The 57,671-nt window shown below is 45.8% G+C and carries 53 protein-coding genes (2 of these 53 cut by a window edge); 18 read left to right on the top strand and 35 right to left on the bottom strand.

Translation table 11 applies throughout. The features are described from left to right. The 8 genes from LZG74_RS09215 to hutH all read right to left on the bottom strand — a co-directional run. On the bottom strand, positions 1-648 hold the 5' portion of the coding sequence (locus LZG74_RS09215; protein WP_233796248.1) for a beta-ketoacyl synthase. It extends 435 nt beyond the left edge of the window; the window shows 648 of its 1,083 coding nt (coding positions 1-648); its start codon is at positions 646-648; its stop codon lies beyond the left edge, outside the window. Between the two features lie 7 nt (positions 649-655). Further along, positions 656-1,072 (bottom strand): thioesterase family protein, encoded by a 417-nt coding sequence (locus tag LZG74_RS09210; protein WP_233796247.1) that lies wholly within the window; start codon positions 1,070-1,072, stop codon positions 656-658. Positions 1,073-1,093: 21 nt separating this feature from the next. Then, positions 1,094-1,513, bottom strand: coding sequence for a hypothetical protein (locus LZG74_RS09205; RefSeq protein WP_233796246.1), 420 nt, complete (start codon positions 1,511-1,513; stop codon positions 1,094-1,096). Further along, entirely contained in the window at positions 1,513-2,379 is an 867-nt protein-coding gene (locus LZG74_RS09200; protein ID WP_233796245.1) for a lysophospholipid acyltransferase family protein, read from the bottom strand. The genes LZG74_RS09205 and LZG74_RS09200 overlap by 1 nt, the downstream gene beginning before the upstream one ends. A gap of 2 nt (positions 2,380-2,381) precedes the next feature. Continuing rightward, positions 2,382-2,648, bottom strand: a complete 267-nt coding sequence (locus LZG74_RS09195) for a phosphopantetheine-binding protein (RefSeq protein WP_084439573.1) — start codon at positions 2,646-2,648, stop codon at positions 2,382-2,384. 194 nt (positions 2,649-2,842) lie between these two features. After that, a complete protein-coding gene (locus LZG74_RS09190; RefSeq protein WP_233796244.1) occupies positions 2,843-4,063 on the bottom strand; it encodes a beta-ketoacyl synthase in 1,221 nt (406 codons plus the stop codon). Positions 4,064-4,066: 3 nt separating this feature from the next. After that, complete coding sequence (gene fabG, locus LZG74_RS09185; protein WP_233796243.1) at positions 4,067-4,798, bottom strand: 3-oxoacyl-ACP reductase FabG; 732 nt, start codon at positions 4,796-4,798, stop codon at positions 4,067-4,069. Continuing rightward, a complete protein-coding gene (gene hutH / locus LZG74_RS09180) occupies positions 4,795-6,324 on the bottom strand; it encodes a histidine ammonia-lyase (RefSeq protein ID WP_233796242.1) in 1,530 nt (509 codons plus the stop codon). The genes fabG and hutH overlap by 4 nt, the downstream gene beginning before the upstream one ends. A 117-nt stretch (positions 6,325-6,441) precedes the next feature. Here hutH and LZG74_RS09175 point away from each other — a divergent pair, with 117 nt between their 5' ends. Genes LZG74_RS09175 through LZG74_RS09165 form a run of 3 tightly spaced genes read left to right on the top strand, consistent with a single transcriptional unit; the run spans position 6,442 to position 13,141 of the window. Next, entirely contained in the window at positions 6,442-10,308 is a 3,867-nt protein-coding gene (locus LZG74_RS09175; RefSeq protein WP_233796241.1) for a trifunctional MMPL family transporter/lysophospholipid acyltransferase/class I SAM-dependent methyltransferase, read from the top strand. Positions 10,309-10,346: 38 nt separating this feature from the next. Further along, positions 10,347-11,879 (top strand): NAD(P)/FAD-dependent oxidoreductase, encoded by a 1,533-nt coding sequence (locus tag LZG74_RS09170; RefSeq protein ID WP_233796240.1) that lies wholly within the window; start codon positions 10,347-10,349, stop codon positions 11,877-11,879. 2 nt (positions 11,880-11,881) lie between these two features. Further along, positions 11,882-13,141 (top strand): NAD(P)/FAD-dependent oxidoreductase, encoded by a 1,260-nt coding sequence (locus tag LZG74_RS09165; protein WP_233796239.1) that lies wholly within the window; start codon positions 11,882-11,884, stop codon positions 13,139-13,141. Here the strand turns inward: LZG74_RS09165 and LZG74_RS09160 are convergent. Continuing rightward, a complete protein-coding gene (locus LZG74_RS09160; protein WP_233796238.1) occupies positions 13,131-14,174 on the bottom strand; it encodes a beta-ketoacyl synthase chain length factor in 1,044 nt (347 codons plus the stop codon). The two genes, LZG74_RS09165 and LZG74_RS09160, sit on opposite strands and share 11 nt — an antisense overlap. 17 nt (positions 14,175-14,191) lie before the next feature. Beyond that, on the bottom strand, positions 14,192-15,826 hold the full coding sequence (locus LZG74_RS09155) for a glycerol-3-phosphate dehydrogenase/oxidase (RefSeq protein ID WP_233796237.1): 1,635 nt from the start codon (positions 15,824-15,826) through the stop codon (positions 14,192-14,194). Positions 15,827-16,017: 191 nt separating this feature from the next. On the opposite strand from LZG74_RS09155, the gene lysM reads away from it, so the two are divergent. Then, positions 16,018-16,476, top strand: coding sequence for a peptidoglycan-binding protein LysM (gene lysM, locus LZG74_RS09150; protein WP_233796236.1), 459 nt, complete (start codon positions 16,018-16,020; stop codon positions 16,474-16,476). A 66-nt stretch (positions 16,477-16,542) separates the two neighbouring features. On the opposite strand, the gene rplI is transcribed toward lysM, so the two are convergent. The 4 genes from rplI to LZG74_RS09130 all read right to left on the bottom strand — a co-directional run bounded on the left by rplI (position 16,543) and on the right by LZG74_RS09130 (position 18,724). Further along, on the bottom strand, positions 16,543-16,989 hold the full coding sequence (gene rplI / locus LZG74_RS09145; RefSeq protein ID WP_026630173.1) for a 50S ribosomal protein L9: 447 nt from the start codon (positions 16,987-16,989) through the stop codon (positions 16,543-16,545). Positions 16,990-17,009: 20 nt separating this feature from the next. Beyond that, positions 17,010-17,261 carry a 30S ribosomal protein S18 gene (rpsR, locus tag LZG74_RS09140; protein ID WP_026630174.1) on the bottom strand — a complete coding sequence of 84 codons (252 nt, stop codon included), beginning with the start codon at positions 17,259-17,261 and terminating at the stop codon, positions 17,010-17,012. 3 nt (positions 17,262-17,264) lie between these two features. Further along, positions 17,265-17,645, bottom strand: a complete 381-nt coding sequence (gene rpsF, locus LZG74_RS09135) for a 30S ribosomal protein S6 (protein WP_026630175.1) — start codon at positions 17,643-17,645, stop codon at positions 17,265-17,267. 137 nt (positions 17,646-17,782) lie between these two features. Next, entirely contained in the window at positions 17,783-18,724 is a 942-nt protein-coding gene (locus LZG74_RS09130) for a hypothetical protein (RefSeq protein WP_233796235.1), read from the bottom strand. A gap of 140 nt (positions 18,725-18,864) precedes the next feature. On the opposite strand from LZG74_RS09130, the gene LZG74_RS09125 reads away from it, so the two are divergent. Then, positions 18,865-19,527, top strand: coding sequence for a YggS family pyridoxal phosphate-dependent enzyme (locus LZG74_RS09125; RefSeq protein WP_233796234.1), 663 nt, complete (start codon positions 18,865-18,867; stop codon positions 19,525-19,527). Here LZG74_RS09125 and LZG74_RS09120 read toward each other — a convergent pair. Beyond that, complete coding sequence (locus LZG74_RS09120) at positions 19,519-20,565, bottom strand: glycosyltransferase family 9 protein (protein WP_233796233.1); 1,047 nt, start codon at positions 20,563-20,565, stop codon at positions 19,519-19,521. The two genes, LZG74_RS09125 and LZG74_RS09120, sit on opposite strands and share 9 nt — an antisense overlap. 193 nt (positions 20,566-20,758) lie before the next feature. On the opposite strand from LZG74_RS09120, the gene LZG74_RS09115 reads away from it, so the two are divergent. Further along, positions 20,759-21,136: a DUF423 domain-containing protein gene (locus tag LZG74_RS09115; RefSeq protein ID WP_233796232.1), complete on the top strand. Its 378-nt coding sequence runs from the start codon at positions 20,759-20,761 to the stop codon at positions 21,134-21,136. A 77-nt stretch (positions 21,137-21,213) separates the two neighbouring features. On the opposite strand, the gene rodA is transcribed toward LZG74_RS09115, so the two are convergent. The 4 genes from rodA to LZG74_RS09095 all read right to left on the bottom strand — a co-directional run bounded on the left by rodA (position 21,214) and on the right by LZG74_RS09095 (position 27,221). Then, positions 21,214-22,497 carry a rod shape-determining protein RodA gene (gene rodA, locus LZG74_RS09110; protein ID WP_233796231.1) on the bottom strand — a complete coding sequence of 428 codons (1,284 nt, stop codon included), beginning with the start codon at positions 22,495-22,497 and terminating at the stop codon, positions 21,214-21,216. Positions 22,498-22,510: 13 nt separating this feature from the next. Continuing rightward, entirely contained in the window at positions 22,511-24,436 is a 1,926-nt protein-coding gene (gene mrdA, locus LZG74_RS09105) for a penicillin-binding protein 2 (RefSeq protein WP_233796230.1), read from the bottom strand. A gap of 118 nt (positions 24,437-24,554) precedes the next feature. Beyond that, on the bottom strand, positions 24,555-26,126 hold the full coding sequence (locus LZG74_RS09100; protein WP_233796229.1) for an NFACT RNA binding domain-containing protein: 1,572 nt from the start codon (positions 26,124-26,126) through the stop codon (positions 24,555-24,557). Positions 26,127-26,162: 36 nt separating this feature from the next. Beyond that, a complete protein-coding gene (locus LZG74_RS09095; RefSeq protein ID WP_255699067.1) occupies positions 26,163-27,221 on the bottom strand; it encodes a PLP-dependent cysteine synthase family protein in 1,059 nt (352 codons plus the stop codon). A 141-nt stretch (positions 27,222-27,362) separates the two neighbouring features. Here LZG74_RS09095 and LZG74_RS09090 point away from each other — a divergent pair, with 141 nt between their 5' ends. Then, positions 27,363-27,581 (top strand): hypothetical protein, encoded by a 219-nt coding sequence (locus tag LZG74_RS09090; protein ID WP_026630184.1) that lies wholly within the window; start codon positions 27,363-27,365, stop codon positions 27,579-27,581. Between the two features lie 3 nt (positions 27,582-27,584). Then, on the top strand, positions 27,585-27,992 hold the full coding sequence (locus LZG74_RS09085) for a putative toxin-antitoxin system toxin component, PIN family (protein ID WP_233796228.1): 408 nt from the start codon (positions 27,585-27,587) through the stop codon (positions 27,990-27,992). A gap of 81 nt (positions 27,993-28,073) precedes the next feature. Here the strand turns inward: LZG74_RS09085 and LZG74_RS09080 are convergent, their stop codons facing one another. From LZG74_RS09080 to LZG74_RS09065, 4 genes are read right to left on the bottom strand one after another with little or no spacing between them, the layout of a single operon-like run. After that, a complete protein-coding gene (locus LZG74_RS09080) occupies positions 28,074-29,648 on the bottom strand; it encodes a DHA2 family efflux MFS transporter permease subunit (protein WP_233796227.1) in 1,575 nt (524 codons plus the stop codon). 32 nt (positions 29,649-29,680) lie between these two features. Continuing rightward, positions 29,681-30,790 (bottom strand): HlyD family secretion protein, encoded by a 1,110-nt coding sequence (locus LZG74_RS09075; protein ID WP_233796226.1) that lies wholly within the window; start codon positions 30,788-30,790, stop codon positions 29,681-29,683. Between the two features lie 56 nt (positions 30,791-30,846). Continuing rightward, positions 30,847-32,181, bottom strand: a complete 1,335-nt coding sequence (locus tag LZG74_RS09070) for a TolC family protein (RefSeq protein ID WP_233796225.1) — start codon at positions 32,179-32,181, stop codon at positions 30,847-30,849. Next, entirely contained in the window at positions 32,159-32,803 is a 645-nt protein-coding gene (locus LZG74_RS09065; protein ID WP_233796224.1) for a TetR/AcrR family transcriptional regulator, read from the bottom strand. The genes LZG74_RS09070 and LZG74_RS09065 overlap by 23 nt, the downstream gene beginning before the upstream one ends. A 282-nt stretch (positions 32,804-33,085) precedes the next feature. Between LZG74_RS09065 and LZG74_RS09060 the strand changes: the two genes are divergently transcribed. Then, on the top strand, positions 33,086-36,256 hold the full coding sequence (locus tag LZG74_RS09060) for a zinc-dependent metalloprotease (RefSeq protein ID WP_233796223.1): 3,171 nt from the start codon (positions 33,086-33,088) through the stop codon (positions 36,254-36,256). A gap of 2 nt (positions 36,257-36,258) precedes the next feature. Here the strand turns inward: LZG74_RS09060 and ruvC are convergent, their stop codons facing one another. Continuing rightward, a complete protein-coding gene (gene ruvC / locus LZG74_RS09055; RefSeq protein WP_051350151.1) occupies positions 36,259-36,843 on the bottom strand; it encodes a crossover junction endodeoxyribonuclease RuvC in 585 nt (194 codons plus the stop codon). A 7-nt stretch (positions 36,844-36,850) separates the two neighbouring features. On the opposite strand from ruvC, the gene LZG74_RS09050 reads away from it, so the two are divergent. Further along, positions 36,851-37,870: a lysylphosphatidylglycerol synthase transmembrane domain-containing protein gene (locus LZG74_RS09050; RefSeq protein WP_233796222.1), complete on the top strand. Its 1,020-nt coding sequence runs from the start codon at positions 36,851-36,853 to the stop codon at positions 37,868-37,870. Positions 37,871-37,874: 4 nt separating this feature from the next. Beyond that, a complete protein-coding gene (locus tag LZG74_RS09045; protein WP_233796221.1) occupies positions 37,875-39,026 on the top strand; it encodes a glycosyltransferase in 1,152 nt (383 codons plus the stop codon). Positions 39,027-39,124: 98 nt separating this feature from the next. Here the strand turns inward: LZG74_RS09045 and LZG74_RS09040 are convergent, their stop codons facing one another. The 6 genes from LZG74_RS09040 to LZG74_RS09015 all read right to left on the bottom strand — a co-directional run bounded on the left by LZG74_RS09040 (position 39,125) and on the right by LZG74_RS09015 (position 46,606). Further along, entirely contained in the window at positions 39,125-40,261 is a 1,137-nt protein-coding gene (locus LZG74_RS09040; protein ID WP_233796220.1) for an FAD-dependent monooxygenase, read from the bottom strand. 21 nt (positions 40,262-40,282) lie between these two features. Next, on the bottom strand, positions 40,283-40,996 hold the full coding sequence (locus tag LZG74_RS09035) for a T9SS type A sorting domain-containing protein (RefSeq protein WP_233796219.1): 714 nt from the start codon (positions 40,994-40,996) through the stop codon (positions 40,283-40,285). 411 nt (positions 40,997-41,407) lie between these two features. Next, positions 41,408-42,529, bottom strand: coding sequence for a hypothetical protein (locus LZG74_RS09030; RefSeq protein ID WP_233796218.1), 1,122 nt, complete (start codon positions 42,527-42,529; stop codon positions 41,408-41,410). Between the two features lie 161 nt (positions 42,530-42,690). Continuing rightward, on the bottom strand, positions 42,691-43,107 hold the full coding sequence (locus tag LZG74_RS09025) for a DKNYY domain-containing protein (protein WP_233796217.1): 417 nt from the start codon (positions 43,105-43,107) through the stop codon (positions 42,691-42,693). Positions 43,108-43,315: 208 nt separating this feature from the next. Then, positions 43,316-45,406 (bottom strand): choice-of-anchor A family protein, encoded by a 2,091-nt coding sequence (locus tag LZG74_RS09020; protein ID WP_233796216.1) that lies wholly within the window; start codon positions 45,404-45,406, stop codon positions 43,316-43,318. 381 nt (positions 45,407-45,787) lie between these two features. Next, the gene (locus LZG74_RS09015) at positions 45,788-46,606 is read right to left on the bottom strand and encodes a LexA family transcriptional regulator (protein ID WP_233796215.1); all 819 of its coding nucleotides are present in this window, start codon (positions 46,604-46,606) and stop codon (positions 45,788-45,790) included. A gap of 130 nt (positions 46,607-46,736) precedes the next feature. Here LZG74_RS09015 and LZG74_RS09010 point away from each other — a divergent pair, with 130 nt between their 5' ends. The 6 genes from LZG74_RS09010 (at position 46,737) to LZG74_RS08985 (ending at position 51,794) form a co-directional block, all read left to right on the top strand. After that, on the top strand, positions 46,737-47,654 hold the full coding sequence (locus LZG74_RS09010; RefSeq protein WP_233796214.1) for a MerR family transcriptional regulator: 918 nt from the start codon (positions 46,737-46,739) through the stop codon (positions 47,652-47,654). After that, positions 47,626-49,128: an NAD(P)/FAD-dependent oxidoreductase gene (locus tag LZG74_RS09005; protein ID WP_233796213.1), complete on the top strand. Its 1,503-nt coding sequence runs from the start codon at positions 47,626-47,628 to the stop codon at positions 49,126-49,128. Before LZG74_RS09010 ends, LZG74_RS09005 begins: the two co-directional genes overlap by 29 nt. 3 nt (positions 49,129-49,131) lie before the next feature. Further along, positions 49,132-49,968 carry a squalene/phytoene synthase family protein gene (locus tag LZG74_RS09000; protein ID WP_233796212.1) on the top strand — a complete coding sequence of 279 codons (837 nt, stop codon included), beginning with the start codon at positions 49,132-49,134 and terminating at the stop codon, positions 49,966-49,968. Between the two features lie 69 nt (positions 49,969-50,037). Then, positions 50,038-50,559, top strand: a complete 522-nt coding sequence (idi, locus tag LZG74_RS08995) for an isopentenyl-diphosphate Delta-isomerase (protein ID WP_233796211.1) — start codon at positions 50,038-50,040, stop codon at positions 50,557-50,559. Positions 50,560-50,598: 39 nt separating this feature from the next. After that, the gene (locus LZG74_RS08990; protein WP_233796210.1) at positions 50,599-51,072 is read left to right on the top strand and encodes a sterol desaturase family protein; all 474 of its coding nucleotides are present in this window, start codon (positions 50,599-50,601) and stop codon (positions 51,070-51,072) included. After that, positions 51,069-51,794 (top strand): lycopene cyclase domain-containing protein, encoded by a 726-nt coding sequence (locus LZG74_RS08985; RefSeq protein WP_233796209.1) that lies wholly within the window; start codon positions 51,069-51,071, stop codon positions 51,792-51,794. Before LZG74_RS08990 ends, LZG74_RS08985 begins: the two co-directional genes overlap by 4 nt. Here the strand turns inward: LZG74_RS08985 and LZG74_RS08980 are convergent. The 3 genes from LZG74_RS08980 to LZG74_RS08970 are packed head-to-tail and all read right to left on the bottom strand — an operon-like array spanning position 51,771 to position 55,537. Further along, positions 51,771-52,907 carry an NAD(P)/FAD-dependent oxidoreductase gene (locus LZG74_RS08980; protein ID WP_233796208.1) on the bottom strand — a complete coding sequence of 379 codons (1,137 nt, stop codon included), beginning with the start codon at positions 52,905-52,907 and terminating at the stop codon, positions 51,771-51,773. The two genes, LZG74_RS08985 and LZG74_RS08980, sit on opposite strands and share 24 nt — an antisense overlap. Further along, positions 52,891-53,586, bottom strand: coding sequence for a methyltransferase domain-containing protein (locus LZG74_RS08975; protein WP_233796207.1), 696 nt, complete (start codon positions 53,584-53,586; stop codon positions 52,891-52,893). Before LZG74_RS08975 ends, LZG74_RS08980 begins: the two co-directional genes overlap by 17 nt. Further along, complete coding sequence (locus tag LZG74_RS08970) at positions 53,579-55,537, bottom strand: UbiA family prenyltransferase (RefSeq protein WP_233796206.1); 1,959 nt, start codon at positions 55,535-55,537, stop codon at positions 53,579-53,581. Before LZG74_RS08970 ends, LZG74_RS08975 begins: the two co-directional genes overlap by 8 nt. Before the next feature lie 134 nt (positions 55,538-55,671). Between LZG74_RS08970 and LZG74_RS08965 the strand changes: the two genes are divergently transcribed. Continuing rightward, positions 55,672-56,619 (top strand): EamA family transporter, encoded by a 948-nt coding sequence (locus tag LZG74_RS08965; RefSeq protein ID WP_233796205.1) that lies wholly within the window; start codon positions 55,672-55,674, stop codon positions 56,617-56,619. A 22-nt stretch (positions 56,620-56,641) separates the two neighbouring features. Here LZG74_RS08965 and LZG74_RS08960 read toward each other — a convergent pair whose 3' ends face one another. Together LZG74_RS08960 and LZG74_RS08955 are read right to left on the bottom strand one after the other, a co-directional pair. Next, entirely contained in the window at positions 56,642-56,893 is a 252-nt protein-coding gene (locus LZG74_RS08960; protein ID WP_233796204.1) for a hypothetical protein, read from the bottom strand. Positions 56,894-56,936: 43 nt separating this feature from the next. Beyond that, positions 56,937-57,671: the 3' portion of a cysteine desulfurase family protein gene (locus LZG74_RS08955; protein ID WP_233796203.1), read on the bottom strand. It continues 441 nt past the right edge of the window; the window shows 735 of its 1,176 coding nt (coding positions 442-1,176); its start codon lies beyond the right edge, outside the window; its stop codon occupies positions 56,937-56,939.

The raw sequence follows: 57,671 nt of genomic DNA, 5'->3' as shown, positions 1-57,671 counted from the left end.
GGCACTCGCGCCGGAAAGAAGCTGTAAAGCCCGATTTTTGAAAATTTCCTTTGTCTCAGAAACCACCACTGCGCCGCAACCCTCACCCATCGTAATGCCCTTGCGCGACGCATCGAAAGGGGCACAAGGCTGATCACTGATTGCAAAGAGAGACTGAAATCCAAAAACGACAAAACCCGAAATCAGGTCACAACCTATGACAATGGCATGGTCGTATACTTTCGCTTGAATGAGATTACTAGCCGCATTAATCGCCAACACGCCTGATATGCAAGCATTTGAAAGCACGATGGGCTGATTGGCCAGGCGAAACCTGGAAACCAGCGCTTCTATGCTCTTGCCAAACTGATCGGTGATATTGTTATCAAGCTCACCTTTTGTCGAACTCACAATGACAATGGTCCTGTCCGAAGTCAGGATTGCCGGATCTATATTTTCAGAAACAGCAGAAAGTGCATTCGAAATGAGCTTTTCAAATTTGAAATCAGCGACGAGATCCAGCATTTTAGACAAATAAAGGTCTGCATTGTCGAATCCGGCTTGCTCTACCAAAGAAATTCCCGATCGATTGGCCTGCATAGCAGCCCAGTTCTCAGCTGTGGTCCCACCTAAGGGACTTATGATTACTTCGGCACCAATGTAGGTCATTCCAGATTCAATAAACCTCGTTTTGTTCTTTCCAATCCCGGTAAAAATCGGGAGTAATCAGTTCTAATGTGCGTGTTTCCTTGTTCAAAAAAACCTGCATGGTTTTGCCCACAGCGCACAATTCGCCAGTTGTAAGGTTCACAACCTCATATTCAAACTGGATTTTGGCTGATTTTGCAGGCACATATTTCGTTATTACTTTAATGATCTGCCCGTAATAAACCGGAGCCTTATGGTCAATTTCGGATTTTACGATGGGTGTAAAGTAGCCTTTGTCGAAAATTGTCAGGTATTCCAATCCGTAGGCTTTACCAAAAGCTTCTCGCCCGTCTTCGAAAAATTTCAGGTAATTGCCATGCCAAACCACGCCCATTGCGTCAGTTTCACTAAAACGTATATCAATTTCGATTTCCGAAGCAATCATAATATGCTATCTCATTAAGGGTTAGTGTGTCACCACAATCTTCATTTCACAGCCGAGCAATATACGCCCTTCCCAGAAACTTTCCCCTTTAACCAGGTAAATATTTCCTAGTTGATGTAGTGGTTCTACGATTGTCCGGATCATTGCGGGGGCCGATGGCAGCTCATGCACTTCCACTTTTGTAATGGCTCCTATAAAGCCAATTTTAGGCTCTCCGTCTTCCTCACGGTCCAGATACCCGAAGGATGCAGCACAAGTCTGCGCAATGTTTTCCAATAACCCCGACTCCTGAAAATGCCCGTCTTCAACCAGCACATTATCTTGTCCTATATAAAAATCCGATTCAAATCTTTCCGCTGAAACGCTTACCAGATTATCGATCATGATAAAGGGCTTTCTGTGTGGAATGTATTGATTTATACCGCTTTTAGGTACGATCATTAAACAAAAAAGTTGAAATAATTAAACCATTGCTCAGGATATTCCTTCACTTTTCGTTCCAGTTCAGCAACATACAAGGCGGCGATCTCTTCGGGCTTGCGTTTTCCCGTTAACGGCAACGTTGCGCTGAGATGATAACTATATTTTCCATCTTTGGCAGCAAAAACGAATGTTACCGGCGCATCAAACTTTGAGGCGATAATGAACGGTCCGTAAGGAAACTTCGCCTTCCTGCCGAAAAAATCCAACTCTATAAACTTGGCGCCATCCAAATAACGATCTGAATGAATGGCCACAAACTCGTTATTAACCAATGCGTTGCGAATTGCGATAATGTGTGAAAGATCGTTTTTGATCGCGATAACCTTAAACCTGGAACCGCCTGTGGAACTGTCCATAAACTGCTTAATGCTTTCCACCTCCGCGTCCAGCATTACAATGTTAATGGTCGGTGTAATGCGTCCTTTCAGCAGGTTACCGGCCGTTTCCCAGTTGCCTAAATGCGCGCTCAGCAGTATCCCGCCTTTTCCACCTTCTCGTATATCAATCAGATATTGCTCATTTTCAAATACATGCGTAAACTTCTCCGTTTTCCCAAGCAGGAATGCGGCGCGGTCTACCAATGTTTGTCCGAAAATGTAAAAGTTTTTCCTGGCCAGCTTTTTGGCCTCTGAAACTGGAAGATGGAGGGTATTTTGGTAAAAATCCAGTAACGCGCTTTTTTGCTTCACTGCAAAAAGATAGTAATAATACGTTACCAGCTTCAACAGGCGGTAGGCAAAATCCAGCCCAAGCTTGTTAATGAAATAGAGAAAGATTTTGTACCCGACTAATGATCCTTTGGTTTTACCATCCCAACGGCTCATTCTTATAGATTTAGTTTCTTACGAACAAGCCGGTAAAAATCACCGAATGTTACGATCTCCTTGAAGTCTTCGCCTGTAATTTTAATGTTGAGATTTTCTTCGATGAGCACCACAAGATCCACATAGTCAAGGCTGTCCAGATCGAGCGTATCTTTGAGACTGTTTTCAGGAAGAATCAGATTCCGGTCCACCTCAAACTCCTCCGATAAAAAATCCCTCGTTTCTTCGATAACTTCTTCCCAACTCATTTTTACGTCGTTAGCATACATGGCTACAAAATTAATTTATTCTTGCTGATAGTTTAAAGATATTGCTCTTTTTTAAATTAAACTCTGCGACTCACACAATAATTTAATACAAAAACCATTGCATGCGTGCATCCATTCGGAGCAGAACAAAAATACAAATTTACGGTTGCTACGAACCGCCGCTTACGAAGTTGGAACTCCGCAAATCGTCCTGATCAGGAGATCTTTTTGAGAATTAATGTTGAATTTGTTCCGCCAAAACCAAACGAATTGGAAAGGAAACAATTGATTTCCTGCTCCTTAGTTTCAGCAATAATGTTGATCCGAGCCGAATCTTCGTCCGGGTTTTCGAAGTTGATATTGGGTGCTATAAAAGAATTCTGCATCATCAGTAAAGAGTAAACGATCTCGCTGGCACCCGCCATCCAGCACTCATGCCCCGTCATTGATTTGGTTGAACTTACTGGTGTTTCAGGCCCGAAAACTTCAAAAATCGCTCGTGCTTCACTCCCATCGCCTACTGGCGTCGAAGTGGCGTGCGCATTAATGTAATCCACCTCATCTGCAGCAATTCCGGCCTGGGTCATGGCCATTTTAAGTGAGCGGACCTGCCCGTCGATGCTGGGATTAGATATGTGATCGCCGTTGGAAGAAAATCCGTAGCCGATGAGTTCTGCCAGTATAGGAGCACCGCGCTTCACGGCGGACTCGTATGATTCGAGAACTACTGTTGCCGCGCCGCCGCTGGGGATCAGCCCGTCGCGGTCGCGATCGAATGGCCGGGAAGCTTTTGCAGGCTCCGATTCGCGTATGGAGAATGTTCCCAGCCCGTCGAAACTGGCCATGGCAGCAATGTTAATTTCCTGCGCACCACCGCAAATGATCCTGTCCTGCAATCCCTGCCGGATCATCATGTAGCCCATCCCGATAGAATGGGAGCCGGATGCGCAAGCCGCGCTGAGTGTAAAATTGATGCCTTTTAACTTAAAAATCGTCGAAAGGTTCATATTAACAGTGCTATTCATGTTTTGAAAAATAGCACCGCTTCCAATTAATGTCGTGTCGTGTTTTTCTTTGGCTTTATCAACCGCTTCCACCACCGATGCGGCAGTGCTGTCGTTACCATAAATGATGCCGGTTTCTGTGGTTTCGAGAAAATCCACATCCAATCCTGAGAGTTCAAGCGCCTGACGCGTAGCCATATATGCATAAATAGCGGGCTGGTGCATACCCAGGCGCTGCCTTCTGGACAGGTAGTTTTTCAGGTCGGGCTCCTGAACCATGCCCGTTAGCGCAGAACGAAAGCCAAAATCCTTCCTAACCTGATCAAAAACAACCCCGCTTTTACCGGCATACAAAGATTTTGTGACCTCGTCCAGGTTTTCGCCTAAACAAGAGTAAATCCCAATTCCGGTTACGACAACTCTGTGATCCATTAATTATGAATAAATTCCTCCGTTGATATTAATCACCTCGCCCGTAATGTAGGCAGCTTTATCCGAGACCAGAAAACTAACCAGATGTGCAACTTCCTCCGCTTGGCCGAAACGGTTCATCGGGATCATTTGCTTTAATTCTGCTTCGTTCAGGTCTTTGGTCATATCACTCGTGATAAAACCCGGCGCAACTGCATTGACCGTGATCTTGCGCTTAGCGACTTCCTGTGCCAACGCTTTTGTGGCAGCAATAATTGCCCCCTTGGCTGCCGAATAATTCGTTTGCCCGGCCACGCCCTTCATTCCGGACACCGATGCAATGTTCACAATCCGGCCCGAACGCTTGCGCAGCATTTGCTGAATGGCATTTTGTGTAACATTAAAAAGGCCTTTCGCGGAAATGTTCATCACATCGTCCCAATCCTGTTCCGGCATCCACATAAACAGGCCGTCACGCGTAATGCCGGCATTATTCACCAACACACTGATATGCTTTTCTTCGTTTCTCTCTCTCCATTTGTTCAGGGCCTCGTCCACCTCCGTTTTTGTCTGAACATTGAAATGCAACAATTCCCCGGCCCCACCGGCAGCCACAATTGCTGCTAACGTTTCCTCTGCCGCAGCCTGATTGGAAGAATAATTGACCAGAATGTACAAACCGTGATCTTTTGCCAGCTGCACCGCTATGGCACGGCCCAGTCCTCTTGACGCGCCTGTTACCAATGCACAGCTCATAATTTAAAGGGGGTTTCTTTGATATATTCGAATACTGCTGCAATGCTTTCGGATTGCGGAATATCCTCTTTCACGAAATGTGCATGCTGCCTGATCTGGGTGTAAATGGATTTTGCATTAGGCGATAACCGCTCCTGCTCACCTGGTTCCAGCAAGTCAATGGCCTGGCAAATGGCCATAATGTGAATTGACATTACCTGGAATGAGTTTTCTAAAACCTGCTTGGCAAGCACCGCACTATTGGTCCCCATGCTTACAATATCCTGATTATCATTATTATTAGGAATGCTATGCACGTAAACCGAACCGGATAGCGCCTGGTTTTCTGCTGTTGTGGAAGTCGCTGTAAACTGCACGCCCTGGAAACCGAAATTCAACCCCCATGTTCCGGCGTTCAGGAATGGCGGAAACTTGCCGTTTAATTTACTGTTCATCAGGAAGTTAAGCTGCCTTTCCATTAGCATTGAAAGCTTGGTAAGGACAATTTTAACTTTATCCATTTCCAGCGAAATGTAGTCGCCATGGAAGTTGCCTCCGTGGAAAACATTATCGTCCTCCGGGCTTACAATAGGATTATCATTGGTTGAATTAAGCTCATTTTCAACCACTTCCTGCGCATATTGCAATGTATCAAGGATTGGCCCCAGGATCTGCGGAACGCATCTTACCGAATAATATTCCTGGATCTTACGCTCAAATTCCTTCCGTTGCAGCGCCGTATCATCTTTAAATAACTCTTCACGACTGCGTATCAACTGACTGCCAGCCACAAAATCACGCATTTGCTGCGCTATAATTTGCTGTCCCTTATGGTGTTTAACCGCATTCAGTTGCTTGGAAAACGAATCATCAAATGCTTCAATAACCTCATTCAGCATGGCCGACGCCGCAACCGCCCATTGCACCAGCCTTTTGGCATAAATAATATTGATCGCCGCAATGCCCGTCATGCAGGACGTTCCGTTGATCAGCCCAAGGCCGTCGCGCAATTCCATTTTAAGCGGCTCAATGTTATTTTTTGCTAAAACATCGGCCGTTTTTGTCCTGATCCCGCCTTCATAAACGTGCCCTTCGCCGATCAGGTTAAGGCCGAGATGGGAAAGCTGAACAAGGTCACCGCTCGCACCAACGCTTCCGTGCTCGAAGATTTCAGGTACAATCCCTTTATTTAAAAATGCGACAAGTTGCTTGATAACACCCGTACTGACACCCGAGTTGGCCTGCAAAAATGAATTCAGGCGCGCTACCATGACACTGCGGGCATAAATTTCGTTGAGCGGCCTTCCTATACCGCTGGAATGGCTGCGGATGAGGTTGTATTGCAGGTTACTCAGCTTATCAGTCTCAATCCGGTATTGAGCCATCGGGCCAAAACCGGTATTGATTCCGTATATAATTTTATCTTTGGAGAAATTCGTAAGAAATGTAAAGGACTTAGAAACTTTATTGAGGGCGTCTTCGGCTAAGATAAATTCCTTCTTTTCAAAAGCATACTGCTCGATATGAGCTAAGGAAATACTATTCATTTAGAGATTGCATAATTAATATTACGTAAAATAAATCTTTTTTTGCGGTTTTGACAAACATGCCGCAATCGGCAAACGTGCCACCGGAAGTTGCCGGAATTTTACATTTGCTTACTTTTGTCTGACATTCACGTTCCCCTTTCAATGATCGGAGATTTACTTTTAAGGTTACATCAGTTCCTTTCCAGACACAAGCCCGCATTTTTCCTCAGTCTGGTTGTCCTTACAAGTTTTCTGATCCTGGGAATCTCGCGGTTAAAGGTAACGGAAAGCATTTTTGCAACCTTACCGAAGGGTAAGAGCTTCGAAGAATTCAACCGGCTTATTGAAAGCAAGAACATTATCAATCAGATCGTCTTTTCGATTGACGTCCCAGAAGAAACAACATCTGATGAAGCTAAATTGCTCGGAGAAGCGTTTTCCGACTCGCTGACAAGATATACCAACGGTGCCATCCGGAACATTCAGATCGAACGGCCGTTCGCTCAGGAAGATGTTTACCAGTTTGTTTACAGCCGTTTTCCAGAGCTCATTGATTCTTCCTATTATTCACACATTGCCAGCCGATTAAATGCGGATACGGTTAAAGCTTCGGTCAACTCGGCTTATAATCAGCTTACTACGCCCGGGGGGACATTTCTCAAACAGTTCATTGTCAATGATCCGCTTGGGATAACCGGCCCGTATTTCCGGAAATTAAATGCCAGTAGCAACGCGAATGGCATGGTGCTCGAAGATGGCGTCATGTTCACGGGCGATCGCAAGAAAATGATCATTTTTGCCGCAACGAGTTTTGATTCAGGCGATTCCGAGAAAAATGTGGAGCTCTATCAGGATGTTGAAGCATTCAAATCCCGCTGGAATAAGCGGCAGAAATACCATCATTTCTCGTATTTCGGCACTTTCGAAATCGCTGCGCGCAATGCCATTCAAGTCAAAAAAGATTCCTATTTAACATCCTTCATCGCGTTGGGGGGCATTTTGCTGTTGCTGATACTCTACTATCGCAAATTCCTCATTCCGCTATACATTATATTACCCGGCGTTTTCGGGGCGATTTTCGCGCTAGGAATTATCGGCTATATCCGGCCCGAAATATCGGGGATTTCCCTGGCAACCGGCGCTGTTGTTTTTGGCATCTTGCTGGATTATGCATTTCACTTTTTCACCCATTTAAGGCATACCAATTCTATTTCCGCTGCCATTAAGGAAGTAAGCGCGCCTCTGCTAACCGGCAGTTTCACGACCGTAATGGCTTTCAGTGCATTGCATTTTGCCAATTCAGCAGTTTTGCAGGATTTTGGCCTATTTTCATCCCTTAGCTTGCTGGGCGCTGTACTTTTTACACTGATCGCGCTGCCCGTTATCCTGTCATCGGTTGCATTTGAGAAAAAGCAGATGCCCGCAGAAAGTCGCGCGTTTCGATTTCCGCAAATTCAGGAAAAGTCCAGGCCGATGATTCTGGGATTTATTGCTGTTATGACCCTGGTCTTCCTCTATTTTGCCAGGTTTACGGAGTTTGACAGCAGCTTTGAAAACCTCAGCATTCAGGATGAGGATCTGCAAAAACGCGAGGAAGCGCTCACAGGCATTGACCCAAAGGCAGAAAAAAGGATCTATATCTTCGCCAGCAATCCGGTTAGGGCTAAGGCCGAATCAATCAATTACCGGGTTTACCAAAACCTGGTCCAGCTGCGTGATCAGGGAAAAATAAACAGCTTCGTTTCTTCCGGCTCATTCCTTATCCCGCATGAACTCCGGCTGGAACGCAACCGCAAATGGCATGATTTCTGGGATTTGCGCCGGAAGGAGGCCACCTATAATGCGTTGGATCTGGCGGCGGCAAAGAAAGGATTTAGCACCAACGCATTCAGTGATTTCAAATCATGGGTCGCAGGTCAGCAGCCAGGCGCTGTCCCCGTGGATACATTGCTGGCCGAACTTGGCCTGGATAATCTGATCGAGGCGAATGTCAGCGGCACGACATTCATCACCACATTGATTGTCCCGCAGAATCAGTTGCCTCTCGTCAAAAATGAACTTAGGGCAATCCCAGGAATTGCGTTATTTGATCGCGGTGAACTGGCCGGTGATCTGCTCAAATTGGTAAAGGACGACTTCAATTATCTCTTGCTTATTTCGGCGTCGATCGTCTTCCTTACATTACTCGTCGTTTACGGACGGATCGAATTAACACTGTTAACTTTCCTGCCAATGGTGATCAGCTGGATCTGGATATTGGGTATAGCGGCCATTTTGGGCATAAAATTCAACTTTGTCAATGTAATCGTCACCACATTCATTTTCGGACTTGGCGACGATTTCAGCATTTTTGTCACGGACGGCTTGCTCAATAAATACAAATACGGCAAGGATTCACTTCGCTCCTACCAGTCAGCCATTGCCTTATCAGCCACCACCACGATCATCGGAACGGGTGTCCTCATCTTTGCCAAACATCCGGCCATTCAATCCATTGCACTGATCAGTGTGTTGGGCATTGTCTGCATCCTGTTCATATCCTTTGTTTTTCAACCTGTCCTTTTTGGTTTTTTTGTCCAAAACAGAATAGCAAAAAAGAAGGCGCCGGTAACATTAGTGCCATTCCTGATCAGCGTTTCGAGTTTCACCTACTTTCTGTCGGGCTGCCTGTTTCTGCATTCCAAACTGGTTACGATTCTATTGCTGCCCATTTCAAAGTTGCGGAAGAAGGCAATGCTGAACCGTTCGCTTTCTTTCTATGCCAAAACCGTGATCTATTCGGGACCACACGTAAAAAAGAATTTTTCAGGACTGGAAAATTTGCAGCCAGAGCAACCGGTCATTTTCATTGCGAACCACACTTCGTTTCTGGATATTTTGCTGGCCATTATGCTGAATCCTAAAATCGTTTTAATGGTCAAAGGCTGGGTGTACAATTCGCCGTTTTTCGGGCCCATCATCCGTCATGCGGGCTACGTTTATACGGATGACGGCCCCGAGGAGAACATTAATAAGGTTAAAGAACTCGTTGCAGACGGTTATTCACTCCTCATCTTTCCCGAAGGAACCCGTTCGAAAGACGGGCAGATCACCCGGTTCCATAAGGGCGCTTTTCACCTCGCCGACCAGCTTGGCCTCGACATTCAGCCCATACTGATCCACGGCGCTTCTGATGTTTTGCCTAAAAACGATTTTCTGATCCGCCCCGGGGCACTCAATGTCCGCGTGCTCCCGCGCATACGCCTGTCCGATCCGGAATGGGGCAGCCAGCTGCGGGATAAAACCAAGAACATCGCTGCATATTTTAAAACTGCATTTGCTTCCTATAAGAATGAAATGGAAGACACGGCGTATCTGAAACATAAAATTTTTACCAATTATGTATTTAAAGGCCCTGTCCTCGAATGGTATTTCAAGATCAAGTGGCGGCTGGAAAGTAAGAATTTCGCATACTATAATGAGCTGATCGGCGATCGGAAGAACATTCTGGACATTGGCTGCGGATACGGCTACTTGTCCTTTTATCTGCATTATAAGAATGAGGACCGCCTGATCACAGGCATTGATTATGATGAGGAAAAGATCAGCGTTGCGCAAAACAGTTATCGCAAAACGGCTCATCTGAACTTCGTCTGCAGCGACATTATGCAGGCCGATCTCGGCAGTCAGGATGTGATATTTTTAAATGATGTGCTTCACTATTTATCAAAGGAAAAACAGCTTAAATTGCTCGAAAGGTGTGCATCAGCGCTGCAACCGGACGGCATTCTTTTCATCCGCGACGGCATTACCGATAATCAGGAAAAGCACCGGAATACGCAGAAAACCGAAGCATTATCAACAAAATTTTTCTCTTTTAACCGCAAAGAAGATGAATTTCACTTCTTCTCATCCGGCGATATCCGCGACTTCGCCGCCAGGCACCATATGCACGTCGAAATGCAGGAACATTCAAGCAATACATCGAATGTGCTGTTCATTTTGCGGCCATTGACCAGATAATAATTGGTGTATTATAAACTTTTTCAATAACCATTTTAATGCAATCTTCCGCCTTGCAAAAAGAATATGACTTTGTGATTGTAGGCAGTGGCCTGGGCGGCCTTGCTTGTGCGAACATTCTGGCTTTGGAAGGTTACAGCGTGGTTGTACTCGAAAAAAACCACCAGATCGGCGGTCATTTACAGGTATATAGCCGGGGAAAAAGCATTTTCGATACGGGCGTACATTATGTAGGAAGCCTGGACGAGGGTGAAAATTTGTATCAGTTCTTCAAATATTTCGGCATACTGGATAAGCTGAAAATGAAACGGATGGACGATGACAAATTTGACGTCATCCGCTTTCAGGACGGCTCGGAATATGCCTATGCCCAGGGATTTGATCATTACAAAAAAGGGTTGATCGAGTACTTCCCGGAAGAGAAGGCTGCTATTGAAACCTATTGCGAAAAGATATTGGAAGTCTGTGAAAAATTCCCACTCTATAATCTCAGAGTTTCAGGAGAAAATTACCAGATGGACGGGGACGTTGTAGGACTGAACGCTCACGATTTCATCGCATCGATCACTGACAATGAACGGCTTCGGAATGTGCTGGCAGGTTCCAATCTGCTATATGCAGGTGTTCGGGATAAGACACCATTTTACGTGCATGCCCTGATTATGAAAAGCTATTTGTCAGGCTCCTACAAATTCATCGATGGCGGTTCTCAGATCGCGATTCAAATGAGTAAGGTCATCAGGGCGCAGGGTGGAGAGATTTACAAGCATAAGAAGGTAGTTTCGGCCAATTATGATGCAGATGGCAAGATTACCGAGGTGGTTTTGGAAAATGGAGAAACGGTTAAAGGCAAACAGTTTATCTCAAATGTGCATCCGTCCGTGACGATTGATATCTTTGGCGCGGAAAGGTTTCTTAACGTGTACAAAAACCGCGTTCAAGGGCTGGAAAACAGCATTTCAACCTTTCTTGTACATGTTACTTTCAAGCCGGAGAGCTTTGAATATTTGAACTACAACATTTATCAGCACCATATTGAGGACGTTTGGGGAGGCATTGACTATGATAAGGAAACCTGGCCGCAAACCTATTTTATCTGCACGCCATACATTTCCAAAACTGGCCAATATGCTGATTCTATGTCCATTATGACCTACATGAATGCTTCTGAAACTGAAAAGTGGAGCGGGACTTTCAGCACAGTGGCTGAGCCGGGAACCCGCGATGCAGAATACGAACAGTTCAAGAAGGACAAAGAAGCAAAAGTGCTGGCGCGGCTCGAAGAAGTTTTCCCCGGAATTTCAGGAAAAATCAAGGCCGTTCACAGTGCTACCCCGCTGACATTCAGGGATTACATTGGCAATAAAGATGGTTCCTTATACGGCGTGCTGAAAAACTCCCATTCACCGACACGGACGCAGATCAATACAAAAACAAGAATCCCTAACCTGCATTTGACAGGCCAAAATATTTCGATGCATGGCATACTGGGCGTCACGGTAAGCGCTTTTGTAACATGCTTTCCATTCGTAGACAAAGAGAAACTCATCCAAAAAGTTAAAAATGCCTAATCATGCAAACAGTTGATGTTGTGGTCATTGGTGCCGGACCAGCCGGGACAGTTGCAGCTTCGTATCTCAAAAACCAGGGCTACAATGTCACAATTTTAGAAAAAGAGAAATTTCCCCGCTTCCAGATCGGCGAAAGCCTGCTGCCCTGCTGCATGGAGCATCTGGACGAATCCGGTCTGCTTGAAGCAGTTAAGTCCAGGAATTTTCAAAAGAAAACCGGTGCAGCCTTCATGCGCGGTCAAAAAAGATGCGAATTCCTGTTTTCCGAACAATTCACCAAAGGCTGGGAATGGACGTGGCAGGTAAAGCGCGCTGATTTCGACCTCACGCTGGCCGAAGCAACCCAGGCCAAAGGTGTTGATGTTAAGTTTGAATGCGAAGTATTGAAAGTGACGTGCAGCGCTGATATTCAGCATATTGAATACAAAGATATAGACGGCAACCTTTACGAAATTCAGTCCAGGTTCATCATTGATTCCAGTGGCTACGGCCGTGTGCTCCCCCGGCTGTTTAATTTGAGCAAACCCTCCGCATTCAGTCCGAGAGGCGCAATTTTCTCACATCTGGAAGATAAAAACCGCACAGAAACAACCAGTAACAACATTTTCGTGCATTCTTTTGACAACAACAAATCGTGGATATGGGCCATTCCGTTCTCCGATGGCTCCACTTCGGTAGGCATTGTTGGCGACAGGGAAAAGATTACGGAAATGGCGGAGAACGGTGGAGAAGCTTATAAGACTTTCATTCGTGAATTTGAGGATCTTGCAGGCCGCTTTAAGGATTCGGAATTGAAATTTGAGCCGCGGCACATCCTGGGCTATTCCATTGGCGTCACCAAAATGTTCGGGGAAGGATTTGTGCTTTCCGGAAACAGCACCGAATTTCTCGACCCGATCTTTTCATCCGGCGTAACATTCGCAACTGCTTCGGGATTGCTTTCGGCAAAAATGACGCACAAGCATTTGCAGGGTGAAACGGTGGACTGGGAAAATGAATACGAAAAAGTGATCCAACGTGGGATCAACGTTTTCAGAAGCTATGTTACCGGCTGGTACAGTGGTGATTTTCAAACCATTGTATTCACAGACCAAATTAATAACGACATTAAAAAACAGATTTGCTCGGTGCTTGCAGGTTATGTCTGGGACCAGTCCAATCCTTTTGTAAAAAAGCATGATACAATTCTACCTACGCTTGCCAAAGTCATTAAAATGGAGGAGAAAAATCTAAAATCCAAATTGAAAGACGCTACGGAGTGAGCAGAATAAAACTGTGCTGAACGGCCTTATAATGATTGTAAATCAGCACATTATTCGCTTTTTCGACTTTTGGATTCTGATGAATACATTGTGAAGGAACTGGGTGGCCTGAAAGCATTTTTACGGCCATCCAGGTTGCAAAAGCCGAAGCAGTTGGGTAATCGCCCACCATATTCTTATAAGTGTAGCTGCTGCTGTCCGGGAAAAATTTCTTACGAAAATCTGCGTACAAATGATCTGTGCGGTTATCCCCGCTGATGCCCAGCATCAAAGTATCGATATCGTGACGTGCGAGCCCGTTTCGTTCCAGAAAGTGGTCCAGCTTCTCTTCCAGGTCGCTATTTTTTGGGTTATTGATCTGATCCACATCCACAATCCGCGCCAGTGTTCCTTCGCTTCTTGAAGACTCTACCACGAACATCGTCGCCCCTTCCCCATTAACGGATCCGGGAGAATCGGCTGTCAGCAAATCAGTTGACGTAATGTCTTCTGTTTTAAAATGACCGTTTAAGAAATCAATGTTATGGTTATAATCAGAAATCTCCTCCACGCTGCCGACCAGCACACGCCGCAGTTTTTTTTCTTCCAAAACCATCATTGCATCCAGTAATGCAGCTTCGAAAGCCAAACCTTTGTGCACATGCGTTGTATTATAGCCCGTTACCTTGCTCATTAAAGCAAGATTTCCTGCGACTGCGTTAGGCGTGCTCTGGACAAAATGAGTGGGTGTTAATGTGCCTTCATCGTAGTCAACGATCTGGTTCAGGAATTTAAGGCAATCGCCCAACCCGCCATTCGCTGTGCCGAGAATAATCCCGTCCATATCGGATTTCCGGATCAGCGGCAAGCCCGCCCCTACGCCCATCCGAACGGCTTTGCCCATTCTGCGCAGCAAGCTTGCGGGGATTAATTGCCCGTAATCCGGTTCAATGGCCGCGTAACGATTGCCGTGATGCACTTTTATCTTTTCCTCAAAGAAGGCATTGTCAAAGGTAAACTGAGGTGAGATGCAGGCTAAGTCGGTTACGTACATTCGGGATTTAATGTGAGTTAGTTGCCGGCGTCGGCAATGAATTGTTTGAGCTGAAACGCATAGTCATCGATTTGTCTTTGCGTTTCGCTTTCATCCCAATTCAATTCCCGTGCCATCAGGTTTGCAACAACAGGTAAGCAGTTTAAGGTTTCCTTCCAATCGGTAATTTCCAGCCTCACCCTGCGCGCCAGAAAGTCGCGCGGCGTGATGACCATTTCGTTCCGGACCGTGTAAGTTACTTCCGCTCTGATGTAGGGATAGGAAGCGCTGAGCCTTTCTTTTGAGGAAATGTCAGTTGCTGTTAAATCCGCAACCAATGTTGCCCGGGAACCGTATTTTCTAACCAGATGCAGGGCCACGTCTTCCGGTAAAGCGTATTTAGTGGTAAGCTTTCCGGATAAGGAAGCATCATAATGTTCCCCGCCGGCAAGCGTATGGTTAGCAGTAAGACATTCATTTCTTTTGGAAAAGATCGCGTCCGCTTCATCGATCGTATCCTTGGCCATCAACCGGTAAGTCGTCCATTTCCCACCCAGCAGACTCAGCAACCCGCTTGCAGCATCCACTTCAACTTCATGGTCCCTGACCAGGCTTTTGGTGGATTTGGAAGGATCAGCTGCAAGCAGCGGGCGCAATCCGCCAAAGCCCGCTTTCAATGTTGTCATGTCAATAGGAGTCGCCAGGAATGGGTTCAGCGTGTCAACCAGATATTTTTTTTCGGATTCATTCAATGTGGCCTCAGAATCGATGCTATCCGATTCCGTATCCGTGGTCCCGATCATCATGGCGCCTTCAAAAGGAATAGCAAAAACCACGCGTCCGTCCGATGTTTTGGGAATGAGCATGGCATACTCGCTATTCAATGTGTCATAGGGCAGTACTACGTGAACGCCTTTGCTGGGACGAAGCCGCTCTGGCAATGCGGGGTTGGCCAGTAACCTGATCTTGTCCGAAAACGGCCCTGTGCAATTGATAACAAGCTTTGATTTAATAATAAATTCAGCTCCGTGCTGCGTATCCTTTACCTGAACACCAACAAGCTTGCCCAAATCATTTTTTGTGAAACCTGTAACATCCAGGTAATTAGCCGCAACACCGCCCGCTTCCGAAGCCGACTGAACCAGAGCGAGACAATAACGCGCATCGTCGAGCTGGCCATCGTAATACAGCACGCCGCTGTGGAGCTTCTTGCTGTTCAGGGTTGGAATTTTATTGAGCACTTCCTTTTTTGAAAGCCATTTGCTTTTAGGAAGCGAATCGTTTGTGGCAAATGTATCATAAAGTTGCAGGCCAATTTTAAAATACAAACCCTCAAACCAGGAACTCACAGGCGTCATCAATGCCAATGGGCGCGCCAGATGCGGTGCGTTTTTAAGAACGGTATGACGCTCTTCCAAGCCGTGACGGACCTGTTTGAGCTGCGCAAAATCTAATTTTTTAAATGCCTGTTCGAGATAACGGACACCGCCGTGGATCAGCTTGGTAGAACGGGATGAGGTCTCTGATGCGAAATCCTTTTTATCGATAATAGCGACTTTATAACCTCGTAAAACGGCATCCAATGCACAACCAGCCCCACTTGCCCCTGCCCCGATGATACAAATATCAAATTCTTCACTTCTTAATTTATCCAGCGATGCGTTACGATCCATTGATTGGCAGTATATCCAGCATTTGATTGACCTGTTGCAAAAGTACAAAGTCAGGCATTAAAACTGGCCGGTGCCGGACGGTCTTTTGAAGTTTGCTTCGAAAAAGTTTGGTATAATAATTGCAACATCAGCATTATAATGTGCGTCAACGACCGCATTACAGTTATCTGTTCACATAAACCAACTAAAACATGGGCTTACTATCGTTTCTTAAAGGCGTAGGAGAAAAAGTTTTCAAAAAAGAAGAAACTGCTGTTCCCACGCCGGAAGCAGAACCATTACGCGCCAGCGCGCTCCTAGCGCACGTAAAAGCGCTGGGGCTCGCGTATAACAATCTGACAGTCAAAACATCCGGTGACACGGTGACCATAGAGGGCGAAGTGGCTCAGCAGGAAGATGCAGAAAAGATAGCCCTTGCAGTAGGGAATGTTGAAGGCGTGGAAGTGGTGGACAACCGCTTGAAAGTGGCAACGCCGGCTCCCGAAGCAACTTATCACACTGTGGAAAAAGGCGACACGCTCTCCAAAATAGCGAAGGAAGTGTATGGCGATATGATGAAGTATCCGATCATTTTTGAAGCAAACAAACCTATGCTGACCCATCCGGATAAGATATATCCAGGCCAGGTTTTGAGAATCCCGGCACCCTGATGCAGATCAGAGACATAAAAAAAAGCAGCCTTTTGGGGCTGCTTTTTTTATGTCTTGTTGAAGTGATTAATCTTCCTGAGCGATAACGTTCAGGGCGATTTTGTGTTTCACTTCTTTATGCAAATCGATTGTTGCAGAGTAAGTTCCGATGGATTTAACATCATCCAAAGTAATTTTCTTGCGGTCGATATTGAAACCTTTTGCTTTAAGGACATCAGCAACTTGTGTGTTGGTAACACGTCCGAAGATACGGCCGCTTTCTCCTACCACAGTTTTGATATCGATTGTAAGATCGCCGATTGCTGCTGCAATTTCTTCTGCGTCCTTTTTCAGCTTTTCAGCTTTGTGCGAAGCCTGACGCACGTTTTCAGCAACGATTTTGCGGTTAGAGGCATTCGCCAATAATGCAAAACCCTGAGGGATAAGGTAGTTACGACCGTAACCTGCTTTCACAGTAACGATGTCGTTTTTATAACCTACACCTGCTATATCCGTTATAAGTATGATTTCCATTGTTTGTAGCTCTTTCTGTATTATTTCAATTGATCAGCAACAAAAGGCAATAAAGCCAAGTGACGCGCTCTTTTAATTGCCTGAGAAACTTTGCGTTGATATTTCAAGCTTGTTCCTGTAAGGCGGCGTGGCAAGATCTTACCTTGCTCATTCACCAGTTTCAATAAGAAATCCGGATTCTTGTAGTCGATATATTTAATGCCTGCTTTCTTAAAACGGCAATATTTCTTACGGTTATTGTTTTTTTCAACCGGTTCGTTTACTAGTGACATAGCTTATGCGTTTTCGGTTTTAGACTCAGTTGACTCTTCTCTTTTTCTTCCAACCAGACCCTTACGTTTCTTCTCGTTGTAAGCAATTGAATGCTTATCCAGGGCGATTGTCATAAAACGCAAGATGCGCTCGTCACGACGGAATTCGGTCTCCAAAACGTCAACCACGTTCCCTTCATTTGCTGTATATTCTACAACATGATAGAAACCTGAATTTTTCTTTTGGATGGGGTAGGCCAGCTTGCGCAATCCCCAATTTTCTTCATGTACAATCGATCCACCATTTGCGGTGATGATTGTCGTGAATTTTTCAACGGCGTCCTTTGCCTGGGCCTCAGACAAAATGGGAGTTAGAATGAACACCGTTTCATATTGCTTAGACATACGGTAATTGATTAATTATATAATGTAAAATAAAAACCCTCACTTTGGGTTCATACCAAAATGAGGGTGCAAAAATAGGGCTTGAAATCCATAATTCCAAGCCCTGATCTTACTTAAATTCAAGTTATTCAGCCTCGTTACTTCACTTCGAAGTCGCCCTGCCCTATTTTAAATCCTTCGCTGTAAACCTCGATAGCATATTTGCCATCTTTCAAAGGAATGCCGCCGCGTCCGTACAAAATATCAACCGACTGGCCGCTGTTTGTGAAATTGACAGTCTGGCGTGAGCTGTAAATCAGCTCTTTACCGTCGTGAATAAATGATCCCGAACCTGTGGCCATATCCGATAAAACCGCTCCGTCCGGATCCAGAATACGCAGATACATTTCTTTTTCATTCTGCTTGGCAACAGCATTTGGCGCCAGTGAGAAATTTACACGCAGCTTATCAATGCGTTTTGCCTTGTATTTTCCGCCTTCGCGCTCTTTTCCTCTTGCCGAAACTGCATTAACCGTCAGGTTTTCAGCCCGTAACGCGGAAGCAATGCTTACTTTTTCAGCCAGTTCCCTATTTTGAACCGAATAATTAGTCACAGAATCAGCAAGCAACTGCTTCTCGGATTCCAGCCCGGTTACCTTCTCGTTCAACTCCTGATTTTTCGTAGTCGCAATTCCCAATTCCTGCCTTAGCTGGGCGATTTCCGTGTCTTTTTCGTTCAACACATTTTCGTAACCCTTGATCTTCTTGTTATAACCGGAAGCAGAATAACTGCTCATATTCTTTAATTCCTGCTTATCCTTTTCAAGTTGCAGCTTCATTGCCATCAAGGAATCCACACTTCCGCCCAGTTTCTGGATTTCTGCGATCTTAATGTCCAGCTCCTGCGAAATGGAATCGAGCTTGGTTTTGATAAAGAGAACTTCCTCTGTTTTAGCAGTTATAATGTCATCCTTAGCGAGATTTTCCTGTTTTTCGTGATAGATAAAATAAACAAGCACCAAATTAAGCAATAGCAATACGGCCAAAGCGGCCCATAGGAGGGTCTTCCTGTCTTGCTTTTGTTCCTGATTATAGTCCATACAGAAGGTTATATTTTTTAATTCGTTGGTAAAAGAACTATGTTTTTTTCAATTTTGAAATATGTTAACATCTATTTCTAAGCGCCTGCGGTGAATTTGTTTCTTTAATCCTTTAATTATCAAAAAATTAGAATCTCAAAATGCCAACAATTGCTGACAACATTGCCCAAATAGAAAAAGGATTAAAACAGGAAACGCGTTTAATTGCAGTAACAAAAACCAAGCCCGAAGAAGTTCTCATGGAGGCTTATAACGCTGGCTGCAAGCGTTTTGGAGAAAATAAGGTCCAGGAAATGACTGCCAAATACGAGGCGCTGCCAAAAGACATTGAGTGGCATATGATCGGTCATTTACAAACCAACAAGGTAAAATACATGGCTCCTTATGTGACTCTGGTCCATTCGGTTGACAGTTTCAAGTTGCTGAAAGAGATTAATAAGGAAGCTGCTAAAAACGACCGGATCATTCCGTGCCTGCTTCAAATTTTTATCGCGCAGGAAGAAACAAAATTTGGACTTTCGGAAGAAGAAGCTCGGGAGATTATTACATCGCCGGAGCTTTCGGACCTACAAAATATCCGCATTGCAGGCCTGATGGGAATGGCTTCCAACACGGAGGATGAACAAGTTGTTCGTGCCGAATTCAAGGGATTGAAAACACTGTTTGAATCCTTCAAGTCCTATCAGAATGAGCAGGTTAGCATGCAGGAACTCTCCATGGGCATGAGTGCGGACTACACGATCGCGATGGAAGAAGGCAGCACATTGATCCGGGTCGGAAGTTCTATTTTTGGGTCAAGGTAAAGGGAGTACGCCAGCCACTTTGTCCCGTACGAAGTCAAACGAAAGCTGCGCGCATGGAATGCCCTTTTGTCGCACGAAAACAGCATTTTCCTGACTTCCATAACCGCCCGAATATGGATTATACTCAGGAAAATCATTCAGCGAACCCATCAAAATCACCCCAAAAGTACCCGAAGCATTACCCAAATGCGAAGGTCCGCTGTCCAGCCCGATAAAATAAGAAGCGCGGCGGATCACCTCGGCCGTTTCCAGAATGCTCAGTTGCCCGCACAGGTTGCGATAAACTCTTGTACTCACGTTCAAATTGCTTTTCAAGCCGATTTCAACAATTTGATAAGGATAATTATCTGCAAGCCACTGCACCAGCTGCTCCCACTTTTCGGCAGGCCAGTCCTTTGGCGCGTAATTGGATTGGCAATGCAGCACAATAAAGGGTTCTTTTAAATTTAGGGAATCCACTTTTTGCCGATGACTTTCCTGTAAATAAAGTTTCGGCTTATCATCCGCAGGAAATGTAGCTTTCTCGGGAATCAAATCACCCGTTTGCGCGAAAACTTCCAGCAGATTGCCATAGTTGAAATAATTGTAAATGTTGATGTTACGTCGCGCTGCAACCGGATTATCAACGAAAACCTGGCATTTGGGACAATGGTTGTTGTTTGTGAATTGCAGTTGGATAACCTCGTCAAAAATGCCTGTATCCAGCAATGTTTTACGTTGGGTCACACAAAATTCCCTGAAAATTTCATCAATAGAAGGATTATGCGCGACCAGTTCGCTGAACGATGGCTTTACAAACCAGACAATGTGCGCATCGGGATGCAGTGACCGCACGTAACGGGAGATGGGTTCCGCTGCCACAATATCCCCGAAATGCTCCGTACGGATGATCGCGATCAGCTTCTGACCTTTATTTAACTTGCCTTTGACACCTTTGAAATGTAAATAAGCCTGATAACCAAGCAGGTGCGCTTTACCAATGTGCGTGTATTTGTAATAACGATGAGTCCAGAGCGCTATAAAACTTTTTAAAGTCATTTGCTAAGTATAATCTACAATGTGCGGCAACGTCCAATCCGCCTTTACAAGCTCGCAAGATAATAAAATTGAAACAAAGAGTTGGTTACGCTGCATTCCGGGCATAACTTTACCGGGCTGCATGGCCCCGATTTTGCGAGCCAAAGTGCAGCGCAGACCTCATTTTCAATTATCCAGATTAATACAAAATACTATGAAATTCATGATTCAGGCCGGTGGAATATTGGGTGCGCTTGCAGTTGCCCTGGGCGCATTCGGGGCACATGCATTGAAGGGAATGCTCGAAGCATCCGGCAGGAGTGAAACTTTTGAAACAGCCGTAAAATACCAGTTTTACCACGCCATAGCCATGGTTTTGGTAGGGCTGCTTATGCAACGGGCTGGCACAGATGCTATCAAATTACTAGGCTGGTCGGGCAATGCATTCGCAATCGGCGTAATCATTTTTTCAGGCTCGCTTTACGCCATCTGCTTCACCGGCATCACCAAATTTGGCGCCACCGCACCTATTGGAGGCGTGGCATTGATAGTGGGTTGGGTGTTGCTGATTTTAGCGGCGGGGAAGGTTTAGTTTTGAATGATTGAATGACTGAATGATTGAATGAAAAAATATTCAGTCATTCAGTCATTCAATCATTCAAAATTATTTCACCCCCGCGACAAAGTAAACGGACGCTGCGCGTCGATTTTCAGGAATACAAAAAGCAGTATTGAGAATGACCAGAGTGAGGAACCGCCGTAACTGAAAAACGGCAGCGGGATCCCGATTACGGGCATCAGCCCGATTGTCATGCCGACATTGACCATGAAGTGGAAGAAGATGATCCCGGCCACGCAATAGCCATACACCCGCGCGAAACGGCTTCGCTGCCGTTCTGCGAGCACGACAAGCCTGGCGATTAATGAAACAAAAAGCACAACGACGACTGCCGAGCCGATAAAGCCGTGCTCCTCGCCTACTGTACAGAATATAAAGTCGGTGCTTTGCTCGGGTACGAAGTCGAATTTAGTCTGCGTTCCCTGCAAAAAGCCTTTCCCCGAAAATCCGCCTGAGCCGATTGCAATCTTAGATTGGATTACGTTCCAGCCAATGCCACGCGGATCGGAATCGGGATCCAGAAGAACCATAATACGGCCTCTCTGGTGTTTTTGAAGGACATTATTCATAAAAAAGTCCACCCCGAACACGATCCCGATCATGACAAATGCAATAATGATCGTGGCCCAAAGCCCGCCCCGCCTTCGCGTCATCACCGGCATCAGCCAGATTGCCAGACCTGCAATCACAATGATCACCGCTGCGATATACCACTTCACAAAAAGCAATGTAATGATCAGCAAAGCCGCCGTAACCATCCCGATAGCCGGAATAAATCCAGGCATTCCCTCACGGTAAAGCACGATGGCAAATGACGCAAACACGAGCATAGAGCCCGTTTCATTAGACAAAAGGATCAAAAATGCCGGCAGTGCAATGATTCCCATAATGGGATAATAATCTTTGAGCTTGCGGGTAAGGCTGATCGCCGGATCGCTCAGATATTTGGAAATCGCCAGACTGATCGCCAGCTTGGAAAACTCAGCAGGTTGAAGCGAAAAAGCGCCAAATTTGATCCAGGAGCGAGATCCGTTAATGTTGGAACCGGCAAACAAGACCACGATCAGCAGGAAAACAATAACCGCATATATAATGAAGGAAAAAGTCTCGTAAAATTTGTAATCAATTACCAGAATACAAATGATCAGCACCGCTGCGGTCCCGATCCACATCAACTGCTTTCCAGCATTGTTCCCCAAATCGAACATGCTCATATTCACCTCCGGGTTATAAACGGCCGCGTAAATGTTCACCCAGCCAATCCCCAGACAAGCGATGTAGATAAGCACCACCATCCAGTCAACATTCTTCGTTATGGGCTTATTTTCAGCCATTTTAAGTCTTTGGTTATTGTTTCTTAGGTGCAGTGACTGACTTCGTAATCGGTATTTTTTTAGCCGAATCCGCAGTGATCAGCTTTTTCTTTAACGAATCGACTGAGATCGGTTTTTTCTGTCCGGGCAGGATTACTTTGCTCATCAAGTCGGCTTTGAACATCCGTTCTTCCAGTGCTTTATTGGTAACCTTCCTGGTCAGATATTTCTCAATGATCAAGTTGGCGATCGGCGCTGCTGCCGAACCTCCTGCTCCTGCATTTTCAACAAATACGGCGATGGCGATTTTTGGGTTTTCAACCGGCGCGAAGGCGATGAAGATCGAGTGGTCATCCCCGCGTTTGTTCTGCGAGGTCCCGGTCTTACCTGCAATGGTAATCCCCTCAACACGCGACCGGCGGGCCGTTCCGCCTTCCACCGCGCCGATCATTCCTTCAATAACCGGATCAAAATTGTGGGCATCAACGCCCGTCTCATGTCTTACCAGAAATTCAGGGTTCACTTTTTTCGCATCACCAATGCCATGGATCACGTGCGGGGTATAGAAATAACCTTTGTTCGCTATGATCGCGGCCACATTGGCCATTTTCAACGGCGTGATCAGCAACTCGCCTTCGCCAATGCTTAATGAATATATGTTGGAGAATTTCCAGCGATATTCGCCATAGAAGCGGTCATAGTATTTTTTATTTGGCAAATTCCCCTTGTATTCACTCGGAAGGTCAATCCCCAACCTTTGTCCAATCCCAAATTTACTGATCGCATCATGCCATGCGTCCAGCCCGACGGCCGAGGCTTTGAATGTATTTTGAATGTTGTTTTTATAAATAATTCTCCTGAAAACATTGTAAAAATACGGGTTACAAGAGTGCATAACGCCCAAGGCGACGGTTCCGGTTGCCGGGTGATTGTGGCAGCCCACCGGGCAGTTGGCATGCGTAAAACCACTTTCCGGCGTGATCACACCTTCCTGCAAACCAATCAAAGCCTGGATCAACTTGAATGTAGACCCCGGACGGTAACTCGCCATAACCGGTCTGTTGAAGAGTGGTTTATAAGGGTTTCGCGCCAGTGCAGCATAGTTTTTGGAAAAATAGCGGCTTGCCAGAATATTCGGATCATAAGTCGGCGCGGAAACCATGGAAATGATCTGCCCGGTTTTAGGTTCGATCGCCACAACGCTGCCCACTTTGTTAACCATCAGACTATCTGCATATTGCTGTACTTCCAGGTCGATTCCCGAATAGAGATTGTCGCCCGCAACGGCCATGGTGTCGAGCTCGCCGCCTTTCCACGGGCCTTTGTAAACGCCGCTCACATTCTGCATCACGAACTTCGTTCCGCGTTTACCACGCAGTTCATTTTCATAAATTTTCTCAATCCCGCTCTGGCCAATATAGTCGCTCTGGCGGTAGTAAGGCTCTTCCTGCTTTTCCAGCTGGCCTCTCGTGATCTCACTCACATAACCCAGCGTGTTCGCAAGTGTAGGCGCTGTATACGTACGCAGGGAGCTTTTAGCGAATTCAAAACCCGAATAATCGACCATAATGTCCTGAATGGAGGCAAAATCCTCTTTGGACAACTGGCGAAGAAATAAGGATGGTTTAACGCGGCTATATGCGCTCGCGGCGTTCATTAAGCTGTCAAAATCGCGCCGCTCTATGCCTAAAACCTGGCAAAAACGCAGCGTATCGTCGACTCTCGCCTTGTAAGGCGTGACCAATAAATCATAAACGGGCGTGTTATAAACGATGAGCTTTCCTGTGCGATCGTAAATCTGGCCCCGGAAGGGAATTTCGATAACGCGCTTAATGGAGTTGCTGGACGATTCGATGGAATAACTTTCGTCCAGAACCTGCAAGTAGAAAAGTCGAAATAAGTAGATGAGACCTACTAACGCAAAAAAACCAATGATGACAAAGCGACGACTTTCAAGCATTCTGCACTAAAATTCCTGTTCTCAATTTTCACACGAAGTTCGTCATATCGCAAGACTTATCAAAGCCCGTTTTCGGGATTCACGCACTAAAAACCTGATTTTAAAAAGAATAAATCGCCTATTCCCCTTTCGCCTCCACCATCACCACACTTTCCTTATCAATCACCACGGCGCCCTCCGGCAAGCCCTTTGGTTTACGCACAAATTTCTTGGGCGTGTAGATCACCGGACACAGCGAATCGTTCTTTCTTTTGGAATAAAAAGCCGCTAATTCGGCTGCCCGCTCAATCACTAACGCCGGAAAATTGCGTCCAGGCTGGTTTTTGACGACCACATGCGAGCCGGTAACGTCCTTAGCGTGCAGCCAAAGGTCGTCTTTGGAAGCAAATTGTTTGGTCAACACATCATTGTTCTTCGCATTGCGCCCGATCAGGATGGTGTAACCCATGAATTCCACTTTTTTGAATAGATCCGTGGCCGTTGCAACGGCTTTTGTCTGGTCGAGGCCATGGGTTTTAATGTAACCCCGCAGTTCCCGCAAGGACTCGATTGCTTCGATTGCAGTTAAATGTTTGGCCAGATTCTGACGCTCCGTTTCCCGGGCGGCGAGGCTGTCGTTCAGTCTGCCTAATTCGATTTTCTCATTTTTGGCCTTTCTGTAATAACCTTCTGCGTTTTTCTGGGCGGTAAGATCCTTTTTGAGCTTAATAGTGATGGGCTGGTCGCGGTAGAAATCGAACAGTTCTATTTTTTCGGTGCGCTCGGGAATGGCGTGGAGATTGGCCATAATAATGTTACCAATCTCATCATTCTTGGTGGCTTCTTCCAGTTCGACAAGCTTTTTAAATGTATTTTCTAAATAATTATCAGTCTGCGAAAGCCTTTTTTTCAGCATGCGAATGATCTCAGCCTTTTCCTTCTCAATGCCGCTTAGCCGGATATAGGCCAGATAAAAACCATTCAGCGCCTCAATAGGATCATTATATTCGGAAATAATGTCGCCAGCAGGCAAAAGTGAGAGCGTCGGAACGAGCTCGATTTTGGTTAGATAATAAGGCGGCGCATTCAGTTTGGTCAGTGTCTGCTGAATAATGTTCCACTTCTCTGCGGCATCATTTAAACCACTTATCTTCTCTGTCAAATAAGCATTTACCAGCTTTCCGAATGTTGGAAATAAGGGTTCAAAACGCTCATTATTGTGGATAAATGCTTCGTAAGTCTGGTCAATGTCGCGGTTGAGTGATTCGGATGTGATTGATTTATCCGCCGGAAGTTTGTTATTAAAAAGCTGTGTGGCAGCGCCTGCTTCATTCAACGCAATGAGATTAGACCGGTTACCGAAAAGCTTGAAGACCAGCTTTTTACCATCTTGAAAACTAATCTGAATTGCGCGTTCATTCAAATAAACCTGAACAAAATCTACTGTTTGATTTTGAAAATCAGTGAAAAGATTTACGCTATTTCGGCGTGCCCGATCGAAACTATCCGGGAAGCTCAGGCAAGCGAAATTGGATCTTAATGTGGCTTTGATAAAAAACGGATCAACCAGATTTTCGCCATATGTGGAGGCGTCGAAAACGAGGATAATTTCGTCTTTTTCCTGACTGAAAGCTTCAATAAAGGTTTTTCCGGCCAGTTGCTGATGCAAGGCCGGGGCAAGCTGTTTTAAGAAATAATAATTCTGATGCACGTCATTTCGGATAATTCAGCGCAAAAGTAGGCACTTTTAACCTAACCCGGTTACGCTGGCCAATCTCCGCTCCTCTTCCTGAACCGCATCGAGGAAACCATTTTTCGCCAGCCACGCATCATTATAATAAGTATCCTGGTAACGCTCACCCGAGTCGCAGATCAGCGTGACGATCGAACCTTTCAAATCCTGCTTCTTCATTTCCTGCGCCAGTTGCAGCGCGCCCCAGAAATTAGTCCCCGTGGAACCGCCTACCCTTCTGTTCAAGAGTTTGGACAATGTTTTCATCGCCGCAAAACTCGCCGCATCTGGCACGCGAATCATATGGTCCACCACGGTTGCAATAAAAGAAGGCTCCACCCTCGGCCGGCCAATGCCCTCAATCCGTGATCCAAAATCGCTGCAAACGCCCGGATCATTGGTTTGCCAGCAATCGTAAAAAACTGAATTTTCCGGGTCCACCACACAGATCCGGCTCGCATAACGCTCATAACGCACATAACGGCCCAATGTCGCCGAAGTCCCGCCAGTTCCCGCGCCTACAACGATCCAGGTCGGGACCGGGTGCGCTTCAAACTGCATTTGCCGGAAAATCGATTCCGCAATGTTATTGTTCCCCCGCCAGTCGGTTGCCCGCTCCGCATAAGTGAATTGGTCCATAAAATGACCATTATTTTCCTCTGCAACGCGCCTGGAAACGTCGTAAACCTCGGCAGGATGGTTTACAAAATGACATTTCCCGCCATAAAATTCAATCGCCTGCACCTTGTCCTGGCTTGTCGTTTTAGGCATTACCGCAATGAATGGCAAACCCAGTAACCGCGCAAAATAGGCTTCCGAAACCGCAGTAGAGCCACTCGATGCCTCCACAACCGTCGTCCCCTCATGAATCCAGCCATTGCAAAGCCCATACAAAAACAGCGACCGCGACAACCGGTGCTTCAAGCTCCCCGAAGGATGCGTCGATTCATCCTTAAAATAAAAATCAACCCCTTCAAAAGCAGGCAATTGCAAAGGAATCAAATGCGTATCCGCCGACCGCTGATAATCCGCCTCAATCTTTGTAATGGCAGCGGTTACCCAGGAATTTGACATAATTGTTTTGAAACATTTGTTAATAATGTCAGCAAGAACGGAATATTTCGAATCAATTTTCAGTTCTTCTTATAGGAAACCCGACTTCCTTTGACCTTACATAAAAGGTTGTTAATTTGTAAAAAAATTTAATCACTTAGAATGGAACAGGCGACTAAATTAAACTCCATGCAGTTGTTTATGCTCAAAATGTTCGAGAAGCAGCTGAACAGCAAACAGGAAAAAGAAATCAAGCAGTTGCTTTCGGAGTATTTTGCGAAGCAGATTGATGATGAAATGGATGAAATTTGGAAAAAGCGCGGGCTATCGCAGGAAGATTTGGATGAAGCGCTGATAACACACAAACGCACTAAATATTAATGAATGGTTCTCGTCATCGACACCAACTGCCTGATGGTAAGCATTCCCAAACTATCAGCCACGCGATGGTTATTTGATGGTTTGAAAGCAGGGATTTTTGAGTTTGGCATTTCGACTGAAATACTTGAAGAATATGAAGAGGTTATAGGCGGATTTTATTCCCCTAACCTGGCCACCAATGTGGTTGAACTACTCCCAAATCTGGAAAACGCAATCTGGGTTACGCCTTTTTATCGCTGGAATTTGATCACTGATCAGGATGACAACAAGTTCGTAGACTGCGCTTTGGCTTGTCAGGCTGATTACATCGTGACGCATGACAAACACTTTAATGCACTAGCATCCATTCCTTTTCCAAAAGTCAATATCCTGAGTATGCAGGAATTAAAAGCACGTTTGGAAATTCAATAACGACAAAAAGATACACCCCAAAAAAAGAGAAGCTTCCCAAACCCGGGAAGCTTCTGCAATATTACCACTACACTTGAAATCTTAATGTACAGATGATGGATCAACCTTGGTTTTGCCGCTTTTGGTCCAGAGTACAAAGGGGACGCAGATGAGGAACATGAGTCCCAGATAAAGGAACACGTCCATGTAGGACATCACCTGCGCCTGTTTTGTGACCGTATAGTCCAGGATCTTGTAACCGCTTTTCAGCGCCACATCCGCTGGCATTCCCTTGGCCATAAATGATTGTTTCAAACCTTCGACGCGCTGCATGACAGACGGATTATTGATGTCCAGCTTGCTCACAAGATCATTACGGTGCAGCATATTCTGGCGGGCCAGGTAAGTTGTGATCACCGCCACGCCAAACGAACCGCCCAGCTGCCGCATCATTCCGGTAAATGCGGCTCCTTCACCGATTTCCCTTCCTTTTAATGTCGATAAGGCTAATGTTGTAATTGGTACGAATAGTAATCCTAAGCCAATTCCACGCACGATCAGCATGTTGAAGAACGCATCTTTTCCGGTGTCAGGCGTAAGGATGAGGTAACCCCAGTAACTGTAAATAAAGAAGAAAACCATCCCGGCCGAAACCAGATATTGCTGCTTCACACCGCGCTGAATGAGCTGACCCACAATGGGCATCATCATGGCCGTAACAATCGCCGCGGGCACCATCAGCATCCCCGATTGCGTCGCCGTCCAGCCTAATGTGGCCTGCGTGTACAATGGAATGATGAAAGTTGAACCATATAATCCGAACCCGAGAATGAAGGATAAAATGGTCCCTACGCGCAGGTTTCCATTCGCTAAAACGCGGAGGTTAACGATCGGATTTTTATAAGTCCATTCGCGCCAGATGAAGAAAAAGAAGCCAAAAACAGAGGTTACCGTTAACAGAATGATGATTTCGTCATTGAACCAGTCTTCTTCCTGCCCTTTTTCCAACACATATTGGAGCGAACCTACGGCAACGGCCAGCAGCACTATGCCCCAGTAATCGATTTCATTCGCCGCTTTCTTTTGCGAAAACCTCGGACTTCTAACAAATTGTAAAGTAAGCATGGCGGCAATGATGCCGAGCGGAATGTTGATATAAAAAATGTACGGCCAGCTGTAATGATCCACAATGTAACCTCCCAGCGGCGGTCCCAATGTTGGACCCACGATCACACCCAGACCGTAAATGGCCTGCGCGATCCCGCGCTTTTCGGGTGGGTAACTTTCGGTGATCAGTGTTTGTGCGGTTACGAGCAAGGCGCCACCGCCTAATCCTTGTATTAATCTGAAAAATACAAGTTCCCAGATGTTGTTCGCATTGCCGCAAAGAAAGGAGGCAACGGTAAAAATAATGATCGAAGCGGCAAAGTAATTGCGGCGGCCAAACTGCTGCGAAAGCCAGCTGGTCATGGGCACAATGATCACATTACCAATGGCATAAGCCGTAATAACCCAGCTCACTTCGGATAATGTACCGCCCAGGTTTCCCCGCATGTCGTTGAGCGCCACATTGACAATGGTGGTGTCAACGATTTCGAGCAACGCGCACAGTACAGCTGTTATCGTAATGATGACCCTGCGGAAACCATATTCGACGAGTGATTCCTGTAATTCCATTTAATTTGGGTTTAAGGTCAGTGTGCTGATCCTTAGTTCAATTCCACATCCACGAACACGTTCATGCCCGGTCTTAATTCTGCTATGCGCTGGTCGTTTGGCTGGGTAAATTCAATTCTTACCGGCAGACGCTGCACCACTTTTACAAAGTTTCCACTTGCATTATCAGGAGGAAGCAAAGCGAATCTTGCGCCTGTTGCTGGCGAGAATGAAGCCACTTTTGCTTCAAATTCATGATCCGGATAAGCATCCACATGGATTTTCACGTGTTGTCCCAATTTCATTTTGGTCAACTGCGTCTCTTTGAAATTCGCAACAACCCAGGGCTCCGTAGTGGAGATAATGCTGAACAGCGACTGACCGGCCTGTAAAAACTGGCCCACCTGCGCATTCACTTTCGAAACGCGGCCATCTGTCGGCGCCGTAATGACTGTGTAAGAAAGGTTTAGCTCTGCATTGGCAATTTCTGCCTGGCGTGCCTTAATGTTTGCATTGGCAACATTGGTTTGCACGGAAGTTGCCCGAGTCTGGCTGCCTGCTGCTTTTGCCTGGCGTTCCGCTGCGTTTTTCTGCGCCACCAAAACAGCCAGCTGACGCTCTGCTTTTTGTTTCGTTGCAGAAGCCTGCTCATATTCCTGCTGCGTGATCGAATGGTCTTTGATCAGGTTTTCGTAACGCGCAAAATCCTGATTTGCCCGCCATACATTCACTTTCGCTTCTTCAATCTGCGCTTCTACAATCGACACATTCGCCTGATACGTGATGCCGCTTGCCTGCGATGCATTCGTGGTTGCATTGGCTACGACCAAACTTCCCTGCGATCCCGCCAGTCCGGCTTTTGCCTGTTCCAGCTTGATCAGCTGATCGCGGTTGTCAAGCACGATTAATGTGTCGCCTTTTTTAACAGTTTGGTTGTCCTTTACTTTAATTTCTGTTACATAACCTGATATCCTGGGAATTACAGGGCTAATGTTGGCGTCGATCTGCGCGTCATCTGTTTCTTCGTGATGCAATCCGTGGTTGTATTTGTTAAAACCCCACGTTCCGCCGATCGCAATCAGCACGCAAAGAATGATCACGAATGTGTAGCTTTTCTTTTTTGGAGCTTCCTCTGTTTCCAATGTATTTTGTCTGGTTTCCATTGTGTAATGTTGAATTTTGAATGACTGAATGAGTGAATGTCCGATATGATCTTCGGTTAATTAATCACTCCTGCTGATTGTTCTAGTTTTTTGTAGGCTACGATGGCGTCGGCTTTGGCGGCTTCGTAGTTGATGCGCGACTGCACTTGGGCGACGTCTGCATCGAGTAATTCAGTGGTGGTTACCAGACTGTTATCATATTTGTTTTTGGTAATCCGGTAATTTTCGTCGGCTTGCTCCACTGCTTTGGCGTACACATCGATTTTTCTTTTGCTTAAAACATAATTATAATAAGCCGTGTTGACTTCCAAATGAATGCGGTCCAGCAGGATCTCTTCATTTGTTTTCAGCTGATAAACTTTCGTTCTCGCCTGCTGGATTTTCGCACCCGATTTCCACAGTGATCCAATGTCATAGCGAACGCCAATTCCCGCATTCATCGCATTTGGAATCGTGGCAACGCCGGGGATGCTTAGTGCAACATAACCTGCTGTTAGGGCCACATTGGGATAAAAATCTGCCTTGGCAACCTTAATGTCTGTATTTGCGGCCTTCTGGCGGATGCCGTTGGCTGCAATGTCTTTGCGATGCGAAATGGCCGTTTGCTCCCATTCTGCCGCATTGCCTTCTTCTTTTAATGTGATAAAACTGGCCGAATCCGCTGCAAGCACCGTGTTTTCAGGCATGCCCAGCAGGAGGTTCATATTAATGGTCGTTACTTTCAGATCGTTTTCAGCGTCCAGCAAGGCAAGCTCAATGTTCGATTCCTGTAATTTGGCTTTCATCAGGTCGTTTCTGGCGAGCATTCCGTTTTTTTCACGGTTTGTAAATTCCGCTACGCGCTCCCGTTCCCGCAACAGGTTCTCTGCAACCAGATCCACCGATTTTTTTGCTTTGTACAAATTGCTATACGCTGCCACGGTGTTCTGGATCACGGCATCCCGGTCGTTTTCGGCGTCCAGCTTAGCTGCCTGTTCCAGGTAATGTGCTGATTCCAAGCCATATTTAAATCTGAAACCTGAAAAAATCGGAAGAGATGCGCTCGCCATTCCGTACATTACCTGGTGCACTTCGGGAGAACTGGTTTGTGTGCTGTCGTTCCCGTTCCTGGGTAGTTTGAGGTTAATGTTCGGAGAATTCAATCTCAGGTAAGATCCCGAAACGCTCAGACTTGGCAACTGATTCTCCCGGATCTGCTTAATACTCAGACCGGCAAGGTCCACGTTGGTCTGACTTAGTTTGAGCTGTTTGCTGTTTTGTAAACTCATTTCAATCGCTTCTTCCAGCGTCAACTTGCGCTGTTCCTGGGCGAACGAATGAGCGGTTGCGGCGAGCCAGAACACGCTGGCGATCGCAAAAACCATTCTTTTAGTCCTGGTTGTGGTGTTCATTAGTTACTGTTGATTTAAATAAACTTTTTAAGTGCTGGCTTAACTTTCTTCTCAAATGCGTCTGAAATTCAGCCTCTTCCATGTCTTCCAGACCATTGATCCGCTTGTAAAATTCTTGTGTGGCGATTGCGTAATTGATCGTCCCATATAATGTTGTGGTCATCAGGCTGAGGTCAATGTTCTTGCGAAATGCGCCCTGGGCTTGTCCTTCCTCGATCAGCTTCTGCATCAATTGAATATTGCGCATTTTTAGAGTCCTGATATGCTCCGAAATGGTGGGCGTGCGTTCCGAGGAAAGCTGCTCGCGCATCATAATGTTGTGAAAGCATTGGTTTCCCATCAGGCGGTCAATAGCACTGTCTATCAGGATGTTGATTTTCTGAATGGGAATTAGATCTTCGTTACTCAGCAAGTTTTCCATCCGCGAGCGGGACTCACCCATCCGCATCGCAAAAAGTGCCTCGATCAGTTTTTCCTTGGATCCGAAATAATAGGAGATCATCGACACATTCACATTGGCCTCCTGCGCGATGTCCCGCACCGAAGTTCCCGCAAACCCTTTGTCGGCGAACAGGCGTTCAGCGACTTCTATAATTTGTATTTGCTTTGTGTTATATTCCATTTAAATGACTCATTAACAGTTGTTAGTATTAGCTATCCGATAATGATGATGCAAATTTACGCTGGCTCAAAACAAAAATCAAACGCTTGTTTGATTTTACTAAACAAACGTTTGATTAGTAAAATGAAATGTTGCTTTAATACCATTAAAATTTTTTTAATCTCGAGGAAAGGCCGGTTGCAACGAAAATGATGGGAACATTGTCCTATTTTTAAGGCAAACGGGCACATGAAAACATCCGTTTGCTCCGCAGGCCTGCGTTTTGGCAAAACTCCTCGTTCCATGAAAATACTTTTTACCAAAAACCTTGGGCTGATCCTTCTTTTTCTGGCAGCTTGTAATGTAGCCTTGGCTCAGCAAAGTCTTCCAGTCTGTGGCACCAATGATTCATTATCAGCATCCCGGCTTCAAAAATTCGCTCGCGTAAAAGACCTCACCCGCGCCAGAACGGCCAACGAGCAAAAACTGGAATACAGGCTCGCCCTCGACATTAATTATAAAACATATATGCTCTACGACGGAGATAAGGCCCTGATTACAAGGCGCGCCGTCGAGTTTATCAATCGTGCCTCCGCTATTTTCGAGCGGGATATTAATGTGAAACTGACCATCACGTCAATCCTGATCTGGGACAAGCCCGAGCCGTATGCCCTGGATGAGGATTTTCAGTATTATGGCAATGTTCAGAATTACTGGGCATCCAACCGAAATGACGAAAGAGACGCAGTGGTGAGCCTTTCCAGCCGGGATGGCTGGTTTTATGGCGGCTATCGCATGTGTTCTTCCAATTTTCCACGGCCCGAAATGCCTGACCTTGCCGTCGATTTGCTTTGTCATGAGCTTGGGCACACATTAGGCTCTCCGCATACGCATAACTGCTCGTGGCCAGGAGGCCCGATCGACCGTTGTACGACTTTGGAAGGTTCGAATTCGGAGTGCGAAGAAGGCTATCAGGAATCTGTCAATGGTTCTCTAATGTCCTATTGCCGGTCTGTTTTGCGTTTTCACCCTTTGTGCCAGAACCTGATGCGGAATTATGCCGAGGGCAATATGGATGGGAATTTCAGACTAAATGCCATTCAGGCAAACCCGAACGCGCCGGATTCATTGATCGTTTATGAGGATGACGCTCAAAACGCCTCCAATACGCCTTCATTTCGCTGGAAAACGCCTTTTGGTGTAGACCAATATCGCTTCCAGATTGCCAGCGACGCTGCTTTCACCAACATTGTCGAGGACACATTGATTGCCCAGTCACATTTCACATCCGCCGGGCAAGGCGAAGGATCCTATTTTGCGCGCGTAGGCACCGGGCAGATTCCAAAGGCGGTATTATGGTCTCCTACGCTGTCATTTTCTATCTCGCCGTTTAACCAAAAATCTGCTTCGCCGCTCTTAATGAGTGCTTTATGGAGAAATGACGGATTATTTTCCGGGCGTTTACAGCAATACGAGGGCATAGAATCGTATCAGATTGAAGTGATTGATAAGAACCAGAATGATCGTGGTATCTATCATGATTTCCCCGTTACCAGCCAAAAAATTCAGCATTTCAACATTATACTCAGGCCCAGCGGCTCCGAACGATATGCCGTTCGGCTTCGGGTGAAAAAGAACAATGTATTCAGCCAATGGACTGACGCCCAGTACTTCTTCCCCCCATGGAACACCACGTTGTTGCCCGCTACAAATCTTTCCAATACAGCAGCCAAGCCCATTATCGCCGTTTCGACGCTCATCTCATCCATGCACACCGGGTTTTGGCAGAGCATTGAGATTGCCAGTGACGCTGCATTCAAAAATGTTATTTTCAAAGATTCCATTGCGCTCAGCGAAATGAATGGTGCTTTCGCTAACAAGGGTGTTTTTCAACCCGGCTTACAGGAAAACCAGGCTTATTTTGGTCGGACCAGAGCGCAATATATGCCTGGTATTTTCACTGCCTGGAAAAATTTCGAAATAAAAACCAATTGGGATGATTCGCGATTTGAATTCCTGGGCGTGGTTTCCAAAAACCTGCTTTCCACTTCAAATGGATATGGTGTGCTGAAAAACCGTTTTTATAATGCTGGTGACAAACTGTACGTCTACGAATTCAGCAACGGCTTTTATGCATCAAAAGACCTCAAAACCTGGCAAGCCAGCACCATAGCAACGACAAAAGGCAAGAGCCCGAACACCATCCATTTTTTCGGCGCCGGATGGGATGACGTTTTCGCAATGAGCTTCAATGCAATGCTCAAACGCAAGGTCGACGGAACATATGACAGAAGTTTTGCAAACGAAAAGTTTTTCTCGGACGAATTGGCGCCGCTTGTGATTACCGCTTCAACGGGTATATTTTTCAAAACATTTGACCGCGGCGTCGGGCGGTTCCTGAATGGCGAATGGACATTTTACGGCCAGGATGTCCTTGGCAGCAATCACGTGATTTGCGTTGCAGCGGATGCCGCGGATAATGTCTGGGCGGTGATGGAGGGTGGCCTGGTCTATTCATTTAAAGATAATCATTGGGCTCCGCAGCCTCATTTGAACGGTTATCCAGGTATTGCAGGCATTGCTTTTGACAGCCAGCAGAATCTTTTTGCCTATGGCGAATGGGGTGTTTCGAAGCTGAGGAAAAACTCCGAGGCATGGGAGCCGCTCTTCTCATTGCCAGGTTACATGATCCGAAAAATCATTTTTGACAAAAACAATCAAATGTGGGCGGCTGCTTACGGTTATCCCGATCAGAATTACGAGCCGCATGCATTGATTAGGTACAAAGACCAAAAAACAACCGCTTATGCCGATGGCCTGAATATACTGAAAGAGCCGTTTGACATTACTATTTTTAATGATAAGCTGTTGATTCTTACAACCGGAGGCGAAATCCACTCGTTTCAGGAAAATGAGTTCCAGCGCTTCCAGCCCAAAGCATCCTACAATGCCGGCGAAGAAATAACCGTGACGCTGACCACAAACACGACTTTTGGAAAAAATAACGAAACCACCTTTATCCTGCGCAACACCGCCAACAACGCAATCACAAAAATTACCGGCGTGAACATGACGGACAGGGCTTACACCCTAACGATTCCCGACGACATTATGGGCGGCACTTATCAACTAAGAACCGCAACCACAGAACCGGAAGTAACTAGCAATGAAAGTGTTGCATTTAAAATCATCGCATCTTCCAATGCTAACATGCCTGATGAAGTTACTTTGATGCAGAATGTCCCTAACCCAGCCGGTGCGAGCACGGACATTGCTTTTTTCCTCCCCGCCGACGAACAGATGACATTGACTCTATTTAATGTTAAAGGTCAAAAAATCAAATTATTAGCAGACGGCAAATTTCCTGCGGGCTGGCACATTGCGAAGCTTGACGGGCAGTTGCTTCCATCGGGGATTTACATTTATCAGCTCAAAGCCGGCAATGTGACGAAAACACTGAGAATGGTACGCTGAGGTTATTTAACGCGCTGCGGATTCTCGCTTACAAACGCGCCCCAGCCGCCCTTTTTGGATTTTTTGGAGGAGCCGGTTGAGACAGAAGCAGGTGAATTGGCGTGATATTGGTGGCAAATGGCAATCGCGATTCCGTCGGTGGCGTCCATGAATTCGCGGCTCAGTTCCATGTTCAGAATTTTTTCCAGCATATAGGCAACCTGCTCCTTCGAAGCGCTTCCGCTGCCTGTCACCGACTGCTTCACCTTTTTGGGCGAATATTCGACGATCGGAATGTCCCTGGCGAGGGCGGCTGCCATCGCCACGCCTTGCGCGCGGCCAAGTTTGAGCATGGATTGCGGATTTTTGCCGTAAAATGGATCTTCAATCGCCATTTCGTCGGGCAGATATTCCTCGATGAGCTGGGTGATGCGCTCAAAGATTTTCTTTAACTTCAACTCGTGCGTAGTATATTTGCTCAGATGAATCACACCATATTGAACCAAAGTAATGTGCTGGCCTTTCACCGAAATCACCCCGTAACCCATCACCTGGGTGCCGGGATCCACTCCAATAATCACTTTTTCGGTAGCGTCGGTTTGCTGCATTTTAATCATGGTGCAAGATAAGGAACTCTCCCCTGCCAAAGAAAAAAGAAACCTGCAAAACCTCCTCTGGCTGGGCAAGCTCATCATCACGCTCCTGATCCTGAGTTATATCTATAAAACATTCCGGAATGAGCAAAAAGGCATCGGCGACGTCGGCGCTGTTTTTCATGATATCCTTGTGATTGATCATTTCCCGATCTTGTTTTTTATGCTGCTGCTGGTGCCTGTCAACTGGGCGCTGGAAAGTTTGAAATGGCAGCAACTGGCCAAAAAAGTGGTTGATATCAGCTTCCGGGACGCATTTCGGGGCACATTAACCGGCCTTGCATTTGGCGTTGCGGCTCCGGCGCAGCTTGGCGACACCATCGGGCGCGTGGCCGCATTGAAGTCGGACCGGCGGCTGGAAGCGATTGGGGCGGCGATTGTTTCCAATGGCATTCAGTTTTACATTTCCGTGGTGGCCGGAGCGGTGGGCTGGCTGCATTTGCAGGAAAAAATAGGGCTTTCTTTGCAAAGCAAACAGGTGATTAATGTAGTCCTTGCCGTGGTGATTATTTCCGGGATTTTGGTTATACAGTTCCGCAAACCACTCACCGACTGGCATCCGAGGCGCAAGGTTTTCCAGAAAATGCACACTTATCTTCGCATTATCGGCAATTACGCTGCATGGGATATCGGTGTTTCTACGTTATATGGGTCGCTGCGTTACGCCGTGTTCCTGAGCCAGTTCGTCCTGGCGCTATCCCTTTTCAACTTTCCCGTTCCTGCGCTTGAACTCGCCTCTGCGGTTTCGTTGATTTTTCTGGCCAAAACGCTGATCCCGGCTATCAATGTGCTGGGTGATCTGGGACTGAGGGAATTCACTGCTTTGCTGGTTTTTAAACAATATCATTTGCCTGCGGACGAGATTATCGCGGCAACTTTTTTGGTTTGGATACTCAATGTGCTCGGACCGATCCTGATCGGGATTTTCCTGATCTGGAAATATAAATGGAGTAAGATGAAATTTTCAGGCTCCAATAACTGATTCAATGACAACCCATTATATAACTTCCTGGCTGATTCCCCTACTCTGGCTCGTCATTTTGAGTTACTCGGTTTTTACATTCATTCTTACCTTTTTCTGGAATCGGATCAAGCCATCGGGTGTTTTTAAGTTTGATAAAAGGATTTTCATCACGGTCATTGTCCCGGTGCGGAATGAGGAGGATAACATTGGTTTGCTGCTTAATGACCTGGATAAGCAACATTTCCCGCATGAGCAATTTGAAGTGCTCATCATGGACGACAACTCCACCGACCGCACTGCGGCGATCGTTCAGGCGCTGGCTGCAAAATCGCAGGTAAACCTTCATCTGATCACGCTGCCCGACACGGCTACGACTTCTCCCAAAAAGCGGTCGATTGAAACGGCCATATCACGTGCAAAAGGCAACTTAATCGTCACCACCGACGGGGATTGCCGCGTAGAATCGGGTTGGTTACAGTCTATTGCAGCCTGTTATGCGGCCACAAACGCTAAGTTAATCAGTGCACCGGTCACCTTTTCTGAGGAAACAACGCTTACTGACCATTTGCAAACTGTGGAATTCGCAAGCCTTATCGGCAGCGGCGCGAGTGCCATTGCGGCTGGCTATCCTTCCTTATGCAACGGGGCGAACCTTGCTTACGAAAAGAATGCGTTTATTGAAGTCGATGGATTTGAAGGCGTGCGGCACATTGCCTCGGGTGACGATGAATTTTTGATGCACAAAATCGCAGCCAAGTATCCGAAAGGGGTTCATTTCTTAAAAGATCCAAGGGCGACTGTGACGACGAAGGCGCATGATAACTGGCAGGCCTTCTTCCGGCAGCGGAAGCGCTGGGCGAGTAAGTGGAAACATTATCAAAGCAAAACACCGCTGTTATTGGCGATCTACATTTTCGCTTGCAATTTTTCGCTGATCGTAAGCGGATTGCTTTTTGCGTTCGGACTAGTGGATGGCTACTTTTTTCTAAGCCTGTTATCTGCCAAATGCTTGCCGGAGTGGCTTTTTCTCGGCTCTGTTTTGACTTTCCTTAAAAAGCAGAAATCGATTCTCTACATTCCGATCACACAGATTATCTATCCTTTTTATGTGTGCTTTTTCGGGCTGGCAGCGCAGAAGCCCGCGTATGAGTGGAAAGGGAGGAAGTTGGTTTGAATAAAAACAATCACTTTTAGAGTGGCATTTGGCGAGGATTAATTGAGCTGGAAAGCCAACATACGCACACAATGCAATTTTATAAGGATGTATTGCATTCAAATTTTCAATGACGTAACGTCTTGCAGAAAGTATTTGTCGATTACTTTCAGCGTAATCGATTGAGGTGCTACGGCCATGGCCATATTTCTTAGGAAAACGGCCATACTATTTTCCCACTGTCCCATTTTCCCTAACATCAGGCTGTCGTCAACAATTGATTTTGCCCGCGGAAACTGGATCGATTCATATAGTTGAAATGCTGTGTCTGTAATGCCATATTTTCTCATGATCTCACCTAATAAGTAAGCACCTTCAATAGCAAGACACCCGCCTTGCCCCAGATTGGGTGTAGTCGGGTGTGCTGCGTCGCCTATTAGTGTGCAATTCCCCCTGGTCCAACCCCTGACGGGAATCCTGTCGGACAGGCTATCCTTAACGATGTAGTCACTTTTGGCAATCAACTCTGAAATGGGATGGTGCCAGTAACCAAAGAGCCTTTGTAACTTTGGCTTGGTTCCTTCGGGCTCATCATCGGCCATAAATTTTTCGTTCGATGTAGCCCACCAGCCGTATCGCCCGTCCGGGAGCGGGACGATGCCTACCCGTTTACCTTTTCCATAACTTTCGCTCGCGTAATGAATTTCTGAGTTGGACGCTGCAATGCCGCGCCACATATTATAACCCCGAAAAACCGGCTTCCCATCATTCATAATGCCCTGCCTCACAACAGAATTGATCCCATCGGCTCCTATCAGGGCGTCGAACATTCTGGAGTCACCATTATTAAAAGTGAGTTTCACTTTTCCATCACCCGTGCTTTCAAAAGATTCCAATGTATGATTGGGGTAAAATGTCGCTTCCGCATGTTTGAGTAGGATTGCGTAAAGATCTGTGCGAAGCATCCCGAGTGCCGGAAGCTGATAACGCGGCTCGGTCTGGGCGAGAATTCTCCCCTTGTCTGTCTTCATAAAAATCCTGGTGATTGCACTGCCTATTCCTACGACTTCCGGCAACAATCCAAGTTGCTTTAATACCCGCAGTGCGTTGGGGAATAAACTGATTGCCACGCCGATCTCCTTAAACTCCGCATTTTTTTCGAATATATGGCACTTAAAACGTGAACCTTTCAGGCAAATAGCCAGGGTTAAACCTGCAATTCCGCCACCGATGATCGCAATGTCCTTTGTGTGCATGGGGTTTGGGCTGTTAGTTTATCAATTTTTTATGATCTTCTCCGACTGCACAGTGCCATCATTCCTCGTAATGCTGATAATGTAAACGCCGGAAGGATATTTCTTAAAATCAATCTCCTTGCCGGCCATATCCCGCAGTTGCGCGTAGTTAAACTCTGCTACTTTCGCGCCTGACACATTTATAATTTTAAGATTTTCCAATGAAGGCCAATCCCTGGCATTAATCGAAAGCCTGTCTACAACCGGGTTCGGATGAAACGTAAGGCCCCCCTCACCTCCATAGTGAACGTTACGCATGCGGCTATACGCAAAAGTCCCATCCTGATCCACCATTTTCAGCCGGTAAAGGTTATCGCCTTTCACGGGGCTACTGTGCTCAAATGCATAAGTCCTTGTCACATTGCTCTCTCCACCAGCCTTCACCCGACCGATCTCGCTCCAATACTTACCATTAATGCTGTGCTGGATTTCAAAATGGTCGCTATTGGTTTCCTCGGAAGTGCTCCAAGTGACTGAAACTACTAGTTCATCTGTTAGCATACATTTAAAATCAATAAGTTTAACAGGTAACGCCGACATCGCTTCCGGCGTCAAACTTCCCAGAACCCAAGTCACGCTCATTCCGCCGCTGGCAGAAGTGTTGGACGCACCATAGATGCCGGAGGGGGAAATGGATTGGGCGCTTGCCATTATTCCTGACAAGCATACCCCGGATAACATTAAAAGTCTCTTCATTTTGCAGCAGATTTTGTTGTCCCGGAATTTGCTCCGCTATTGATACTCGCTTCCAGCAACTCCAACCGCTTACCCATCTCCCGCATGCCTTCCAACTCCTTACGCAGCATCTCAATTTCATCGGTAAAGGCAGTAGGAATGATAACTTCATAAGTTCGAGCACTACTTTGATGTGGTAAATCAACAATGCGTAGGTCTAGCCGAGTAATCTCATTGTTGTCCAGACTTAAATCCGAAGCAGGCGCCAACGACAAATCATCGAAATGCAGTGATACACCTGTTTAAGTGGATAGGCTGTTTCCTTGAATGTTAAGTTGCCCCGTGCCATCAGTCGCTAGAATTGCGCCAAGAAGCAGGCTTATCAATGCGTAAGATTTCATCGAATATTTGAAGTCATTGATGATAAATGTTTTATTTTCTAGCAACCAAGTGGCCACTAAAATAGTTAGCATCGGGTTGAACAAACAATTCAACGCCTGCCTTTGAGATGTACACGTCAATATGAAATTGGTCACCAATAAGCGCTTCGCAAGTCCTAGAATAGGCAATTATTCCATTGGCTTCAAATTCTACATTTAGCTCAGAGATTTGAGTTGAAGCTCCGTTTCTGGTTCTAATAAGTGCCAAGCCTGCCTTGAATCCCGGATCTTGTATTTGGCCATTAAAGTTCAGGGCCATTTCAAACCTATAAATTCCGTTTAAAGGAGCAGTGAAGGTGCTATGATTGGCTGCATTCACATCATTATAATTATTCCCAAGATCATACTCTTCCACTGCAAAGGGCACCTTTGAGATTCCAGGTGGCAACTTCTCACTTCCCCCTCCCTTAATTCCACTCGCCGAGAAAGCAACACTGCCACCCATATTCTCCCAGGTCGCATAACCATTCGCATCAGAAGTAAGCACTTTTCCAGCTCCAGGCGATTGCCCAGGCCCTGCGATATTTATTTTCCCCTTTACCTTAAGAGCTGTTCCCAAAGTATTTTGTGCTTCTGCAAGAACGCCCGTTCCGTTTTGGAAAGCATAACCTACAACCCCCTGCCCAAAGACCGTTGAACCATGCAAGCCTACGCCGTAATTTGTTGTCGCCTGGATTCCAATAGCATTGGCTGATTGAGATTGGTTTTCAAGATAAAATGCAGCTGCATTAACATTGGGTGAATTATAAGAGGGGAATTCGAGTCCGCCAACGCTGCTCCATATAGGATTTCCAGATGTTCCGGAATTGTAAAAAAATCCTTTTTTCCCAATCCCCGCATTCGTATTATAAATCAGCAAAGCCGTCGCCGGATTTGGGATCGTTGCATTATCCGTCAGAGATTGAAGCGAGATTCTTGGAATAAGCAATCCCTTATCTGTCCCTGCCACTTCGAGCGAGGCGCTTGGATGAGGGTTATTTGTATTTACGCCTACGTTTTGCGAAAAAGCGTTTTGCCCTGCGCATAGGAACGCAAATGCGACGACCGCGGTCTTGAACTTTCGATAGAGCTGCTTCCCCGCCTGCATGTGTAAGTGTAGAGTCCTGTTTCTCATAGTTTAATCTGTTTTTTTAGTATAATGAATGTGCATGCCCTGGGGCGATGCCCTTATTTGAGCCTAATGTTCTGTATTAATCCGCAGAGATGAAGAATCCAATGAGTCAGAGGTGAGATTGAGTTATCTAAGGGTGAGATTTACGGTGAGCGGAAAGCGTGTTAATTTTCATTCTCCGGATCGTCTGGGAGCGCCCGTGTTTGGTCATAAACATGGTTTTTGTCCCCGCCACTATATTGCCCCGTCGCTTTAAAAGAGCCGGGGTCGGCGCCGGGCACAGTATATCCCCGATAGTATACTTGTTTATGATCGCGGGCATAATAGGAACTGCTTACATAGCCGGGAACATCGGTGTCCAGTCGTACGATTTCGAATGTTGCCGCATCCACATTGACCAGCTCCTTGATCGAGTCATTCATTAACCCACCATAATAATAGACCCTGTGATCTCTTACGTGGTAGCCTGCGGGTGTGAGCGCACCGGGCTTGAAAACACCTTTTTTGTACGAACATCCAATGCATTTTGAACAAATCCATACAAGACAAATAACCACCAATATGCCAAGCAGATATCTCATTTCTTCATAAAAGTCAGATGAATCAATAAGGTTATCGCATTTGTCCATAGCCTCAAAATCCGATGATTTCCCGGTTGTCGCTATTGAGGGATAGGTCGTTGCTGGTTGCTAAGCACAGAAAGCCAGGCGCGTGGCCGGGCACAAAAAAAAGGCTGTCTCAAAACGAGACAGCCTTTTCCTGATCACATAACGCTATATAAACTCTTACTTATTTTTTCAGGATCTTGGAAGAATATGCGCCTTCTTCATTCACAATGTTTACAATGTACAAACCCGTTGCGAAAGACTGAACATTTACTTTGAGCTCTGTCTGGTTTTGAGTGGGCGTCGCTTGGTAAACGCGTTTTCCGTTTAGTGTCAGAATTTCGAATTTCTTCACTGGCGAGTAACTTTTCACCGTCACTTCGTCCTGCGTTGGATTCGGGTAGAAATCTACTGTAAGCCTTGCATCGCACGTTCTGGCTTCAACGCTGCGGATCGCACTATATTCAAACGTTTCATCATTATCAACTTGTTGCAGACGATAGTAATAAAATTTCGAAGGAGCCGATTCTCTGCTGTAAGGGGCATCGCTGTATGTATATGTATCCTGCGTTGTGCTATAATTAATGCGGTTGAGCGAGGTAAAGTTTTTTGCGTCCGTTGAGCGCTCGACCACAAAGTGTGAGAAATTTTTAGCTTCCGTAACAGCCCATTTTAACTGAACATCGCAATTTTCATTTTTTGCTGTGAAGCTTGCCAATGTTACAGGCAATGTGCCTGTTGGCGGAGGTGTTGTGAAGCATTTGCCGTCAGGGGTAGACACCGGGTAAGTGACTTCAACGATCTTCCAGGGAGTAACTGTAATCCTTACTTTTGCGCCTTCGTTGAGGATCGATGAATAGCGATCAGCAACTTCTACCCACTTTTCGCCATCCTTTTCCCAACCCGGCCAAGCCATTCCTGCTCCATTCTCGTCCACCGCTGCGCCCGGGAATAAAATGCTGCCTTTCAATGGTAACTCACTGTTTTCCTGGATAATGCTTTCGTCAGAATTGATCCATTCTATTTTCGCAGTCTCTCCGGTTGCAGGGTAATTTGGTGTTATTGTATATTCCAACCATGGCGCATTGTTGATGCATTTTGATTCAACTGTCACTTCGATCGCTTTCTCAACCGGCTCAGGAATGGAAGGTAAAAATGGCCAGAAATGAACCTCGTCGCGGGTGTGTACAAAGCTCTTGGCAATAATCTGTCCGTTGATATTTCCATTGTTTTCTTTGATCAAATTGGCACAGGGAGCAAAAATGGTCCCGTGGATCGGCGTGTTGCCGCCTAACACCAATTTGTCGGTCGCATCCGGGAAGTTGTAGATCACGTAGCTTCCTTGCGGATCGGACAATCCGCCCACGCTCGGGAAATTAATGATTGGATTGTTACCCTTCGACGCTGCAAACGTTGGGAAGTCTACAATGTTAATAATCAATGCAAATGGACCTGTATAACTTGCATCTCCCAGTTGCGGGCCTTGTGGGATATGTTCGATGTTTGTGTTTCCGATTCTATCCCAAACTGCTGCTGAAACGGTCAGGACATTGATCTTGTTCGGGTCAACGATAATCTTTGGGTTATTCCCGATCTTCGAAGGGTCCAGGTAAGGTCCTGTTTCCATTCCCGTAATGATATTCCCATTCTGATCGCGGATCGCCAGGTTGTCTTTCATGTCTCTCAGCTGGTTCGAGCGCTTCATGAAAGTGGTGAAAGCCCCGTCTATATCGATCTGATCGCTGCCTGTTCCGAACACGTTCTGGCAAATCGGATTCTCACTATCGCTTACTTTCGGAGACCAGGTGTTTACATTGGCATTGATCGTAATGTTTGGCGTATCGCTGTAATTGGCTGTGCTTCCGGTAATGCGGATGGTCGACTCCGCATTGTTATTATCCTTATACCAGACACGCAAAGGCGTTGCCGCATTGGCATCTGCCGGTGCACATTGCCCGATTTTCAGATAGTTATCACCATTAATGGTAAGGCTTCCGCTATTGAGCTTCACCCCGCCCCGTACGGCCAGCCCGATTGACGCACCGCCCACAAAGAATACGCCGTGGTTTTTATTAAAGCTGATCTGATATTGATTTGTAGTAAGATTACCGCCGATGGCAACAGGACCTTCTGTTTCATTGGAGATAAAAGTTGCATCGCCTTTTACGAAAATATTAAATCGCTTGGCGGCTGCGGTTGGGCTTTGCGCCCGGGCATCATTCAAATTAAGTATGACAGATGCGAGAAGGGTTACGAGTAAAAGTTTGGCTGACATTGTTGAGTTACTTTTAATTACTCAACGAAAGTAGCCGACGTCAAAAAGTTTGTAATTCTTTTTGTGACAACCCGGTGAATGCTTGGGGTGATTTCTGAAAATTCAGGGGTTTCCAAAATTCACAAATTGCACTTTCTTCATATCACCGCTTGGAACTTAATAACTAAATTGAGTCCCAATGCTATTTACTTTTTCCTTCAACACGCACTTATTCTACACTATTTCGTCGCAAGTATGCCCTGATGAGCACTTTACCCAAACACTATTTCTACATACCACATGGAGCGGGCAGTTTTAATATTTAATAAACATTATAACAATTCCGCTACCCGGCCTGGCGCCACAATACTGAGTCTTCGCCGACGTATGTAGATGATCCAATTATTTGGATGCAGGGCGTCCCTTTATTTCTTTGATCTCATTCTGCATTTCCTGCAACATTTTCATCAGTTGTTGCATGTCCGTTTGCGGCTCAGGAAGCTGCTTGCTGTGGAAGCTGTAATATTCCCAAAGCTCGATCACTTCTGAAAGTGGGACAGTGTAAGCAAAATATTGCTTGTTAAATGATTGCAGTAACATGGTGCCATCCTTATTAATGGTAACCTGTTTGAAAACAAAATCCTGGTCACCCTTTAAGATAACGATACACGGTGTCTCCGGCCGGATCGTGGTCCAGTCCTGAACATATTTTGTAATGATATCACTTCCTTCCGGAACCGGTAACATGGAGTCGCCAATGGTTGGGAACATCCTGAATGTGCCATTCTTAGGAAGCGTAGGCAAGCTGAACCTTGGTAAGGTGGCCAGAAATTCGGGGTCGCTGTAACCCGAGCGGTAACCTGCCTTGGCCTGCACGGGAACGTACTCAATGTTCTCCTTCTCCTCGCGGTCCACGGTGATCGCAAGCACGCGAATGTTGTCGCCCTTCATAAAGAGTTCGCTCCCCTCTTCCAGGTCTTTCACTTTTTGTTCCGAGAGCCTGCTAAGGTCCATTTTGAGCAGACTATCAATGCTCATTCTGAAAAACTCAGAAAAATGGATCAGATCGTCAATGGTTGGATTGGCGGTACGGCCACTTTCATGCGCATTCAATTTTACCCTTGTAATCCCCAAACGCTCAGCCAATGCTTCCTGACTCAGTTTCAGGCGTGAACGAAGGAATCTGATGTTCACCGGCCAATAAATCTCCTGATTTCTCATAACGTGAATGATATCTTGTAAATCAAACATCTGATATTAATAATATCAAAAGTAGCAGCATTTTTTTATTTTCCTACAAAATATGGCTAAAATAATTTTGTTTAACTATTTTTGAAAAACGTTAAACAAAATGTCATCATATTCTATCAAAGACCTGGAACGGATCAGCAATATGAAAGCGCACACCATTCGCATATGGGAGCAGCGTTATGGCTTGCTTGAACCCGACAGGACGGATACCAATATCCGGTCTTATAATGATGACCAGGTTAAGAAGCTGCTGAATGTCTGCACGTTGCTAGACAGAGGCATGAAAATTTCGAAAATTGGCAAGCTCTCAAAATCTGAAATGGCGAGTGAGATTGAAAAGGTCATTCATGATTCTTTTCAGGGCGATGTGCATGTGGAAGCGATCATTAACCAGGCACTCATCGGCATCACGACATTTAATGTTTCACTTTTTGACGAGATATTTTCAAATGCTGTAAAAAAGTTTGGCTTGAAAAAGACCTATATAAAGATCCTGTATCCGCTGCTCGTCCGGACGGGCCTAATGTGGGTAAAGGACGATCTGCTTCCCTCGCAGGAACACTTTTTATCCAACCTGATCAGGCAAAAACTTTTTGCGGCCATAGACGCGCTGCCTGTGGCCACCCATGCGGACCAAAAGTGGATCCTGTTTTTGAATGAAGAAGAAGATCACGAGATAGGCCTGCTATTTGCCTATTATATGATCAGGCAGATGGGAAAGGAAGTGGTTTATCTGGGCGCCCGGGTTCCTTTCAGAGATCTTTCACCGGTTATTTTGGGCTGCGAGCCAACGCATGCATATTCCTTTTTTGTTCGCAATCAGTTTGACGATCAGATAGAAACACTCCTGGGGAATCTCAGAACTGAGTTTCCGCAAATAAATGTCTGCGTCTCCGGAGGCAGTGAAAAATTAAAGAAAATTGCCTCCAAAAAAGGAGTTAACTTGATAGAAACAATTGAAAATCTGACTGATATTCTTATCTCTCCCAATGCACAACGGACGCCTACCCAAATCTGATAAATCACACGAAATTGCAGTCATCGGCTCGGGTTTCGCGGGCATGGCAGCGGCCGCAATGCTGGCCGAAAGCGGGAATGAGGTCACTGTTTTTGAAAAAAATTGCAGCATAGGAGGCCGCGCACGAACGTTTTCTCAGGACGGTTTCGTCTTTGACATGGGGCCGAGCTGGTACTGGATGCCGGATGTTTACGACAGCTTCTTTTCGCTGTTTGGCAAATCCACTTCTGATTTCTACGAATTAAAGAAACTAGACCCGGGCTTCGCCGTCATTTTTGAAAATGAGGTGATGGATATTCCGGCCAACTTCGATGCAGTTTGTGACCTTTTCGAGAGCATTGAAACAGGCAGCGCCGACCAGCTCAGGAAATTCATTGCAGAAGGAGAATTCAAATATACGGTTGGCATGAATGACATGGTTTACAAGCCGGGACATTCGGTTACCGAGTTTTTCAGCCTGAAATTATTCAAAGACGCGCTCAAACTCCAACTTTTTACGTCGTTCAGCAAGCATGTCAGGCGGTATTTCAAAGATCCGAGGCTGCTTGCACTGATCGAATTTCCCGTGTTATTTCTGGGTGCTATGCCTAAGGACACACCTGCCCTTTACAGCCTGATGAACTTTGCGGGCCTTAAACAAGGCACGTTTTATCCGATGGGCGGTTTCGGAAAAGTGGCGGATTCGTTCAGGCAAATTGCGGAGAATGCTGGCGTAAATTTTTTAACCTGCCAGAACATTGAAAAGCTTGAAGTTACTTCCGACGTCATCAGCCATTTACATACCAACAAAAAGAGCATAAGGACGGATGCAGTAATCGGAAGTGCTGATTATCATCACATTGAACAGGATCTATTGGGTAAGAATCATCGCACATATGATGAAGCATATTGGGAAAACAGGACGTTTGCGCCGTCCTGCCTGCTATTTTATTTGGGTGTAAATAAGAAAATTGATAAGCTCCGGCATCACAACCTCTTTTTTGACGAGCACTTTGACCAGCATGCCGTTGAGATTTACAAAGACAAAAAATGGCCTGAGCGACCATTGTTTTACGTCTGCTGCCCGTCGAAAACAGACCCGTCCGTTGCACCGGAGGGAAGCGAGAACTTATTCGTACTGATGCCCATTGCTATCGATCTGGATGATCCCGATTCGATCCGGGAAAAGTATTTTGACGTACTTATGGATAGGCTCGAAAAATTTGCGGGCGAAAACATCAGATCACATGTGGTTTACAAAAAGAGTTATTCTGTCTCAGATTTCATCAGTGATTACAATGCTTATAAAGGAAATGCCTACGGACTTGCTAACACGCTGATGCAGACGGCCATATTCAAACCAAAACTTAAAAGCAGCAAGGTTAAGAACCTTTTTTATGCTGGTCAGCTGACTGTTCCCGGGCCTGGCGTTCCTCCTTCGATCATCTCGGGCCGGATTGCGGCTACTGAACTTCAAAAATACCTAAACAAGTAAGTCATGAAAAGCTTATACGACAACCTTTCCGCGACATGCAGCAAAACAACCACACAACTATATAGCACGTCGTTTTCGCTGGGCATTTATTTCCTAAAACCGGCTTTGCGGGCACCCATTTACGGCATTTACGGCTTTGTGAGGCTTGCAGATGAAATTGTGGATAGTTTTCATGACTACAATAAGGAGTTCATGATGAACAAAATCCGTCAGGATACGGTGGAAGCGCTCCGCGACGGGATTAGTATTAACCCGATCCTGAACAGTTTCCAGCACGTTGTAAATACTTATAACATTGAATGGGAGCTGATTGACACGTTTTTGAAGAGCATGGAAATGGATCTGATGAAGACGGAGTACACTTCGGATTCATATAATGAATACATTCTCGGTTCTGCGGAAGTGGTTGGTTTAATGTGCCTTAGGGTTTTCACAGAAGGTAATCAGCAGCAATTTGATGAGCTTAAACCGTTCGCTATGAAACTGGGATCCGCGTTCCAGAAAGTAAATTTCCTGCGCGACCTGAAAGCGGATTACGTGGATCTTGGCCGGACTTATTTTCCAGGCGTGAATTTTGATCATTTTTCAAGCAAAGAGAAGGAAAAAATCCAGCAGGAGATTGAGGAGGAATTCGAGCAGGCGCTGATCGGCATCAAGCGGCTCCCGAGCGGTGCAAGGCGTGGCGTTTATCTGGCCTATTATTATTACAAAAAACTTTTCCTGCGCATTAAGGAAACGCCGCCCGAAAAAGTAATGAACGCACGGATCAGGATTCCGGATCATGACAAGGTAGGACTCATGTTTCGTTCACTGGTAAGGCATCAGTTCGACCTTTTATGACGTTTTTTTGTTAGTTAAACAAAGGAGCTGAACATTGGACTGTTAGCCACGAACCTAAAACCCGATTTTATGACTGATCAAGTTGTGCTGGTGAATGAAGACGATATGGAAATTGGCTTGATGCCAAAGTTAGAGGCGCATCAAAAAGGCGTTCTGCATCGTGCATTCTCAGTTTTTATTTTTAATTCAAATGGTGAAATGCTTTTGCAGCAAAGGGCTTTCGGGAAATATCATTCGGAAGGGCTTTGGTCCAATACTTGTTGCAGCCACCCGCTCCCGGCAGAATCCGCGCATCACGGAGCAGTGAGGAGACTTTCGGAAGAGATGGGCATTTCGGCCGATTTGCAGTTTCTTTTCACCTTCCAATATCGCGTTAAACTCGAAAACGGGCTGACAGAAAACGAACTCGACCACGTCTTCTGGGGCATTTCAGACGACGAGCCGAACATTAATGTGAGTGAGGCGAATGATTTTAAATACATGAAAATGGCTGATATTAAGGCAGATATGAACCAGAACCCGGAGGCTTACACCGAGTGGTTCAAGATTTGTTTCGCCGAAGTTGCCGACAAAATAAAACCAAAACAATAGCCGACGGCCACTGCCGGAAGCTGACAGCTTGAATTTACAATGAGTCCCTGGATAGTAAATACATTGATCGTACTGGCCGCATTTATTGGCATGGAATGTGTGGCGTGGATTGCTCATAAATACTTGATGCACGGCGCCTTATGGTTTTTGCACCACGATCATCACCAGCGTGATGACGGCGATTTTTTTGAGAAAAATGATTACTTCTTTGCCATCTTCGCCACGCCAGGCATACTCTGCCTCTTATTTGGTGTAAATCAAGGGTTTAATCATTTTTTCTGGATCGGGCTGGGCATTACCATCTACGGTTTCACCTATTTTTTGGTACATGACATTTTCATCCACCAGCGCTTTAAAATGTTCCGTAACACGGATTCGGTTTATCTGAAAGCCATCCGTCGCGCGCACAAAATGCACCATAAGCACCTTGGAAAGCATCAGGGCGAATGTTTTGGGATGCTCTGGGTGCCGCTAAAATATTTTAGGGAAGCTAAAAACTCGGCGTCCAAATGAACTTCCTATATCTGCTCGTCGATCTTGGCGCAATTGCTGTTCCGTTGCTGTTTTCTTTTCATCCCAAAATTCAGCTGTATAAAAGATGGCATTTGCTCTGGCCGGCGATTGTTCTGTCATTAATTCCTTTTGTGATATGGGACAGCTATTTCACAAAAATCGCCGTGTGGGGATTTACACCGAAATATCTCGTCGGCATTTACCTGTTTGGGCTTCCTATTGAAGAAATCCTGTTTTTCATCTGCATTCCTTACGCATGCCTTTTCACTTATTACTGCTTCCGGATCTATTTCGGGACTGATTATAAGCTTATAAACGAGAACCTGATTACGGCCATCTTCTTGTGTTTCACATTGGCCATGGGCGTGACTTTTTACGATCGTTACTATACATCCTGGACAGCGGTTGGGCTGGTGGCGTTTCTATTATTTTTGAGATTTATTGTCAAGCCGCGATGGCTGAGCTTGTTCTATTTCTCGCACATGTTCCTGCTGATCCCTTTCTTTATCGTAAATGGGATTCTAACAGGATCGGGACTGGACGAGCCGGTTGTTTGGTATAACAATGCAGAAAATATGGGCATCAGAATATTTACAATTCCATTTGAGGACGTCTTTTATGGCATGTTGATGTTGCTTCTGAACACATTCTTATTCGAATATCTCCTTTCCAAATATCCCGTTCCCGAGAAAGAAAACTTAGAAACGGTTTCCGTGGGTTAAGGACACAAGCTTATTCAAAACGCCCGGGAAATTATTTAAAGCTCTCAGGGCCAGATCGGTTGTAGTTCTTTTCCCAAACAATCCCTGCAAATAATAACCGGCTGTAATTCTGCGTCCAAATGCATGGTCCCATGCTTTTTTGTAATTAGTGGAGACGCTGTCAATACTTTGCTTTTTCTCAAAATACCTGATCAGCTCGGTGGCCAGGATTTTGGAAGCGCGCATGCCCATGCTCATGCCGTTGCCGCAGAGCGGCGTGATAGAACCCGCCGCGTCACCCAGGAGGAAAACACCGTCAGTTTGTGTTTGTTTCCTGGAAAAATGGATATTGCTGATTACCAACGGATTTTTATTAACAAATTCAGCATTGGTAAAATATGCTTTGAGAAAAGGATTTTTGTGCAGAACATTTGCCTCCATTTCCTGAATGTCTTTTCCATTTTCCTGCAAATTCCGGGACGTAGTGAGATAGCACAGGCAATGCCAGTCCTTATCCACTTTTGAAACTCCGCAATAGCCGTCCTTAAAATTGTGCAGCTCAATGCGGTCCGGTGCGAGATCCGTTTTAATGTGATATTTCACACCGATATAATTATCGCTTTCATTCCCGGTGTCCATTACGTTGCGCGCCAGGAACTGCGGGGTATATTTTCCATAACTGCCGCACAGCACGCCAACATTGAAATCCCCAGTTGAAGATTTGATTATAAAACCTTCATTACCAATTCTTTCCAGTCCATTAACCTTGCAATGTTCCAAAATAGCGACGCCTTTTGCCGCCGCAATGCGGGCAAGTGCGTGATCGAGGCTGAACCGGCTGATCCCGAACCCTCCCATTTGCAAGGAATGTTCAAGCATAAAGCCCTTTTCGGAGCTGATTCCGAGCTTATTAATAATAGGTAAATTGAGCAGATCAAGGTTCAGACCGAGGCTTTTAATAAAATCCCAGCTTTCCATGGAAATGTACTCGCCGCAAACCTTATGAAATGGATATTGATTTTTTTCAAACAAAACCACCGAAATACCCCTGTCCGCAAGCTGTATAGCCAGGCAAAGGCCTGCCAATCCGCCGCCGATAATGCCGCACTCGTACTTTTTAGCTTGCGTTTCCATAAACAATCACTTCATGTCGGAATGCCCATTTGTTGCGAACGGTGTATTTAACTGCTCCGGCTTTGCTCAGGATCGCCAACCATTCTGCTCTCTTAAACCCTCGCAAAACTGACAACGGTGCATCGTTTTTAACCAGGTAAGATTTAGAAAACAGTTGCGTCAGCCATTTAATGGAATAGTAAGCGAGAGGATTTCTTTCCAGATCATTAATAACCAAAACCGCCTTGCTACTCAATGCAAACCGGACAAGTTCAATGAGTTGCTCTTCTGTTAAATGGTGGCAAAAAAGACATGCGTGAATAATGTCAACCTGTTTCAAATGGCTGAAAATGTGCCTGTAATCGTCACAAATCAATTTAACCGGCGCTGTTTTCAGGTTTTCCTCTGCATAGGCAATGCAAACAGGCTTAATGTCAACACCATATAAATCCAGCGAATAGCGCTCATTTTTGTTCCAATTGTCAATGCGCTTTAATGTGTCGCCGCCGCCGCATCCGACATCAACGAGAATATGCAATTTTCCTGGCTTAATGACCTTTTTTAGCGCATTAAAGGAAATTTTGTATCCGCCCAGCCAATGATTAATGAAGTCAAGTTCCCTTAAATTCTGGAACAAGTCGGCCGATGGGATATCCTCCTGATCAAGCAGCTCCTTATCCTGGCTGCGGTGTTTAAACATAACGCAGCTGCATCGTTTCAATGCTTAGTCCTGGCCCGAATGCCGCTGCAAAGATTCTGTTGCCAATGTTTTCCGGCTTAGCCGTTTCAAGGACTTGCTTCAATACAAACAAGACCGTAGGAGACGACATGTTCCCGAAATTTCTGAGCACATCATAAGTGGCTGCCAGACAACCCTTATCCAGCTCCAAAGCAGCAACAAAATCATCCACAATACGCTTTCCACCCGGATGAACAGCCCAATGTTTAAATGCGTCCGGCGCAAGCCCGATCTTTTCCAGCATCGGCTTTATATTTTTCCGGATCAGGTCAGGCACGTAGGAAGTCAGGTTCATAATGAAGCCTGTTTCCGACAACTGCCAGGCCATATCGGCATACCCATTGTGCAGGATCAAGGAATTGAATGCATCTATCTCAACGTGATGCGCATAATCCGATCCCGCTTCCGCAGTAACCAAAACCGCTGCTGCGCCGTCTCCGAAAATCAGGTTGGACAGCAGGTAATCATCATTATATCGCTTCTGGAAATGTATCGTGCAAAGCTCGGTGCAGACGATGAGCACTTTCGCGCGCGGTTGGCTTCTGCAAATGGCGTCTGCGTTTTTGAGCGCAATAATCGCGGCATTGCATCCCATAAAATTTACGCTGCTGCGCTGTATGGCAGGATTCAGATCCAGTTCCCGCATCAATTCCACGTCCAGTCCGGGCGCAAACAGGCCCGTGCAAGTGACTGTTATCAAATGCGTTAACCTGCTTTTGATCTCAGCAAATCCATTTATTTTCTTGATAGCACTTATGGAAAGTTCCGTGGCATGCTCCTGATAAAGCTGCATACGCTGGGTCAATGTCGGTTCCGGGAGTAATGTGGCCGTTTTGTTAAAAAACTGATAATCTTCCGGCGCTTTATCAAAATCGGCAATCACAGAATAGCGGTTCGCTATGCCTGTTTTCCCCGCTACTATCTTGATTTTTCTCTTATTGGTAATGTCTTCTGTCGAATTCATGTAAAATGAAGTCAACGTTTCCTGCGAGTAACAATGTTTGGGAACGGCTGTCTCAATAGCAGATATATAACTCAAAGGGATTCTGTTAATTACAATTAAAATAATGAAACAACTGTTCATGCAGATGGCTGCTATCCAGTTCATCCGCATGGTATTCCTGAAATTCGCCTCACTCCTATCCTTCAAAACCAGGTAAAACCAATAGCCGAAATAAAGGACGATCGGCAGGAAGAACACCTGGATAATATAAAAAACCATTCCAAGGCCCTTCGATGTAAAGTACAAATAATAAAATACATTGCACAGCAGAAACATCCCCGCCGTAAACAGAAATGTACCCCGGTAACCGAGCTTATAGCTTAATGTAACAACGCCATCTTTCAGGTCCTGCTGGTGCTGATAAACCTGCGTAAGCGGATACGCGCCGGCAATCTGGAAAGAACAGGCTAACAGCACATAAATATGCTCTCTGCTCAGCATCAGCGCACTTTCTGAAACACCCGCAATGGACATATAGTAGGTAAATGCACCCTGGAAAATTACAACAGTCAGAAACCCGATAACCGGATATCTTTTCAGCCGGATCTGCCGGGAACTATATGCCCGCGACGCTGCAATGTAAAGCAACAGGCAAAAAGCGAACAATGTATTTACGAAAAGGAACGCTAAAACGATCGCGGTAAAATCCAGAAACATGGTGAGGTAAAAGAGTGCGGCCGTAGGCATAGGAGGCTTTTCGAGCCCGCCAACGCTCTCTTCGTCCCTATCCACATAACTGTTGTAACCATTACTAGCCGGGTAAATCAGCAGATGAATGATCAAAAAAGCGAAGAGTGCATGATGATGCACAACCGTATCTGCCTGACTGTAAGCAAACAGAAACAACGGCATCAGAAAAAAGGAAAAAGGAATCCGCAGAAGTTTAATTGTATTGCCATCAATGCCCATGGCCTAATTTAAGAAAAAAAATTTTGAACATTTGAGGCTGTCACAGATACAATATACTTTCTGCCAGGAACACCATTGTGCCGGAATCGGTTAAAGAGGAATAACAATTAGTCATACCAGAAAAATAAAAGATCATGCAAGCACAAAGTAAAGCACCTTCCACCCTCATGGTGGTATTGGCTTTTGCCACCGTTTACATCGTATGGGGATCGACTTACTTCTTCATTCAGCGGGCGCTGGAAGGTTTTCCGCCGTTTTTCCTGGGCGCTTTCCGCTTCATTATTGCAGGGCTTATTATGCTGGCGTGGAGTGTTGCACAAGGTGAAAACGTGTTCTCGCTCAAAGCGATCAAACCTGCGATCATTACCGGACTTTTGTTGCTTTTTATCGGCAATGGCATTGTGATATGGGTTGAGCAGTTCCTTCCCAGCGCAATGGTCGCCATTATGATTTCCTCATCTCCACTCTGGTTTATCGTCCTGGATAAACCGAAATGGTCTGAAAATCTTAGCAACAAATCGACGATTGTAGGTCTGTTGATCGGTTTTGCCGGGGTAGTGCTGTTGTTCAGTGAAAAAATAATGATTTCGATGTCGTCCATGAACAGTTCGCGCGATCTGTTCGCGATGGCGCTCGTCGTTTTTGGCTCCATGGCCTGGGCTGGTGGTTCTTTGTTTTCTAAATACAAGTCAGGCACCGACTCGGCAAGTGTCAATTCAACCTGGCAAATGCTGGCAGCCGGATTTGCTTTCCTTCCAGGCAGCATTATTTCGGGCGAACTGGCGACCCTGAATCTTGCATCCATTCCGATGGAAGCCTGGCTATCAACATTATATCTGATTATTTTTGGGTCGATTGCCGGTTTTGGAGCATACGTCTGGCTGCTGAAAGTCCAGCCGGCAACCAAGGTTAGCACTTATGCCTATGTAAATCCCGTCGTAGCAGTCCTTTTGGGGATATTTTTTGCAAACGAATCTATTTCTGTCCTGCAAATAGTCGGGCTGGTCATTATTCTCGGCAGCGTGTTGCTGATCAACCTGCATAAATATCGCAAGCCAAAACAAGTCGTATCCGCTTATTGATCTCTTGGAGGAGTGTGAGCAGTTAACACAAGGAAGCTTCTGTGATCTGCTCCACCTCCGAAATGTCCCTGTTTCTTTTGATCAAATTAAGGATACGCTCAAAATCAATAAGTTGTGAAGCTTCGAAGGCAATGACGCCTACGAAAACTCTTCCCTTGCTGATAAAGTTAAGGTGTTTGATCCTTGCACCATTAAACGATTCAACAATCGATGTGATCTTATGGAGACTTACAGCACTTCTGTAAATGATTTTGAGAAAGAAAATTTTGCTCATTTTAGTACTTTTTATCGTGGCTAATAATTGAAGAACCAACGGCTCAATGCGTTAATTCCAGACGGAAACGTGCCTGGCCGCGTGATGCAGGATCGGCATTATAAATGTTTACAACGGCCTGCACAATGTGATCAATCTCATCGAATGTGTTGAATTTGCTAAACGAAAAACGGACATTTTCTTTATCCTTCTGACAAGGAAGCGCGCTGATCACGTGCGAGCTGACCTGACTGGAACAAGCGCTGCCGCCAGAAACTGCAATACCCAGATTATCAAGACTTTTAACCAAACTGCCCGCAGCCAAACATGGGAATGAAACGTTCAAGATGTTCACCAGGCTGTTTTCAAGAGAGTGACTTTCGCCATTATAACAAATGCCGTACACACCACTGATCGCCAGTTTGGAGACCATATATTGCTTCAATTTGCTAACTACGGAATGGTTGCTGTCCAGGTCGCGGTATGCCACCTCGAGCGCTTTGGCAAGCCCTACAATGCCAGTCACATTTTCTGTCCCTCCACGCTGTCCTTTTTCCTGGCCTCCGCCAAAAATTTGCGCATGAATGCGGTGTTTTTTATTGATATAGATAAATCCGGCGCCTTTCGGTCCATGGAATTTGTGGGCGGAACCCACCAGAAAATCGATAGGCGTCTGGGTCAGATCGATCCATTGCTTCCCGATTGTCTGGGTGGTGTCCGTAAAAAAAATGGAATCATAACGTTGAGCAAGTTTACTTATCGCGTGGATATCTGTCAGGTTTCCAATTTCATTATTGCC

The organism is Dyadobacter sp. CY327 (genome assembly GCF_021390415.1).
Classification (GTDB): Bacteria; Bacteroidota; Bacteroidia; order Cytophagales; family Spirosomataceae; genus Dyadobacter; species Dyadobacter chenhuakuii.
Note: the sequence above shows the minus strand (reverse complement) of the source record. Positions and strands in the feature narration are given on the sequence as shown.

Excerpts from the sequence above, each read along its gene's own strand:
- idi (WP_233796211.1), top strand. The coding sequence starts at position 50,038 with ATGACTGATCAAGTTGTGCTGGTGAATGAAGACGATATGGAAATTGGC.
- LZG74_RS09155 (WP_233796237.1), bottom strand. The coding sequence starts at position 15,826 with ATGGATCGTAACGCATCGCTGGATAAATTAAGAAGTGAAGAATTTGAT.
- LZG74_RS09120 (WP_233796233.1), bottom strand. The coding sequence starts at position 20,565 with ATGACTTTAAAAAGTTTTATAGCGCTCTGGACTCATCGTTATTACAAA.
- rpsR (WP_026630174.1), bottom strand. The coding sequence starts at position 17,261 with ATGTCACTAGTAAACGAACCGGTTGAAAAAAACAATAACCGTAAGAAA.
- LZG74_RS09000 (WP_233796212.1), top strand. The coding sequence starts at position 49,132 with ATGAAAAGCTTATACGACAACCTTTCCGCGACATGCAGCAAAACAACC.
- LZG74_RS09085 (WP_233796228.1), top strand. The coding sequence starts at position 27,585 with ATGGTTCTCGTCATCGACACCAACTGCCTGATGGTAAGCATTCCCAAA.
- LZG74_RS09170 (WP_233796240.1), top strand. The coding sequence starts at position 10,347 with ATGCAATCTTCCGCCTTGCAAAAAGAATATGACTTTGTGATTGTAGGC.
- lysM (WP_233796236.1), top strand. The coding sequence starts at position 16,018 with ATGGGCTTACTATCGTTTCTTAAAGGCGTAGGAGAAAAAGTTTTCAAA.
- LZG74_RS09030 (WP_233796218.1), bottom strand. The coding sequence starts at position 42,529 with ATGAGAAACAGGACTCTACACTTACACATGCAGGCGGGGAAGCAGCTC.
- LZG74_RS09130 (WP_233796235.1), bottom strand. The coding sequence starts at position 18,724 with ATGGACTATAATCAGGAACAAAAGCAAGACAGGAAGACCCTCCTATGG.
- LZG74_RS09025 (WP_233796217.1), bottom strand. The coding sequence starts at position 43,107 with ATGAGATATCTGCTTGGCATATTGGTGGTTATTTGTCTTGTATGGATT.
- ruvC (WP_051350151.1), bottom strand. The coding sequence starts at position 36,843 with ATGCAGCAAACCGACGCTACCGAAAAAGTGATTATTGGAGTGGATCCC.
- LZG74_RS09060 (WP_233796223.1), top strand. The coding sequence starts at position 33,086 with ATGAAAATACTTTTTACCAAAAACCTTGGGCTGATCCTTCTTTTTCTG.
- LZG74_RS09205 (WP_233796246.1), bottom strand. The coding sequence starts at position 1,513 with ATGATCGTACCTAAAAGCGGTATAAATCAATACATTCCACACAGAAAG.
- LZG74_RS08985 (WP_233796209.1), top strand. The coding sequence starts at position 51,069 with ATGAACTTCCTATATCTGCTCGTCGATCTTGGCGCAATTGCTGTTCCG.
- LZG74_RS09080 (WP_233796227.1), bottom strand. The coding sequence starts at position 29,648 with ATGGAATTACAGGAATCACTCGTCGAATATGGTTTCCGCAGGGTCATC.
- LZG74_RS09010 (WP_233796214.1), top strand. The coding sequence starts at position 46,737 with ATGTCATCATATTCTATCAAAGACCTGGAACGGATCAGCAATATGAAA.
- LZG74_RS09040 (WP_233796220.1), bottom strand. The coding sequence starts at position 40,261 with ATGCACACAAAGGACATTGCGATCATCGGTGGCGGAATTGCAGGTTTA.
- LZG74_RS08970 (WP_233796206.1), bottom strand. The coding sequence starts at position 55,537 with ATGGGCATTGATGGCAATACAATTAAACTTCTGCGGATTCCTTTTTCC.
- LZG74_RS08990 (WP_233796210.1), top strand. The coding sequence starts at position 50,599 with ATGAGTCCCTGGATAGTAAATACATTGATCGTACTGGCCGCATTTATT.
- LZG74_RS09035 (WP_233796219.1), bottom strand. The coding sequence starts at position 40,996 with ATGAAGAGACTTTTAATGTTATCCGGGGTATGCTTGTCAGGAATAATG.
- rplI (WP_026630173.1), bottom strand. The coding sequence starts at position 16,989 with ATGGAAATCATACTTATAACGGATATAGCAGGTGTAGGTTATAAAAAC.
- LZG74_RS09200 (WP_233796245.1), bottom strand. The coding sequence starts at position 2,379 with ATGAGCCGTTGGGATGGTAAAACCAAAGGATCATTAGTCGGGTACAAA.
- hutH (WP_233796242.1), bottom strand. The coding sequence starts at position 6,324 with ATGAATAGTATTTCCTTAGCTCATATCGAGCAGTATGCTTTTGAAAAG.
- LZG74_RS09050 (WP_233796222.1), top strand. The coding sequence starts at position 36,851 with ATGGTGCAAGATAAGGAACTCTCCCCTGCCAAAGAAAAAAGAAACCTG.
- LZG74_RS09190 (WP_233796244.1), bottom strand. The coding sequence starts at position 4,063 with ATGGATCACAGAGTTGTCGTAACCGGAATTGGGATTTACTCTTGTTTA.
- LZG74_RS09045 (WP_233796221.1), top strand. The coding sequence starts at position 37,875 with ATGACAACCCATTATATAACTTCCTGGCTGATTCCCCTACTCTGGCTC.
- LZG74_RS09210 (WP_233796247.1), bottom strand. The coding sequence starts at position 1,072 with ATGATTGCTTCGGAAATCGAAATTGATATACGTTTTAGTGAAACTGAC.
- LZG74_RS09095 (WP_255699067.1), bottom strand. The coding sequence starts at position 27,221 with ATGTCAAATTCCTGGGTAACCGCTGCCATTACAAAGATTGAGGCGGAT.
- fabG (WP_233796243.1), bottom strand. The coding sequence starts at position 4,798 with ATGAGCTGTGCATTGGTAACAGGCGCGTCAAGAGGACTGGGCCGTGCC.
- LZG74_RS08975 (WP_233796207.1), bottom strand. The coding sequence starts at position 53,586 with ATGTTTAAACACCGCAGCCAGGATAAGGAGCTGCTTGATCAGGAGGAT.
- LZG74_RS08960 (WP_233796204.1), bottom strand. The coding sequence starts at position 56,893 with ATGAGCAAAATTTTCTTTCTCAAAATCATTTACAGAAGTGCTGTAAGT.
- LZG74_RS09075 (WP_233796226.1), bottom strand. The coding sequence starts at position 30,790 with ATGGAAACCAGACAAAATACATTGGAAACAGAGGAAGCTCCAAAAAAG.
- LZG74_RS09195 (WP_084439573.1), bottom strand. The coding sequence starts at position 2,648 with ATGTATGCTAACGACGTAAAAATGAGTTGGGAAGAAGTTATCGAAGAA.
- mrdA (WP_233796230.1), bottom strand. The coding sequence starts at position 24,436 with ATGCTTGAAAGTCGTCGCTTTGTCATCATTGGTTTTTTTGCGTTAGTA.
- rpsF (WP_026630175.1), bottom strand. The coding sequence starts at position 17,645 with ATGTCTAAGCAATATGAAACGGTGTTCATTCTAACTCCCATTTTGTCT.
- rodA (WP_233796231.1), bottom strand. The coding sequence starts at position 22,497 with ATGGCTGAAAATAAGCCCATAACGAAGAATGTTGACTGGATGGTGGTG.
- LZG74_RS09165 (WP_233796239.1), top strand. The coding sequence starts at position 11,882 with ATGCAAACAGTTGATGTTGTGGTCATTGGTGCCGGACCAGCCGGGACA.
- LZG74_RS08980 (WP_233796208.1), bottom strand. The coding sequence starts at position 52,907 with ATGGAAACGCAAGCTAAAAAGTACGAGTGCGGCATTATCGGCGGCGGA.
- LZG74_RS09015 (WP_233796215.1), bottom strand. The coding sequence starts at position 46,606 with ATGAGAAATCAGGAGATTTATTGGCCGGTGAACATCAGATTCCTTCGT.
- LZG74_RS09160 (WP_233796238.1), bottom strand. The coding sequence starts at position 14,174 with ATGTACGTAACCGACTTAGCCTGCATCTCACCTCAGTTTACCTTTGAC.
- LZG74_RS09070 (WP_233796225.1), bottom strand. The coding sequence starts at position 32,181 with ATGAACACCACAACCAGGACTAAAAGAATGGTTTTTGCGATCGCCAGC.
- LZG74_RS09020 (WP_233796216.1), bottom strand. The coding sequence starts at position 45,406 with ATGTCAGCCAAACTTTTACTCGTAACCCTTCTCGCATCTGTCATACTT.
- LZG74_RS09125 (WP_233796234.1), top strand. The coding sequence starts at position 18,865 with ATGCCAACAATTGCTGACAACATTGCCCAAATAGAAAAAGGATTAAAA.
- LZG74_RS09065 (WP_233796224.1), bottom strand. The coding sequence starts at position 32,803 with ATGGAATATAACACAAAGCAAATACAAATTATAGAAGTCGCTGAACGC.
- LZG74_RS09090 (WP_026630184.1), top strand. The coding sequence starts at position 27,363 with ATGGAACAGGCGACTAAATTAAACTCCATGCAGTTGTTTATGCTCAAA.
- LZG74_RS09115 (WP_233796232.1), top strand. The coding sequence starts at position 20,759 with ATGAAATTCATGATTCAGGCCGGTGGAATATTGGGTGCGCTTGCAGTT.
- LZG74_RS08965 (WP_233796205.1), top strand. The coding sequence starts at position 55,672 with ATGCAAGCACAAAGTAAAGCACCTTCCACCCTCATGGTGGTATTGGCT.
- LZG74_RS09005 (WP_233796213.1), top strand. The coding sequence starts at position 47,626 with ATGCACAACGGACGCCTACCCAAATCTGATAAATCACACGAAATTGCA.